At 42.8% G+C, this 56,416-nt stretch carries 60 protein-coding genes, 1 tRNA gene and 5 pseudogenes (1 of these 66 cut by a window edge); 38 read left to right on the plus strand and 28 right to left on the minus strand.

From position 1 onward, the window contains the following. The first annotated feature begins 116 nt into the window (after positions 1 to 116). The gene (gene mfd / locus LW728_RS13070; RefSeq protein WP_287766915.1) at positions 117 to 3,599 is read left to right on the plus strand and encodes a transcription-repair coupling factor; all 3,483 of its coding nucleotides are present in this window, start codon (positions 117 to 119) and stop codon (positions 3,597 to 3,599) included. Positions 3,600 to 3,889: 290 nt separating this feature from the next. Here mfd and LW728_RS13075 read toward each other — a convergent pair. The 5 genes and pseudogenes from LW728_RS13075 to LW728_RS13095 form a co-directional block, all read right to left on the minus strand. Continuing rightward, a tRNA-Ser gene (locus LW728_RS13075) sits at positions 3,890 to 3,976 on the minus strand. 235 nt (positions 3,977 to 4,211) lie between these two features. Further along, positions 4,212 to 5,258, minus strand: a pseudogene (locus LW728_RS13080) (glycosyltransferase family 4 protein); the annotation flags it as partial. Positions 5,259 to 5,483: 225 nt separating this feature from the next. Then, a complete protein-coding gene (locus tag LW728_RS13085) occupies positions 5,484 to 7,313 on the minus strand; it encodes a tetratricopeptide repeat protein (RefSeq protein WP_287766916.1) in 1,830 nt (609 codons plus the stop codon). Between the two features lie 202 nt (positions 7,314 to 7,515). Further along, positions 7,516 to 8,346 carry a metallophosphoesterase gene (locus LW728_RS13090; RefSeq protein WP_287670403.1) on the minus strand — a complete coding sequence of 277 codons (831 nt, stop codon included), beginning with the start codon at positions 8,344 to 8,346 and terminating at the stop codon, positions 7,516 to 7,518. Positions 8,347 to 8,438: 92 nt separating this feature from the next. Beyond that, entirely contained in the window at positions 8,439 to 9,674 is a 1,236-nt protein-coding gene (locus tag LW728_RS13095; protein WP_002801597.1) for an LL-diaminopimelate aminotransferase, read from the minus strand. 153 nt (positions 9,675 to 9,827) lie between these two features. Here LW728_RS13095 and LW728_RS13100 point away from each other — a divergent pair, with 153 nt between their 5' ends. Further along, a complete protein-coding gene (locus LW728_RS13100; protein WP_046661580.1) occupies positions 9,828 to 10,040 on the plus strand; it encodes a DUF2839 domain-containing protein in 213 nt (70 codons plus the stop codon). A 68-nt stretch (positions 10,041 to 10,108) separates the two neighbouring features. Here the strand turns inward: LW728_RS13100 and LW728_RS13105 are convergent, their stop codons facing one another. Then, positions 10,109 to 11,044 carry an NAD-dependent epimerase/dehydratase family protein gene (locus LW728_RS13105; RefSeq protein WP_002801594.1) on the minus strand — a complete coding sequence of 312 codons (936 nt, stop codon included), beginning with the start codon at positions 11,042 to 11,044 and terminating at the stop codon, positions 10,109 to 10,111. 230 nt (positions 11,045 to 11,274) lie between these two features. Here LW728_RS13105 and LW728_RS13110 point away from each other — a divergent pair, with 230 nt between their 5' ends. Beyond that, complete coding sequence (locus LW728_RS13110) at positions 11,275 to 11,739, plus strand: DUF29 domain-containing protein (protein ID WP_002801591.1); 465 nt, start codon at positions 11,275 to 11,277, stop codon at positions 11,737 to 11,739. Here the strand turns inward: LW728_RS13110 and LW728_RS13115 are convergent. Beyond that, complete coding sequence (locus LW728_RS13115) at positions 11,736 to 12,524, minus strand: hypothetical protein (RefSeq protein ID WP_287766917.1); 789 nt, start codon at positions 12,522 to 12,524, stop codon at positions 11,736 to 11,738. The two genes, LW728_RS13110 and LW728_RS13115, sit on opposite strands and share 4 nt — an antisense overlap. Positions 12,525 to 12,622: 98 nt before the next feature. Here LW728_RS13115 and LW728_RS13120 point away from each other — a divergent pair. Further along, positions 12,623 to 12,748, plus strand: a pseudogene (locus LW728_RS13120) (IS630-like element ISMae27 family transposase); the annotation flags it as partial. Here the strand turns inward: LW728_RS13120 and LW728_RS13125 are convergent. Both LW728_RS13125 and LW728_RS13130 read right to left on the minus strand, forming a co-directional pair. Next, positions 12,739 to 13,305, minus strand: a complete 567-nt coding sequence (locus LW728_RS13125; protein ID WP_287766918.1) for a type IV pilin-like G/H family protein — start codon at positions 13,303 to 13,305, stop codon at positions 12,739 to 12,741. The pseudogene LW728_RS13120 and the gene LW728_RS13125 sit on opposite strands and share 10 nt — an antisense overlap. A 345-nt stretch (positions 13,306 to 13,650) precedes the next feature. Continuing rightward, the gene (locus LW728_RS13130) at positions 13,651 to 14,160 is read right to left on the minus strand and encodes a type IV pilin-like G/H family protein (RefSeq protein WP_287766919.1); all 510 of its coding nucleotides are present in this window, start codon (positions 14,158 to 14,160) and stop codon (positions 13,651 to 13,653) included. 386 nt (positions 14,161 to 14,546) lie between these two features. Between LW728_RS13130 and LW728_RS13135 the strand changes: the two genes are divergently transcribed. The 4 genes and pseudogenes from LW728_RS13135 to LW728_RS23235 form a co-directional block, all read left to right on the plus strand. After that, on the plus strand, positions 14,547 to 14,813 hold the full coding sequence (locus tag LW728_RS13135; RefSeq protein ID WP_002798441.1) for a hypothetical protein: 267 nt from the start codon (positions 14,547 to 14,549) through the stop codon (positions 14,811 to 14,813). Then, on the plus strand, positions 14,764 to 15,006 hold the full coding sequence (locus LW728_RS13140; RefSeq protein ID WP_002775710.1) for a DUF2283 domain-containing protein: 243 nt from the start codon (positions 14,764 to 14,766) through the stop codon (positions 15,004 to 15,006). The genes LW728_RS13135 and LW728_RS13140 overlap by 50 nt, the downstream gene beginning before the upstream one ends. Positions 15,007 to 15,416: 410 nt before the next feature. Continuing rightward, a complete protein-coding gene (locus tag LW728_RS13145; protein WP_287668926.1) occupies positions 15,417 to 15,857 on the plus strand; it encodes a DUF29 domain-containing protein in 441 nt (146 codons plus the stop codon). Positions 15,858 to 16,023: 166 nt separating this feature from the next. After that, positions 16,024 to 16,175 (plus strand): annotated as a pseudogene (locus LW728_RS23235) (DUF29 family protein); the annotation flags it as partial. A 176-nt stretch (positions 16,176 to 16,351) separates the two neighbouring features. Here the strand turns inward: LW728_RS23235 and LW728_RS13155 are convergent. After that, positions 16,352 to 17,218 (minus strand): alpha/beta fold hydrolase, encoded by an 867-nt coding sequence (locus tag LW728_RS13155; protein WP_287766921.1) that lies wholly within the window; start codon positions 17,216 to 17,218, stop codon positions 16,352 to 16,354. Between the two features lie 263 nt (positions 17,219 to 17,481). Here LW728_RS13155 and LW728_RS13160 point away from each other — a divergent pair, with 263 nt between their 5' ends. The 6 genes from LW728_RS13160 to LW728_RS13185 all read left to right on the plus strand — a co-directional run bounded on the left by LW728_RS13160 (position 17,482) and on the right by LW728_RS13185 (position 23,220). Then, complete coding sequence (locus tag LW728_RS13160; protein ID WP_287766923.1) at positions 17,482 to 18,462, plus strand: ABC transporter ATP-binding protein; 981 nt, start codon at positions 17,482 to 17,484, stop codon at positions 18,460 to 18,462. Between the two features lie 111 nt (positions 18,463 to 18,573). After that, positions 18,574 to 19,515, plus strand: a complete 942-nt coding sequence (locus LW728_RS13165; protein WP_287668935.1) for an ABC transporter ATP-binding protein — start codon at positions 18,574 to 18,576, stop codon at positions 19,513 to 19,515. Further along, positions 19,505 to 20,335, plus strand: coding sequence for an ABC transporter permease (locus LW728_RS13170; RefSeq protein WP_004163762.1), 831 nt, complete (start codon positions 19,505 to 19,507; stop codon positions 20,333 to 20,335). The genes LW728_RS13165 and LW728_RS13170 overlap by 11 nt, the downstream gene beginning before the upstream one ends. A gap of 2 nt (positions 20,336 to 20,337) precedes the next feature. Continuing rightward, complete coding sequence (locus tag LW728_RS13175; RefSeq protein ID WP_287668938.1) at positions 20,338 to 21,864, plus strand: GldG family protein; 1,527 nt, start codon at positions 20,338 to 20,340, stop codon at positions 21,862 to 21,864. Between the two features lie 47 nt (positions 21,865 to 21,911). After that, positions 21,912 to 22,532 (plus strand): Uma2 family endonuclease, encoded by a 621-nt coding sequence (locus LW728_RS13180; RefSeq protein WP_004163760.1) that lies wholly within the window; start codon positions 21,912 to 21,914, stop codon positions 22,530 to 22,532. A 112-nt stretch (positions 22,533 to 22,644) separates the two neighbouring features. After that, on the plus strand, positions 22,645 to 23,220 hold the full coding sequence (locus LW728_RS13185; protein ID WP_004163759.1) for a Uma2 family endonuclease: 576 nt from the start codon (positions 22,645 to 22,647) through the stop codon (positions 23,218 to 23,220). A gap of 324 nt (positions 23,221 to 23,544) precedes the next feature. Here LW728_RS13185 and LW728_RS13190 read toward each other — a convergent pair whose 3' ends face one another. Together LW728_RS13190 and LW728_RS13195 are read right to left on the minus strand one after the other, a co-directional pair. Next, positions 23,545 to 24,999, minus strand: coding sequence for a serine/threonine-protein kinase (locus LW728_RS13190; protein ID WP_287766925.1), 1,455 nt, complete (start codon positions 24,997 to 24,999; stop codon positions 23,545 to 23,547). 90 nt (positions 25,000 to 25,089) lie between these two features. Further along, positions 25,090 to 25,989: a J domain-containing protein gene (locus LW728_RS13195; RefSeq protein ID WP_287766927.1), complete on the minus strand. Its 900-nt coding sequence runs from the start codon at positions 25,987 to 25,989 to the stop codon at positions 25,090 to 25,092. Positions 25,990 to 26,185: 196 nt separating this feature from the next. Here LW728_RS13195 and LW728_RS13200 point away from each other — a divergent pair, with 196 nt between their 5' ends. The 9 genes from LW728_RS13200 to LW728_RS13240 all read left to right on the plus strand — a co-directional run bounded on the left by LW728_RS13200 (position 26,186) and on the right by LW728_RS13240 (position 31,012). Next, entirely contained in the window at positions 26,186 to 27,265 is a 1,080-nt protein-coding gene (locus tag LW728_RS13200; protein WP_287766929.1) for an HNH endonuclease, read from the plus strand. A gap of 7 nt (positions 27,266 to 27,272) precedes the next feature. Continuing rightward, positions 27,273 to 27,470 carry a hypothetical protein gene (locus tag LW728_RS13205; RefSeq protein ID WP_157404812.1) on the plus strand — a complete coding sequence of 66 codons (198 nt, stop codon included), beginning with the start codon at positions 27,273 to 27,275 and terminating at the stop codon, positions 27,468 to 27,470. 90 nt (positions 27,471 to 27,560) lie between these two features. Further along, a complete protein-coding gene (locus tag LW728_RS13210; RefSeq protein WP_287731255.1) occupies positions 27,561 to 27,815 on the plus strand; it encodes a hypothetical protein in 255 nt (84 codons plus the stop codon). A gap of 70 nt (positions 27,816 to 27,885) precedes the next feature. Continuing rightward, the gene (locus LW728_RS13215; protein ID WP_287766932.1) at positions 27,886 to 28,440 is read left to right on the plus strand and encodes a type II toxin-antitoxin system VapC family toxin; all 555 of its coding nucleotides are present in this window, start codon (positions 27,886 to 27,888) and stop codon (positions 28,438 to 28,440) included. Between the two features lie 332 nt (positions 28,441 to 28,772). Next, a complete protein-coding gene (locus LW728_RS13220) occupies positions 28,773 to 29,387 on the plus strand; it encodes a DUF1349 domain-containing protein (protein ID WP_287766933.1) in 615 nt (204 codons plus the stop codon). Positions 29,388 to 29,502: 115 nt separating this feature from the next. After that, positions 29,503 to 29,901: a hypothetical protein gene (locus tag LW728_RS13225; protein WP_353845705.1), complete on the plus strand. Its 399-nt coding sequence runs from the start codon at positions 29,503 to 29,505 to the stop codon at positions 29,899 to 29,901. A 3-nt stretch (positions 29,902 to 29,904) separates the two neighbouring features. Then, positions 29,905 to 30,312, plus strand: a complete 408-nt coding sequence (locus LW728_RS13230; protein ID WP_002801583.1) for a hypothetical protein — start codon at positions 29,905 to 29,907, stop codon at positions 30,310 to 30,312. A gap of 148 nt (positions 30,313 to 30,460) precedes the next feature. After that, positions 30,461 to 30,685 carry a DUF433 domain-containing protein gene (locus LW728_RS13235; RefSeq protein WP_002765154.1) on the plus strand — a complete coding sequence of 75 codons (225 nt, stop codon included), beginning with the start codon at positions 30,461 to 30,463 and terminating at the stop codon, positions 30,683 to 30,685. Then, entirely contained in the window at positions 30,686 to 31,012 is a 327-nt protein-coding gene (locus tag LW728_RS13240) for a DUF5615 family PIN-like protein (protein ID WP_253882562.1), read from the plus strand. 48 nt (positions 31,013 to 31,060) lie between these two features. Here the strand turns inward: LW728_RS13240 and LW728_RS13245 are convergent, their stop codons facing one another. Both LW728_RS13245 and LW728_RS13250 read right to left on the minus strand, forming a co-directional pair. Further along, positions 31,061 to 31,363: an element excision factor XisI family protein gene (locus LW728_RS13245; RefSeq protein ID WP_002784929.1), complete on the minus strand. Its 303-nt coding sequence runs from the start codon at positions 31,361 to 31,363 to the stop codon at positions 31,061 to 31,063. Continuing rightward, entirely contained in the window at positions 31,348 to 31,767 is a 420-nt protein-coding gene (locus tag LW728_RS13250) for a XisH family protein (protein ID WP_287766936.1), read from the minus strand. The genes LW728_RS13245 and LW728_RS13250 overlap by 16 nt, the downstream gene beginning before the upstream one ends. Before the next feature lie 430 nt (positions 31,768 to 32,197). Here LW728_RS13250 and LW728_RS13255 point away from each other — a divergent pair, with 430 nt between their 5' ends. Then, the gene (locus LW728_RS13255; protein WP_223211113.1) at positions 32,198 to 32,668 is read left to right on the plus strand and encodes a DUF7919 family protein; all 471 of its coding nucleotides are present in this window, start codon (positions 32,198 to 32,200) and stop codon (positions 32,666 to 32,668) included. A 277-nt stretch (positions 32,669 to 32,945) separates the two neighbouring features. Then, positions 32,946 to 34,223: a Shedu anti-phage system protein SduA domain-containing protein gene (locus LW728_RS13260; RefSeq protein WP_043997803.1), complete on the plus strand. Its 1,278-nt coding sequence runs from the start codon at positions 32,946 to 32,948 to the stop codon at positions 34,221 to 34,223. Positions 34,224 to 34,500: 277 nt separating this feature from the next. Here the strand turns inward: LW728_RS13260 and LW728_RS13265 are convergent, their stop codons facing one another. Further along, complete coding sequence (locus tag LW728_RS13265) at positions 34,501 to 34,692, minus strand: hypothetical protein (protein WP_002801578.1); 192 nt, start codon at positions 34,690 to 34,692, stop codon at positions 34,501 to 34,503. Between LW728_RS13265 and LW728_RS13270 the strand changes: the two are divergent. The 3 genes and pseudogenes from LW728_RS13270 to LW728_RS13280 form a co-directional block, all read left to right on the plus strand. Further along, positions 34,689 to 35,009 (plus strand): annotated as a pseudogene (locus tag LW728_RS13270) (transposase); the annotation flags it as partial. The gene LW728_RS13265 and the pseudogene LW728_RS13270 sit on opposite strands and share 4 nt — an antisense overlap. Positions 35,010 to 35,156: 147 nt before the next feature. Then, positions 35,157 to 35,606, plus strand: a complete 450-nt coding sequence (locus tag LW728_RS13275) for an FHA domain-containing protein (RefSeq protein WP_287766938.1) — start codon at positions 35,157 to 35,159, stop codon at positions 35,604 to 35,606. A 154-nt stretch (positions 35,607 to 35,760) separates the two neighbouring features. Then, entirely contained in the window at positions 35,761 to 36,153 is a 393-nt protein-coding gene (locus tag LW728_RS13280; protein ID WP_002804658.1) for a DUF4278 domain-containing protein, read from the plus strand. A 191-nt stretch (positions 36,154 to 36,344) separates the two neighbouring features. Here LW728_RS13280 and LW728_RS13285 read toward each other — a convergent pair whose 3' ends face one another. Beyond that, a complete protein-coding gene (locus LW728_RS13285) occupies positions 36,345 to 36,935 on the minus strand; it encodes a DUF4276 family protein (RefSeq protein WP_287766939.1) in 591 nt (196 codons plus the stop codon). After that, complete coding sequence (locus tag LW728_RS13290) at positions 36,935 to 38,119, minus strand: AAA family ATPase (RefSeq protein ID WP_287766941.1); 1,185 nt, start codon at positions 38,117 to 38,119, stop codon at positions 36,935 to 36,937. Before LW728_RS13290 ends, LW728_RS13285 begins: the two co-directional genes overlap by 1 nt. 213 nt (positions 38,120 to 38,332) lie before the next feature. Between LW728_RS13290 and LW728_RS13295 the strand changes: the two genes are divergently transcribed. Continuing rightward, positions 38,333 to 39,469 carry a geranylgeranyl reductase family protein gene (locus LW728_RS13295; RefSeq protein WP_002801561.1) on the plus strand — a complete coding sequence of 379 codons (1,137 nt, stop codon included), beginning with the start codon at positions 38,333 to 38,335 and terminating at the stop codon, positions 39,467 to 39,469. On the opposite strand, the gene aroB is transcribed toward LW728_RS13295, so the two are convergent. Beyond that, positions 39,446 to 40,546, minus strand: a complete 1,101-nt coding sequence (gene aroB / locus LW728_RS13300) for a 3-dehydroquinate synthase (protein WP_287766943.1) — start codon at positions 40,544 to 40,546, stop codon at positions 39,446 to 39,448. The two genes, LW728_RS13295 and aroB, sit on opposite strands and share 24 nt — an antisense overlap. Before the next feature lie 134 nt (positions 40,547 to 40,680). Then, on the minus strand, positions 40,681 to 41,076 hold the full coding sequence (locus LW728_RS13305) for a hypothetical protein (protein ID WP_287766945.1): 396 nt from the start codon (positions 41,074 to 41,076) through the stop codon (positions 40,681 to 40,683). Between the two features lie 429 nt (positions 41,077 to 41,505). Between LW728_RS13305 and petN the strand changes: the two genes are divergently transcribed. The 4 genes from petN (at position 41,506) to LW728_RS13325 (ending at position 44,596) form a co-directional block, all read left to right on the plus strand. Continuing rightward, complete coding sequence (petN, locus tag LW728_RS13310) at positions 41,506 to 41,595, plus strand: cytochrome b6-f complex subunit PetN (RefSeq protein ID WP_012265708.1); 90 nt, start codon at positions 41,506 to 41,508, stop codon at positions 41,593 to 41,595. 16 nt (positions 41,596 to 41,611) lie between these two features. Continuing rightward, positions 41,612 to 41,755 (plus strand): hypothetical protein, encoded by a 144-nt coding sequence (locus LW728_RS13315; RefSeq protein ID WP_002736416.1) that lies wholly within the window; start codon positions 41,612 to 41,614, stop codon positions 41,753 to 41,755. A gap of 46 nt (positions 41,756 to 41,801) precedes the next feature. Continuing rightward, the gene (gene sbcD / locus LW728_RS13320; RefSeq protein WP_287766947.1) at positions 41,802 to 43,055 is read left to right on the plus strand and encodes an exonuclease subunit SbcD; all 1,254 of its coding nucleotides are present in this window, start codon (positions 41,802 to 41,804) and stop codon (positions 43,053 to 43,055) included. Positions 43,056 to 43,150: 95 nt separating this feature from the next. Beyond that, a complete protein-coding gene (locus LW728_RS13325) occupies positions 43,151 to 44,596 on the plus strand; it encodes a serine/threonine-protein kinase (RefSeq protein ID WP_287766965.1) in 1,446 nt (481 codons plus the stop codon). A 6-nt stretch (positions 44,597 to 44,602) separates the two neighbouring features. On the opposite strand, the gene LW728_RS13330 is transcribed toward LW728_RS13325, so the two are convergent. The 7 genes from LW728_RS13330 to LW728_RS13360 all read right to left on the minus strand — a co-directional run bounded on the left by LW728_RS13330 (position 44,603) and on the right by LW728_RS13360 (position 52,949). Further along, positions 44,603 to 45,055 (minus strand): ATP-binding protein, encoded by a 453-nt coding sequence (locus tag LW728_RS13330; protein ID WP_287766949.1) that lies wholly within the window; start codon positions 45,053 to 45,055, stop codon positions 44,603 to 44,605. Then, the gene (locus LW728_RS13335; protein ID WP_287766950.1) at positions 45,042 to 46,037 is read right to left on the minus strand and encodes an anti-sigma factor antagonist; all 996 of its coding nucleotides are present in this window, start codon (positions 46,035 to 46,037) and stop codon (positions 45,042 to 45,044) included. Before LW728_RS13335 ends, LW728_RS13330 begins: the two co-directional genes overlap by 14 nt. 113 nt (positions 46,038 to 46,150) lie before the next feature. Then, positions 46,151 to 46,801: a DUF3318 domain-containing protein gene (locus LW728_RS13340; protein WP_002781787.1), complete on the minus strand. Its 651-nt coding sequence runs from the start codon at positions 46,799 to 46,801 to the stop codon at positions 46,151 to 46,153. 304 nt (positions 46,802 to 47,105) lie between these two features. Beyond that, positions 47,106 to 47,735 carry a ribonuclease D gene (locus tag LW728_RS13345; RefSeq protein ID WP_004163758.1) on the minus strand — a complete coding sequence of 210 codons (630 nt, stop codon included), beginning with the start codon at positions 47,733 to 47,735 and terminating at the stop codon, positions 47,106 to 47,108. 163 nt (positions 47,736 to 47,898) lie between these two features. Beyond that, the gene (locus LW728_RS13350; protein WP_287670943.1) at positions 47,899 to 48,888 is read right to left on the minus strand and encodes a CAP domain-containing protein; all 990 of its coding nucleotides are present in this window, start codon (positions 48,886 to 48,888) and stop codon (positions 47,899 to 47,901) included. A 105-nt stretch (positions 48,889 to 48,993) separates the two neighbouring features. Continuing rightward, entirely contained in the window at positions 48,994 to 50,241 is a 1,248-nt protein-coding gene (gene trpB, locus LW728_RS13355; RefSeq protein WP_287766952.1) for a tryptophan synthase subunit beta, read from the minus strand. 137 nt (positions 50,242 to 50,378) lie between these two features. Continuing rightward, entirely contained in the window at positions 50,379 to 52,949 is a 2,571-nt protein-coding gene (locus tag LW728_RS13360) for a DUF3536 domain-containing protein (protein ID WP_004163753.1), read from the minus strand. A 310-nt stretch (positions 52,950 to 53,259) separates the two neighbouring features. Between LW728_RS13360 and LW728_RS13365 the strand changes: the two are divergent. From LW728_RS13365 to LW728_RS13375, 3 genes and pseudogenes are all read left to right on the plus strand, one after another. Next, a pseudogene (locus LW728_RS13365) lies at positions 53,260 to 53,465 on the plus strand (hypothetical protein). A 44-nt stretch (positions 53,466 to 53,509) separates the two neighbouring features. Further along, entirely contained in the window at positions 53,510 to 53,791 is a 282-nt protein-coding gene (locus LW728_RS13370; protein WP_287766953.1) for a type II toxin-antitoxin system RelE/ParE family toxin, read from the plus strand. Between the two features lie 10 nt (positions 53,792 to 53,801). Beyond that, positions 53,802 to 54,116 carry a HigA family addiction module antitoxin gene (locus tag LW728_RS13375; protein ID WP_002801551.1) on the plus strand — a complete coding sequence of 105 codons (315 nt, stop codon included), beginning with the start codon at positions 53,802 to 53,804 and terminating at the stop codon, positions 54,114 to 54,116. A 187-nt stretch (positions 54,117 to 54,303) separates the two neighbouring features. On the opposite strand, the gene LW728_RS13380 is transcribed toward LW728_RS13375, so the two are convergent. After that, positions 54,304 to 54,564 carry a Txe/YoeB family addiction module toxin gene (locus LW728_RS13380; protein ID WP_002735847.1) on the minus strand — a complete coding sequence of 87 codons (261 nt, stop codon included), beginning with the start codon at positions 54,562 to 54,564 and terminating at the stop codon, positions 54,304 to 54,306. Next, on the minus strand, positions 54,545 to 54,799 hold the full coding sequence (locus LW728_RS13385) for a hypothetical protein (RefSeq protein ID WP_287766954.1): 255 nt from the start codon (positions 54,797 to 54,799) through the stop codon (positions 54,545 to 54,547). Before LW728_RS13385 ends, LW728_RS13380 begins: the two co-directional genes overlap by 20 nt. A gap of 16 nt (positions 54,800 to 54,815) precedes the next feature. Here LW728_RS13385 and LW728_RS13390 point away from each other — a divergent pair, with 16 nt between their 5' ends. Together LW728_RS13390 and LW728_RS13395 are read left to right on the plus strand one after the other, a co-directional pair. Beyond that, on the plus strand, positions 54,816 to 55,124 hold the full coding sequence (locus LW728_RS13390; protein WP_287766955.1) for a hypothetical protein: 309 nt from the start codon (positions 54,816 to 54,818) through the stop codon (positions 55,122 to 55,124). A 138-nt stretch (positions 55,125 to 55,262) separates the two neighbouring features. Continuing rightward, on the plus strand, positions 55,263 to 56,416 hold the 5' portion of the coding sequence (locus tag LW728_RS13395; protein WP_287766956.1) for an FG-GAP repeat protein. It continues 154 nt past the right edge of the window; 1,154 of the gene's 1,308 nt are visible here — the first part of the coding sequence; its start codon is at positions 55,263 to 55,265; the stop codon falls past the right edge of the window.

The raw sequence follows: 56,416 nt of genomic DNA on the forward strand, positions 1-56,416 counted from the left end.
TGAAAATCGCTAAAACCCCACACCCCACACCCCACACCCCACACCCCACACCCTGTCCCCACGAAAAACTTTTTGCCGCAAACCCTAACTAAAAACCGAGTGCCGAACACGAAAAAATGACTTTTGCCTCCGTTATTCGCAACATTGAAAAATCGCCATTAACTGCCGAACTTATCCAAAAACTGGAGAAAAATGGCAATTTAACCCTAACGGGCCTTGCCCGCTTACCGAAAGGATTAATAAGCACAGCTTTCGCCCGTTGTCAAGGAAAAAATCTTTTAATTATCTGTGCCAATCTGGAAGAAGCGGCACGTTGGGCGGCACAATTAGAAGCGATGACGTGGAAAGGTGTTTTCTTTTATCCCACCTCGGAAGCTTGCCCCTACGAGACATTTAATCGGGAATCCGAGATGATTTGGGGACAGATGCAGGTATTATCGACAATCATTCATCAAGAGGCTGGAATGGCGATCGTTACCACCGAAAAGGCCCTGCAGCCCCATTTACCCCCTAGAGAGGTTTTCGAGCAGTATAGCGATAATTTTGAGGTAGGAAGGGTGATAGAAGCCAAAAACCTCGATCTAACCCTAGCTAGATTAGGATATGAACGGGTTTCACTGGTAGAAACCGAAGGGCAATGGAGTCGTCGCGGCGATATCGTTGATATTTTCCCAGTTTCGGCAGAATTACCGGTCAGGTTAGAATTTTTCGGCGATGAATTGGAAAAATTGCGAGAATTTGACCCTGCCACCCAAAGATCGCTCGATTCTATCCCCAATCTGCTTCTTACTCCCACTAGCTTCGCGGCGATGATTGCCCCTTCTCTCCCCCCGACAGTGGCCGATTATCTGGAGGCCGAAGAGCGAGAAAAATTGGCTAATGGCATTTATCCAGAGGGAATTGAGCGATTTTTAGGCTTGGCCTTCCGTCAACCTGCCTCTTTATTGGATTATCTCCCTGACAATACTCTTATTGCCTTTGATGAACTGGAAAGCTGTCAAGCTAGAAGCGATCGCTGGATAGAATATATTGGGGAACGCTGGCAAGAGATAGAACCAGCTTTACCGAAAATTCACCGTTCTTTTGGCGAATCTCTGCAAATATCGCCTAAATTTCCCCATCTCTACCTCTCGGAAATAGACGATCACCTGTCCGAAAATAGCCTTAATCTCTCCAGTCGTCCGATTCCCACCAATCCGGGACAATTCGCCAAACTAGCGGAAATTTTACGGGGAAAAAGAGAGATTTATAGCGGTATTAAACTAAATAAGTACGCTACATGGTTAATATCTGCCCAACCCTCCCGCACAGTCTCGTTATTACAGGAACACGACTGTCCGTCCCAATTTATCCCCAATCCCCTCGATTTTGGGGCGATCGATCGCTTAATCATTCAAAACACCGCTACAGCCCTAAAATACTCAGGATTAGCTGAATTAGAAGGTTTTATCCTACCCACCTATCGCATAGTCGTCGTTACTGATCGAGAGTTCTTCGGGCAACATCTTTTAAATACTGCCGGTTACGTCCGCAAACGTCGGCAAGCAGCCTCGGTACAGGTGGACGTGAACAAACTCCGTCCCCTCGACTTTGTAGTACATAAACACCATGGCATCGGACAGTTTATCAAACTAGAAAAGCAAGAAAGCACAATTAGCGGAATAGTGCAAGGTCGAGATTATCTAGTTATTAAATATGCCGATGGATTATTGCGGGTTCCTGCCGATTCTGTTGATAATCTCTCCCGTTATCGTCATACAGGTAATCAAGAGCCAGAATTACATAAAATCTCTGGCAAAGCGTGGGAAGCGACGAAAGCTCGCGTCAGGAAGTCAGTTAAGAAGTTAGCGGTTGATTTAATCAATATTTACGCCCAACGGTCCCAAAAATCGGGTTTTGCCTATCCGATGGATAATCCCTGGCAGCGGGAGTTAGAGGATTCCTTTCCCTACCAACCCACTGCTGATCAACTGAAAGCGATACAGGATGTGAAACGGGATTTAGAAAGCGATCGCCCGATGGATCGCTTAGTCTGTGGGGATGTGGGTTTTGGTAAGACAGAAGTGGCCATTCGTGCTATTTTTAAAGCTGTCACCACGGGTCATAAACAGGTGGCTTTATTAGCACCAACAACGATTTTAACCCAACAACATTATCACACCCTAAAAGAACGTTTTGCCCCCTATCCCATCAACGTGGGTTTATTAAATCGTTTTCGCACCAATTCCGAGAAAAAAGATATCGTCCAGCGCTTGAAAACGGGGGAATTGGATATAGTGGTGGGGACGCAGTTGTTATTGAGTAAAGCGGTGGAGTTTAAAGATTTAGGATTATTGGTAATTGATGAAGAACAGCGTTTTGGGGTCAACCAAAAGGAAAAAATTAAGGCTTTTAAAAGTAATATTGATGTGTTAACCTTGAGTGCGACACCGATTCCCCGGACTCTTTATATGTCCCTTTCTGGGGTGCGAGAAATGAGTTTAATTACCACACCTCCCCCCTCTCGTCGTCCCATTCAAACCCACCTTTCTAGTTATAATTCTGATGTGATTAGAACGGCAATTCGCAATGAATTGGATCGGGGGGGACAGATTTTTTATGTAGTACCCAGAATCGAGGGAATTGAAGAAAAAGCGGCAGCAATTCAAGGGATGATTCCTGGTGCTAGAATTGCCATCGGCCACGGTCGTATGGATGAGTCCGAATTAGAGACCACCATGTTAGCATTTAATAATGGGGAAGCGGATATCTTAGTCTGTACGACTATTGTGGAGTCGGGGTTAGATATTCCCAGAGTTAACACAATTATCATTGAAGATGCCCAAAAATTCGGTTTAGCGCAACTCTATCAACTGCGGGGACGGGTGGGGCGATCGGGAGTACAAGCGCACGCTTGGTTACTTTATCCGGCCAAGGCAGAACTAACAGAAACCGCTCGGGAAAGATTAAAGGCAATTCAAGAATTTACCCAGTTAGGATCGGGGTATCAATTAGCGACTAGGGATCTGGAAATTCGCGGTGCGGGTAACTTATTAGGTGCGGAACAATCGGGACAAATGGAAGCGATTGGTTTTGATCTATATATGGAAATGTTACAGGAAGCTTTGCGAGAAATTCAAGGTCAAGAAATTCCCCAAGTGGAGGATACCCAAATCGATCTGAAATTAACTGCATTTATTCCTAACGATTATATATCCGATCTGGAGCAGAAAATGGATGTCTATCGGGCGATCGCTACTGCCAATTCTCAGAAAGCTTTAGGACAAATTGCCGCGGATTTAGTGGATAGATACGGGGCAATTCCTGCACCGGTGGCACAATTATTTAAGGTAATCGAGTTAAAACATCTGGCTAAATCCCTCGGTTTTTCGCGAATTAAACCCGACGGAAAACAGCATATTATCCTAGAAACTCCTATGGAGGAACCAGCGTGGAAATTATTACAAGAACACCTACCCCAACATATACAATCACGCTTTGTTTATAGTCCCAAACAGGTGACGGTTAGGGGTTTAGGAACGGTAAAACCACCACAGCAGTTAGATAGTTTATTGGAGTGGTTAGCTAAGTGTAAAGATGGTTTACCGACGAGGAATTAGACTAAATCCTGTTTAAAAAGTATAGGAGACTGGGAATTATGAATTATCAATTATCAATTATGAAGTGGGGAGCAGGGGAGAAGATAATCACTAAAAGTAATCTCCTGTCTCAACCGGGAAATTACTTTTGCAAGACTACCTAAGTAGCTGGTTATAATTAAGTTAAAAATGGATTTTGCCTTTAATCCCCCCTTGATAAGGTAGGGTTGATTCATGAATCAACCCTACCCTTGATAACGGGGATATCTGATAATTTTTAACGCCTACCTACTCATAAGGTGCTTTGGGTACGGAGAGAGAGGGATTCGAACCCTCGTTAAAGTTACCCCTAAACAGCATTTCCAGTGCTGCGCCTTCAACCGCTCGGCCATCTCTCCAATTGAGGTCACGATCATCAATCCTACAGTAAATGCTGCCGATCTGTCAAATTATTTTTCTTTTTCCGACGATGACCGATCAGGTTATACTTCATCTGGACGGGAAACCCTGTCAGTTAATGGACCTGCGCTTTGATAATGTACCTTTTGGGCGAACGCAGTTCGCCCCTACATTGTGGACAAAATCCGTTACTGTAGGGGCGCAAAGCTTGCGCCCTCCGATCGATTGGGATATTTTTTGCCAACTAAACTCATCGGCCCGTTTTTTGCCTAGATGACTTAATTTTGAGTGTAATTGTCGATCTTGAGCGATAATTTTTAGGGCATCGGCTAGGGACTCGACTCGATAGGGATCGATTAAAATTGCCGCTGTTGCCGTGACTTCGGGCAAAGATGACAAATTTGAGGTAATAACGGGTGTACCGCAGGCCATAGCCTCTAAAACGGGCAATCCGAAGCCTTCCCAGAGACTGGGGAAGACTAAAGCAGTGGCTTGACTGATCACCTTGGGCAGCTCATCGTAGGGGATATAATCGAGAAATTTAATGCGATCGCTGACTGCCAATTCTCGCGCTTGTTGTTGTAAATTGGGGGTATAACGGCGATCAAAGCTGCCGGCAATCCAAAGATGATAATCTGTTAAATCTGGGGGCAGTTGGGCAAAAGCGGCGATTAAACGCGGTAAATTTTTATAGGGATTGGGACGACCGAGATAGAGAAAATAGGGATGCTCTGGCTTATTATCTTCCATAGGACGAAAGTGATGATGATCATAGGCTAGGGGAATAGAAGTAATTTTATCGGCGGGAATTTGATAATATTCAGTGATATCTTTGGCCGTTGCCTGAGAGTTACAGATGATATGTTTTGCCTGTTGTAATACCTGCGGCACATAATAACGGAAATAGTGAGTTAAGGGGGAAGTAAAACTGGGAAACCGCAGGGGAATTAAATCGTGGACCATGACGACAAAGCGACAATGAGAATTTATCGGTGCTTCTGGGAGGGGAGAAAAGAGTAAATTGGCGTTTAATTGTCGGTAAATTGACGGTAACTGCCACTGAGTCCAGAGTAAGCGTTTTAAATGACCTTTCGCTCCTCGATCGGGGCCGAGACCCTTGGGGATAGAATAACAGTTAAAGTCGGGATAACTATTAGCTGTTAGTAGGGTTGGTTCTAAATTTTTCAGGTAGGGTAAGAGGTTAAGAATGTAGGTACTGATTCCCGTGGGTTGGGGAAAAAGTACCGAGAGATTAATTAATAACTTATGCTGTGTATTCACTAATTAGGGTCTGCTGAAAAAGTTTTTCGTGGGGACAGGGTGTGGGGTGTGGGGTGTGGGGTGTGGGGTGTGGGGTTTTAGCGATTTTCATCTGGTCAATTACCTAATTTTCAGGGAAAAAGTCCCAGAATTGTACCCCCGATCACTCCAATGGTTGGCACTTTTTGAGGTAAAAAAAGTCTAAAAGTCTTACCCAATAAGGTTTTTAGATTTATTCAGCAAACCCTAATTACCCTGTTGATATTTGCTGAGAATTTCTGAGATATATTGGTAGCCTTCCACCCCAAGAGATTTAATCAGGGAGGAACGTTCCAGACTGAAAGTCTGCTCAAAAGCTGCGATATTTTTGCCACGAATAACCGTTAATAGACTAGCAGCTTGTCGCCATTCTACTGCACCGATTTCGTGTAGCCAATACATTCCTAGAGAACCCATATAAATTGCCTGTTCAAAATTCTTGTCTTGATAGTAAGCTTCGCCTAAATAAGTTAGTAATAAACCTTGCAGATATACATCCCCGTAGTATTTGGCCGATTCCAATCCTTGTAGGAGAATATTAATCGCATCTTGGGTTCTTTCGAGGACAAGATATGCTAAACCTAAACTGCTACAACAAAGGGATTTACTCTGCCAATCTTGGAGACTTTCTGCTAACTTTAATCCCTGTTTTAAATACTCGATCGAACTTTGATAAATTTCGGGATCGTATCTCTCTAACTGTTGTGCTTCCTGTACCTGACTATAACCCAAATTAGCTAAAGCGTTAGCCTGTCCTAAACTATTACCCTGTTGACGACTTAAAATTAAAGCTCTCTGACTTAAATTAATCGCTTCTGTATAGTTTTTTTGGATAGCATTGAGACGCGATAAATGGTTTAAATTAGCTATTTCACAAGCAGAGTCCTGCTGTTGACGAGCAATTTCTAAAGCTTGTTGATGACATTCTCTGGCCTGTGGATAGTCGCCGCGAATGCGATTAGAATAGGCAATTAAAGTTAAAATTCTCGCCTTTTCTCCCGTACCTTCCACATAACGCAGAGGAATTGATAAATAATCTAAGGCCTCCTTGAGATAACTGCCAGAAAAGGAGGCAAAAATTCCTCCGTATAAAGGAAAATAATCCCGTTGAGCAAAGGTTCTCAGAATTTGTAAAGCCATCTGAAAACAGCCGCGACTATAGAGAGAATTTTTACTAACTTGCTCGAAACTATTGGTTAACAGTGACCAAATTAAAGCAAAGGTGAGAAAGGTAGAAATGGATAATTTGGCTCCTAATTTTTCGCTATAGATACGCTGATCAAAAAAGTTAATTAGTCCTCTCTGGATATATTGAAAAACAATAGCAGTTTCTACCCAATCGGCTAAAGTTAAATCCTGAGTGATAGAATCAAAAGCTTGTTGATTAGCTAAACTTTCTAATACTCGTTTTAACCAGGAGGGATTAACTTTACTTGCCCAAATTTGCCAGGGAGTCACTCGCTCATTATCATTAGTAAAACCAAGATTGCGATTTTGTTCGTACAGCCAACTGGTGAGATCATTCGATAAATTTGACCAAGTATTTAACCCCAGATTAATTCCCGTGGCAATTTGCCATAAATCTGCTTCTCCCCGCTGCTGAGCAACTGTCTGTAAATGCTTGGCTAACTGTTGTAATTGTTCTAGGGTTAAAGCATTATTTTGATTGGGATCAATTAAATTAACTAAAGTCAGTAAACGATCCTCTCGATCGATTTTTACCAGATTATCGATCGCTGCTGCAGTGAGAGAATTTTGCTGATTGGTTTTTTGGTATTTTTCCCATTCACTTTCGATCGTTTCCAAGGCCCGTAAAACCCTAGTCGCTTTAATTTTTGTTTCTAACTGTGAGCGAGTAACGATCATTTTTTCGGTTAAACAACGCTCAAAAATTTCTCCTGTGCCATTTTTTACTCCCTCGGCTAAAAGGTTATAAACCTGTGATTTAGCCCTAATTTTTCCTTCTAAAGTTAGATTGACAATGCGCTCAATTAGTGCTTTATAAGTTTCGTTGAAGTTATCTCTATTTTCTGTCATAAGTGGTTGGGAATTATGAATTATGAATTATGAATTATGAACTGGGGTGATGGGGTGATGGGGGTGGGGAGAATAAATAAAAATAATCTCCTGACGACCGGCTACTGACTCCTGACTCGGTTGAATTATGAACTGGGGTGATGGGGTGATGGGGGTGGGGAGAATAAATAAAAATAATCTCCTGACGACCGGCTACTGACTCCTAACTGCTGTTAACCAAAGTAATTACCGTCACTTCGGGGGGACAAAAAAGACGACCGGGAAAATAGGTTCCTAAGCCGCGATTAACATATAATTGATTTTCCCCGACTCGATGAAATCCCTCGGACCATTGCCAGTATCGGACTACTCTGCTGAACTGCCGGTGAAAGGGAACCCATTGATCATAGGGTTCAGGCAGCGAGCGCCTAAGTTTCTCTAAAACTATCGGTAGGGAACCCATACCGGGGATAGTCACTTGGCCTCCGTGGGTATGGCCGGATAACTGCAAATCCACGCGCCAATCCTTTAAAATCATAGCTGTATCGGGATTGTGGGAAAGGACGATTCTGGGTATATCGGGGGAAATTTGCTCGAGGATTTGCGGTAAAAATTCCCCAGACCAATAATCGGCCAATCCGACGATGGGAAAATTTTCGCCGTAGGGTGTGGCGATTTCATTCCAGAGTACCCGAATTCCCACGCTAGTTAGGGCTAATCTGACCGTTTCCCTTGCGTTGGGAAGATAACTGTCATGATTTCCTAAACAAGCATAAATACCCCCTTGACTTTTGAGAGCTTTTATGCTATCAACTAGGGCAAAAATTGGACTGGGACTATAGGTAATAAAATCCCCCGTCAGGAAGATGAGATCGGGTTTTTCCTGATTAGTAATGGCGATCGCTTCTTCTAGGACAGCTTCAGGCAAATGCTGTGCATCGCAGTGCAGATCTGACCACTGCACCAACTTGATCCCTTGCAGATGTGCCGGTAGGCCAGCAATTGCGATCGTTAATCTTTCTACCTGTAAGGATTCTAACCAAAAGGGTCGCATCGGTGAGCCGTTGTCGGTGAGTATGTCAAAAGTCTATCAATTCCCGATGGGGTTGTTGGGGGATGCTTCCACAAACATCCCTCTTTTGACCATTAGCCTTGAAATTTATCGATAATTCTCTCCATAGCGGCCTCGACGTTGGCACGACTATTAAAAGCCGATAGCCGGAAATAACCCTCTCCGGCGGCCCCAAAGCCAGATCCGGGGGTCCCCACCACATTACAGGTATGTAGCAGTTTATCGAAGAAATCCCAACTCGACAGACCCTGGGGCGTTTTTACCCAAACGTAGGGCGCATTTACGCCGCCATGCACTTCTAAACCGGCAGCGGTTAATTTTTCTCGGATAATTGTTGCATTTTGTAAATAAAACTTGACAAGTTCTTCTACTTGTGCCTGTCCTTCTGGGGAATAAACCGCCTCGGCCCCCCGTTGGACAATGTAGGAAACGCCGTTAAATTTGGTCGATTGCCGACGATTCCACAGTTTCCAGAGTTGCACATCCGTCCCGTCGGCCGCTTTGGCCATGAGACTTTGGGGAACCACGGTTAAAGCGCAACGGGTCCCGGTAAAACCGGCATTTTTAGAAAAAGAGCGAAATTCGATCGCACATTGCCGCGCCCCCTCGATTTCATAGATGGAATGGGGTAAACTGGCATCGGTGATAAAGGCCTCATAGGCCGCATCAAAAAAGATAATCGATCCGTTGGCCCTAGCATAATTGACCCAAGCTGTCAAATGTTCTTTGGTAGCCGTGGCCCCGGTGGGATTGTTGGGAAAACAGAGATAGATTAAATCGACTTTTTCCGCCGGAATCTGGGCAGTAAAGTTATTTTCGGCGGTAATTGGCAGATAAATCAGACCCTCGTATTCGCCGCGTTCGTTGACCTCTCCCGTGTGTCCGGCCATAACGTTAGTATCAACGTAAACGGGATATACTGGGTCGGTCACGGCGATCGAGTTATTATCCCCAAAAATATCGAGAATATTGCCCGTATCGCACTTAGAACCGTCGGAAATAAAGATTTCATCGGCACTTATCTCACAACCGCGAGCCTGAAAATCATTGACAGCGATTTTCTCCCTTAACCAAGCATAACCCTGTTCTGGCCCGTAACCCTTAAAGCTAGAGCGATCGCCCATTTCCTGCACCGCTTTGATCATGGCCTCGCGACAAGCTAGGGGCAAAGGTTCGGTGACATCCCCAATCCCCAGACGGATAATATTAGCATCGGGATTGGCTGCCGCAAAAGCTTGGACTCGTCGGGCAATTTCCGGGAAAAGATAACCCGCTTTTAGTTTTAAGTAATTACTGTTAATGGTTGCCATAATTATTCTCGTTTCAGTCGCAACCTTTAATTTTATAACAGTCAGTCGTCGGCCGTCAGTTTCGATCGCCCTCCTTCACGGACTAGGATTGGGTGTGGCCTGTTGTCTTTCGATATACAATCAGAGAAAAACGTCTTAATAACTGACATTAGTATGGGTGAATCAAAACGTCGTCAATCGGCCCTGGGTGATAAGTATGGACAGGAAGAAAATATCCTGCCTTGGCTACCGATTACCAAAAGTCAAGCATCCCAAGCTTACAAGTTAACCACTAGGGGTGCCTGGATTGGTATAGGAGTTTTAGCCGGGGTTTGGCTAGTTATTCGTTTTGTCGGGCCGGCCTTCGGTTGGTGGAATGTCCAATGACCAGTTAAAGCTGCATCAGTTATCAGTTATCAGTTATCAGTAAAAAACTCCCCACCAGAAAATTAATTTTATTGGTTTGCCAAGATCTGGTCATCGATCGCCCAGTCTATTTCTTGCCGATCGCGACCGGAAGGGAGATAATCATTCTGGAAGGAGTCTGCTAAACCACTGACGAGATCATATTCGGGCTGCCAGTTTAACTCCCGGGTGGCCTTATTAATATCAGCGTAAAAATGTTGAACCCGCAGGGGGAAAGGTTTCTTTTTGCCGAAGTCAAATTTTTTGGGGTTATAGTTAACAATCTCGATTTCCTCGGCATTTTTCCCCATGGCTGCCGCGCAAGCTTTCGCTAAACCGTTAAAAGTTACATAGCGATCGCCTGAAATATTATACACTTGACCGATAGCCTGAGAATTACCCAATACTGCGGCCATGGCCTTAGCTAGATCGACAACGTGACCGAATTGGGTAAAATGTTCCCCATGACCAGGTATAGGAATAGGACGATTACGAACCAAACGGTCAAAAAACCAAGCTTCTAGGTCATTATAGTTGCCCGGTCCGTAGATATAAACCGGACGGATGGAAGTCCAGGGTAAACCCATCTCGCTTAAATAGTTTTCTGTCTCGTGTTTTCCCTTGTGGCGACTTTTGGGATCTAGTTTATCCCCTTCTTTATGGGGCATTTGGTCGGATTTTAAATAAACCCCCGCCGAGCTAACATAGACAAAATGCTGGATTCTGTCGCCAAAAATCTCGACGAGGGGCTGAGTATCACTTAATTCTCTGCCATTATTATCGAAAATTGCCTCAAAACTCTCATTTTTAAGCTTTTCTTTCAGTTGCGCTGGGTCAGTGCGATCGCCATGAATCTGTCGTACTCCGGCAACCGGAGCCGGTTTATTGCCACGATTGAATAATACCACCTCATGACCCTGTTCTACTAACACTTTAGTCAAAGAAACACCGATAAATCGGGTTCCACCCATAATTAAAATTTTCATAAGTCGCCATTGTCAATATCAAGGTTATATTATCCCTCGATCGGTGCAGTTTGTGGCTTGTTAGTTGTTGGGTTTTGGGGGTATCCCTTAACTATAATACTAAATCGGTTGAGGAGAGGCACTCTTGGGATAGGGAGAATAAGTAATCAGGTTTTAATAACCGGATTTAGTCTGAATTGGCGAAGTTTCGGTAAAATGAAGGTAATTAGTCAACAGAGAAGGTCAAAATTATGACTTTAGCAAAGGTAAAAAATCTTTATGATCAAGATTTTGCTTTGTGGATAGAGAAAACGGTTAAGCAATTAAAATCTGGGGATTTATCTCAGGTTGATTTAGAGAATTTGATCGAGGAGGTGGAATCTTTGGGAAGACGAGACAAAAGAGAACTAAAAAACCATTTAATTACATTATTTGAACAGGCTTTAAAACGGCGTTATCTTCCTTTGTCCGACTGTTATCGAGGTTGGGAAGTAACAATTAAACGCTGTCAATCCCAGTTAAAAGCTATCCTTAACGATTCCCCTAGTTTATGCAGTTTTTTAACCGATATTTGTGACAATTGTTATCAGGAAGCGGTGGAGAATATGCGAATTGAATATGATGCTAATTTTCCCGATATTTGTCCTTTTTCTAAGGATATTGATGGTTTATTAAATCATAAGTTTTGGCAGGATGAAAAATATACTAAACCCTAATCCTTCGGGGGAATTGCCATCACTTGATTATCGCCGAACACAAGCAATTTACCGCCCAATTTTTCGATATTTTCCTTAGCTAACTTGCGGGTTTCTTCGTTTTGGCTATTCAGCCAGACTAACATCCAGGCACCGACTCTAGGAGCGCGACTATCGGGATTAGTTTCTAAAAATTTTACTGTTCCCCTAGCGGATTTTTCGATAAATTTATTACCGGCAATTTTCGCCCAATCGGCAGCCATTTGATGCGATTTTTTCGCCGCAGGAATATCACCTAAAAATAATAGTTCATCCACTCCTTTATATAACCAAATAAAATAGGCATCGGTGACATCAGGAGTGAGTTTTGATAAACCTTTATTCATAATTTCAACAGTTCTTTCGGGTTTGCCGGCATTGACAGAAGAAGGGACGGACATCATCAAATAGGCGCGGACAAATTTCGGGTCATTTTTAGTGACAATTTCCATAAAATCGGGACTTAAACCGTAGCCAGTCTCCTTGCGAGCATCCCCATCGCCATAATATTGAATAAACTGTAACATTGACCAATTGGCTAACATATTATCAAAGCCAAAAGCTGGCATATTTTTTAATAACTGAACCTGAGCATTTTCTAGGCGAGATTCTTGACTATAATTTCTTTCTAATAATTTTTCTTTGGTCAAGGTTTTCACCTTTTCCTGTTGCATTTCCACAATGGCCATGATTAGTCCACCGATAACGGCGACTAAACCAAGAGTTTTAAGTAGGGATAGATTGAGCGATTTTTTTGCGCCTAGCATAGCTTTGAACGAAAGTCAATAACATTAACAAAAATAAAAGGTTTTTCGGTTATTTTAGAGACTGTTCGTAAATGAATATTAAGCGGGAAACTGATCACTTTGATCAACCTCCCTATTGTTCAGAAGTAAATCCCATTGAGAGAGTTTGTCCATATTTGAAAAACTTATTGGCATGGGGTAATTTTAACTCCCTTGATCACCCAAGAAGTAAACTTTACCCTCTCGGCATTACAGATGGCGACGCTGGAGGCGACGGTGGAACACCAAACGCAGTGCCATTGGTACAGCTGTTATTATTGTTGAAAAAAACATCATCTTGTAAAGGAGTTAGAGCCTCACAGATAACGGGAAATGCGCGCCCGTCTCCCAGCAGTCCGACTCCTCCTGCATAATTTTTAATATCATTATTAAATTGAGGCCGTGCCTGCGCTCTATAGGAGGATTGAGTAGCATTGGGAGTATTACTACCGCCAGCCATCACAGTGTGATCTCTAAAAGTATAGTATCTAGCGTTGTTAATGCCACTAATGGGTAATTGATTTGTCTCTACGCTGGCAAAAGTACCATTTTCGTAGCGATAAGCCACTTGGGCGCGATTGATTTGTCCCAGTATCGCCACTGCTTCTGCTTGCCTACCTTTGGCGACTTGTCCTAATAGATTCGGTAAACCGACGGCGGAGAGAATTCCTAATAAAATCACCACTACTAACAATTCTACTAAAGTAAAACCCCTCGCTTTTTTCCCTTGTGATTTAATTGCTAAAAAAAGAAGGTATTTCATGGTTAGGCCCTGGCAATATTGACTATATTTTTCTAGTTGGGCTTTGGAGATTTCAGCTATCAGCCTCTGAAAGCAATAGGCAAGGGACTCCAAGAAAGAATCTGGCAATTCCCTTACCTAAAAAGAAGGTGAGTACGTCAAGGCTTTCAGCTTCACAAATTAGGTTTGAGATTCAGCCCTTGTTATCAGAGGTGAGTTTTTAGTTCACTGTTTACTGATAAAATCCCATCCCCAAAATAACCAAGAGCGCAGATTTTCCAAGAGAATATTTCCCTGTCACCTTCCGCTAACTATCAATTCTTGGTTGTTATGCCAGAAAGCCTTTAAGCAATCTGGGAAGAATATCTATTGGACTTGTGTGCTGCCGGCTGGACAAGCCGCACTACCATTAGTTGTAGTCGCAGAGACAAGAGTTGCAGTCGGGCTAACTGTTTCACAAATAACTGAACTGAAAACACCAGCAGTAGTTTGACCGACTCCACCAGAGTAGTCGCGAATATCGTTGTTGTAGGTGCTGATAGCGGAAGCATCAGTTACAGCCCCGGTGGCATTGGCGTTGGTAGGTCCAGTGAATGTGTAGTATGTGCCTGTTACAGATATGGGAAGACTTCCAAGCTGCGCAAAAGTACCAGTTTCCACGCGGTTAACTTGCTGGGCGCGGTTAATAGCACCGAGGTTGGTGCGAGCTTCAGCTTGTCTGCCTTTGGCCACCTGACCGAGGAGGTTGGGGAGAGCGATGGCGGCCAGTACACCGATGATGATAACGACCACTAGGAGTTCGATGAGGGTGAAACCTTTGTTACCGTTCTTTTTGTTGAGAGCTTGGATAAGTTTGAATTTGAAAGCAGAGTTCATGGCTGTATTCCTGGTGGATGTTTTTCTGTCTATAAACAACTTACCCACCTGTTTCAGAAAACCTATCACCCTTGCAAAAAATTTTTTTGGGGGAGGTGGGGTGATGGGGTGATAAGGGCATCCAAGAAAGAATCTGGCAATTCCCTTACCTAAAAACAAGGTCAGTACGTCAAGGCTTTGGCTCTTCGGGACTTGGTATGGTTCGATGTGGGGGCATAAATCGACTCAATCCTTATCTGGCAAGAGATTTAATTGATTAGTTCGCTCCAGATCGCCAACAATTGACAAAAATTGCGGCAATGTCTGTCTCTATAAAGGTTTCATTCCTTATAACCTCGTCCATTGCATAAGACAAACCGAAGAACCAAAAATACTCCGAAATCCTCGTGAACTTTATTTTAAGTCACCATGCCGAAGAAAAAATTATTCAACGCCAAATCTCTTTAAAAATATTGCAGGACATCCTCAATAATCCTGAGCAAATTTTAGAAGAAGATGGACTCAAAGTTTATCAAGGTACGTTTGTCGCCATTAACAATAAAACTTATCTTCTGAGAATTTACATTAATGACTTAGTTGAGCCTCAAAAAATTGTTACACTATATGTTACCAGTAAACTTAGAAAATATAGGCAGCTATCAAATGAAAGCTAAATATGATGCTGAAGTTGACGTTTTAACAATTACCTGGCATGACACACCCGTAGAAGAAAGTGAGGCAATCAGTCCGGGGGTTATTCTTGACTATGATCAAGCAGGTAATGTAATCGGGATTGAAATTCTTAATGCTTCTCGAAAAATCGAGAATTTTTCTCCGAATGTGCAGGTAGCTATTTCTTCTCGATAAAGGTGATCGCTGATCTTGTAAGTTGGGTTGAGGTGACGAAACCCAACATTGCCCTTATTTCTTACCTGAATTTTTTGGGTTTTACTTCTACATTTTATTCCATACCAATATCACTATCAAAGATCAGCTTTTCTGAAGCTCCCCACATCTGATCATAAATTCCTTCTTCAACATAACGGTGAAAACTGGAATATTGCCAATCTTTCGGAGCGTTTACTAATCCATGATGCACGGTATTCGAGATGATTAACAAAATCTCAATAAAAAACCCTTGACAAATCCCCGCACTTGACAGATACTTATATATATAATGGGAATCCGTGCCTGCCTGCGAACCCTCTTTTTTTAGGTTAGATAAGCGTCAAAAAAATAAAAACCTAATACCTGACCAGCACTAAACAGGATAGGGTATGACAACTAAAGACTTATACGAACAAGACTATCCTGCTTGGTTAGAAGAAACGGCCAAACAACTTCGACAAAAACAGACAGATGTATTAGATTGGGAACATCTCGGAGAAGAAATCGAAGCATTGGGGAACGAACAGAGACATAAAGTAGATAGTTATCTCCTACAATTGCTCATTCATCTGCTCCTCTACCAATACTGGCTGGAGGAACGAGAAAGATGTGCGCGGGAATGGCAGGACGAAATCGGTAACTTTCGGGTGGAATTAGAACTTTTATTGGAGTCGAAAACCCTTGATAACTATTTTTTAACCAGAATCGCCGTTATTTACCCCAAGGCAGTGAAGCGAGTCCGACAAAAAAGCCAATTACCGGCCGCTATCTTTGCCGAAAGCTGCCCCTATAGTCCCGAACAAATCCTCGATTCCGATTTTCTCCCCTGAAATTCTGGCAGATTTTTTCAAAAAAACCCTTGACAAATCCCCGCCCTTGACAGATACTTATATATAGAATGGGAATCCGTGCCTGCCTGCGAACCCTCTTTTTTCAGGTTAGATAAGCGTCAAAAAAATAAAAACCTAATACCTGACCAATACCAAAGACTTATAAGAACAAGACTATCTTGCTTGGTTAGAAGAAACGGCCCAACAACTGCGACAAAGACGGACAGATGTATTAGATTGGGGAACGAACAGAGACATAAAGTAGATAGTTATCCCCTACAATTGCTCATTCATCTGCTTCTCTACCAATACCGGCCAATGTCTTTCCTACTGGCCAAATTCTGGCAGATTTTTTCAAAAAAACCCTTGACAAATCCCAGCACTTGACAGATACTTATATGTAGAATGGGAATCCGTGCCTGCCTGCGAACCCTCTTTTTTCAGGTTAGATAAGCGTCAAAAAAATAAAAACCTGATAACCGATCCCTAACTACCTATAAGCTTTTCACCCAATCACTAATCAACTGGTTAACCTCTGTGGGAATTTCATCGTGGGGACAATGACCGGCAGTTAGATAATATTCTGTGAGAGAAGGATAGTATTGACGGAATTTGGACCCGCGTTCCCTAGTATTCATCCAAGGGTCCCCCTCACCCCATAACATCAACAGGGGACAACTTAACTTTTGCAGGAGAATATCCACATTTTCCCCCCGGGGAGATTTAAACACAGAAGCAAAAACTTTGGCTGCTCCCGCATCCAGGGAAGGACGACGGATATCTTCTATTAACTGCTCAGTAATGGCACTGCGATCGAGATATACTTTCTCTAGGGTTTTGCGGATAGTTTTGGGTTGACGGGTATAGAGAAATAAGAGATAACTGGCCCAGGGTTGCAGCAGCATCGATCGCAGTAATTTTTGTGCTAAATTAGGCTGACGATTGCTTTCTGTATCGCTAAAGGGACCGGCGCTATTGAGGAGAATTAATCCCCGAACATTCTCGCAATGATTAGCAGCTACACAGAGAGAAGCGTAACCCCCCAGAGAATTACCCGCTAAAACCGTCGGTTGGCCCACAACTTCCTTGATAAAATCGTTTAATTGTTGCTGCCAAAGATTGCCACTATAGACAAGATCCGGTTTAGCTGATCTACCGAATCCTAGCAGATCGATCGCCCATACTTCCCATTCTGAGGCTAAACCTGACACATTTTTTCGCCAATGGTCAGTGGAAGCGCCAAAACCGTGGACTAATAGTAAAGGGGGTTTTCCCGTGACTCTAGTACCCGCTTGCACATAGTGTATCGAATTTCCTTGCCATTGCCAATTTTGCCTTATCGTCAGAGCAGCTGTATTCATCGGCTGTTTTGTTAAGTAATGTGAATAATTCTTAGTCTAACCGATTGGGAAACTGGAGACAAAGCTAGAGATTTTTGGCCAAACCCCTTGACTGAAAAGGGAACTTGACATATACTTATATATATAGTGGGAATCCGTGCCTGCCTGCAAACCCTTCATTTTTGGGCAAATAACCCTAAAAAACACTCTCAAAAAAATCTTGAGCGGGATTAATCTGCTGGTATGGGTGGCTAACCCCAGAGAATTACTCCTGAATAACAGCTATGAAGATTTTGACGATTTTACAGGGATTAATCGACGAAAATCCCTTAACTGAGGCGGATCTAGAAGATTTACTAGCGATCGAATCCTTAAGTTTTAGGGAGACTAACCCTCTCATCCTACAGGAAAGGGCGGAACTATTAACGATTCTCTGGCCGCGAGTCTGGCAAAAATGTCAGGAGTTAGGGATAAATCAGCCAAATCAGATTTTGATCAGCTGTTGGCGCTTGTGGATTCCTTGGGCGCTAGAGCTACGCAACCACGCAAAACCGTTGATTCAAGGCATTTTGGCTCCCCAAGGCACGGGAAAGACCACCTTAACATCCATAATGTCGATTATTTTAGCCTATTTTGATTTAAAAGTAAATAATCTCTCTTTAGATGATATTTATAAGACCTATAATGAGCGAATAAAATTGCGTCAAAAGGATGAAAGATTGCGCTGGCGTGGTCCACCGGGTACTCATGATATAGCATTAGGAATTAAAGTTTTAGAACAGGTTTGTCAGCAAGAAAGTCCGATTTTAATCCCGCGTTTTGACAAGTCCCTGCATCGAGGACAAGGAGATAGAATTGCAGCGGAACAAGTGGAGGGAGTCGATATTCTTTTTTTCGAGGGTTGGTTTGTGGGCATGAATCCAGTAGAAGAAACAGTCTTTGATCATGCCCCCGATCCGATTAATAGCGAGGAAGACCGACAATTCGCCAGGGATAATAATCAAAGATTGCGAGAATATCTACCCCTCTGGTCAAAAATCGATCGCTTACTGATTCTTTATCCCCTTGACTACCGTTACAGTTTACAATGGCGACAGGCGGCCGAAACAAAAGGAGGTATGACCCCATCAGAAATCGAGGAATTTGTCAAGTATTTTTGGAAAAGTTTACATCCGCAATTATTTCTCCCACCCCTGCTCAAACAAGCGGATATAGTGGTAGAAATTAATCGCGATCATAGTCTGGGAAAAATCAGTTATCAGTGAGTAGTAATCAGTAATCAGTGAAAAGAAAGCTCCGAACTTGTCACTTAACACTATTGACTGAAAACTCACATCTGGTAACTGATAACTGATAACTGATAACTGATAAAGCTTATGATTGAAGTCGAACATCTGAGTAAAATTTATGGTTCTACCACGGCAATAAGTGACGTAGATTTTACCGTAGAAAAAGGAGAAATTCTCGGTTTTTTGGGACCCAATGGAGCGGGAAAAACCACGACCATGAGGATTTTATCCGGTTATATTCCTGCCACCACAGGAACAGCAAGGATAGCAGGATATGATGTGCATCAACAATCCTTAGAAGTGCGTCGTCGCATTGGTTATCTTCCCGAAAATCCCCCCTTGTATCCGGAGATGACCGTGGAAAGTTTTCTCGATTTTGTCGCACGGATTAAAGGCATCTCATCGGGGGATAGAAAAGCGCGGGTAGATTTAGTTTTAAGCAAATGTCAGTTACTAGAAAAAAGAAAAGTTATTATCCGCAAGTTATCCAAGGGTTATAAACAGCGTGTGGGAATTGCCCAAGCGATCGTACACGATCCACCGGTAATTATTTTAGATGAACCGACAGTAGGATTGGATCCGAAACAGATTATCGAGGTGAGAAATCTGATTAAAAGTTTAGCGGGAGAACATACAATTATTCTCTCCACTCATATTTTGCCAGAAGTGAGTATTACCTGCGATCGAGCGACAATTATTAATCGGGGTCGCATCGTGGCCAATAATATTACTACCGCTACCCCTGCCGGTTCCAGTTATGAAATTGAGATCGAGGGTGATAGGGATTCCCTGCTAGAAATCCTTCAACAACTGCCGCAAGTCGAGCAAGCAGCAAAAGTCGGCGATAACCTGCTTAAAATTGTTGGTCAAGTGGGAACAAACCTAGGGGCAGAACTTGCTAGAATAGTTGTCAACAATGGTTATAACCTATTAGAAATGCGTCGCACCCGCAAAACCCTAGAAGATATCTTTCTGGAAGTAATCGGCAGCGGGGAAAGTAACCAGCAAGAGGAGAGGCATGATCAATAATATCTGGGCGATTTTTCGCAAGGAATTTCAAAGCTATTTTACCGCCGCCAATGCCTATATCATTATGGGCATATTTTGGTTAGTAGCGGGATTTTTCTTTAACTCCCTTCTCTACGGCATTATTCTCGATGTTAGTATCCAAGAACAATCGGGATTTCTGGTAGCCAGAGATACGGTATCTGAATTTATGACCACTTTCATCGGCATTATTTTATCCTCTTTATTGTTGGTAATTTTGCCAGCCCTGTCTATGGGATTATACGCAGAGGAAAAAAAACAGGGAACCCTAGAACTTTTAGCCACTTCCCCCCTGACCAATTGGAGTATAGCCATCGGTAAATTATTGGGAGTGCTGGCCTTTTTTACCGTGATGATTACCCCCCTCTGGATTTATGAAATAGTGGTTTTTAGTAGCGCAGTTCCCCCGGTGAATATAGCCAGTATTTTACTAGCTCATCTAGGATTAATTTTACTGGCAGCGGCCATCCTAGCCATCGGAATGTTTATTTCTTCCCTCACCAATAGTTCTATCCTGGCTTACATCATCACCTTTATCACCATCTTATTTATCTGGATACTGGATGTCATTGCTAACAATGCCGAAACCTTCTTTCGAGATCGCATCGGAGGAGAAGTGGGAGAACAGATCGGATTTTTCCTGAAAGAATTACTCTCCCATCTATCTTGGTATCAACCCTTTAACAATTTCGTGCGGGGAATTTTTGACAGTAGTAGTTTAGTCATCCTCCTCAGTTATATTCTGCTGGGAATCTTCCTAACTACTCAATCGATCGAAGCGGACCGTTATCAAAGAAACTAACTATGATATCCTGGCAAAAATACGGTAAATTTCTCTATATACCCGCCCTCTTTCTGGCTAGTGCTGGTCTAACCGTGGGGTTAATCTCCGGTCAATGGTCATCCCTCTCTCTGGGGTTATTAATTGCCGGGGCTATTCTGTTTCTAGGGTGGCTGTTGTTATTAGTAATCACTGCCAAAGAATTTTGGCAAAAAAGAAGTACCCGCACCGGCGCTCAAACCCTCATTACTACTATTATTGTCCTCAGCGTTATCGGTTTAATTAACTTTCTCGCCATCCGTTATCCCTATAGAGTTGATTTAACCGAAAACCAAATCTTTAGTTTATCCCCCCAAACCGAAAGACTATTAACCAATCTGTCAAAACCCGTCAAAGTCTGGATTTTTTCAACCCGGGGAATCAGTGGCAACGAAGAGGAACTTTTAGCCAATTATCAACGCAAAAACCCCCAATTTCAGTACGAAATAGTTAACCCGGAGAAAAAACCCAATATCGCTCAGGAATTTAAAAAACTAGCCAATGATAATCTAGCCAGAGTCTATCTACAGTATGGTGAAAAAAAACAACCCCTGAAAACTATTAGTGAAGAGGAAAGTCTCACCGAAGCGAAATTGAGTAACGCCATCGAAACCGCTAAAACCGATCGCACTCTAACCGCTTACTTTCTGCAAGGTCATGGAGAAAATGCCATCAAAGAACCTCAAGGGGGTTTAGGACAAGCAGTCAATAGTTTAGAAGCAAAAGGTTATCAAGTAGAACCACTTAATCTAGTGGAACGTTCCACCATTCCCAATAATGCCGATGTCATTATTATTGCCAGTCCCAAAAGAAAAATATTTCCCCAAGAAGTCACCGCTTTAAAAAACTATCTTGAGCAAGGGGGCAAAATTTTATTAATGATTGACCCTCAAACCGAAACCGGATTAGAACCCTTATTAACCCCTTGGGGTGTGAAACTAGATAATCGGATTATTATTGATGCTTCTGGTGCCGGGGAAATCATTGGTTTAGGTCCGGCTAGTCCCATTATTACCAATTACGGTAATCATCCCATTACCCGGGATTTTGCTAACGGTATTTCTATCTTTCCCTTTGCTCGTCCCATCGCCACCGTTCCCATCGAAGGAATTGAAGCCGTATCTTTAATGATTACTAATGATAAAATGTGGGCTGAGAGTGATTTAAATGATCAGAATCTCCAGTTTAACCCTGAAAAAGATTTAGCTGGCCCCTTTGATCTAGGAGTTGCTCTGACGGGAAAAAAAGGTAAATTAATCGTGATTGGTAATGCCAGCTTTGCCAGCGATGGACTATTTGAACAACAGTTAAACGGAGATATATTTTTAAATTCTGTGCAGTGGTTAGCCAGTGGTGAAACAGCCACCTTATCTATCCGGGCTAAGGAACCAGAAAATAGAAGAATTAATTTAAATCCCCTGCAAGCTAACGCTATTTTTTGGATAGCGATGGTAGTGATGCCTTTAGGGGGATTTACCCTAGCTGGATTGACTTGGTGGCAACGTCGTTAATCGAGTTAGAATCTTGAAAAATCATCTCTCTTATTCCTCTAACTGCCATGACCACAACCCAAACTATCCCCCAATTTTTGACTTTTGATGACTATATTAATCAATATCCCGATGATGGACAACAATACGAATTAATCGCAGGAAAATTATCGGCCATGATGCGACCGATCGGAAAACACGAAGAAATTGGCGGTTTTATAAGCATGGAGTTAGGATTGGAGATTAGAAGACGGCAATTGCCCTATTTTATCCCCAATACTGCCGCAGTAAAACCCCTTCGCCCCCATACAGGTTATCTACCCGATATTATTATCTTAGACAGAGAAAATCTAGTTAACGATCCCTATTGGGAAACCGCTTCCTCAATTTCTCTGGCAACATCAGCTAAATTAATTATTGAAATTGTCAGTTCCAATTGGCGAGATGATTATCTGAAAAAATTCGACGACTACGAACAATTAGGAATTGCCGAATATTGGATTATCGATTATTTAGCCAAAGGTTCGTCCCGATATATCGGCAGCCCCAAAGAACCCACCATTTCTATCTATCAATTAATCGATGGAGAATATCAAGGTAATTTATTTAAACAGGATCAACGTCTTATTTCAGGGGTTTTTCCAGAGTTAAACCTCACGGCTAATCAAATTTTTCGTGCTAGAGCTTAAAGAAAAACCCGTATTTTTAGATTAGACTTATGGTAAAAATCAAAAACTTACCTGAGAGTAAGGAGTCAGGAGCTTATAATAGAAAACAACTCAAGATCGGAGAAATCAATTAATGTTTGCCACAATAGAAGATAAACAAGCTCTTTCCCTCGAAGTATTTCTTGCCCTTCCAGAAACTAAGCCTGCTAGGGAATATTATCATGGAATTGTCACTCAAAAACCTATGCCCAAAGGAAAACACAGCATCTTACAATTTGAGTTAGCCTCTGCCATTAATCAACAGACTAAATCTCAAAAATTAGCTTATGCTCTACCTGAATTGCGTTGTACTTTTGCAGAACGTTCAATTGTGCCAGATATTGCGGTGATTCGTTGGGAGAATTTGCCAAGAGATCTAGATGGAGAAATGGCCGATCAATTTTTACGTTATCCCGATTGGATTATTGAAATTATGTCTCCTGAACAATCTGTTACCTTAGTGATGGAAAAGATTATTTTCTGTTTACAACAAGGAACAGAATTAGGTTGGTTGATTGATCCTTCAGCAAAGTCAGTCACCGTTTTTCAAACAGGATTACCGAAAGTACATATTGCAACTGAAGGAAATAATGAGCCTTTAGCAGTGATTAAAGGATTAGAACGTTGGTCAATATCAGCAGTGGATATTTTTGCTTGGCTAAAGGTTTAATTTGTTCTGTCAGCATCGTTTGGTTTATCAGGTTATTCCAGAAGAGTAAAGTTGTCAAAGTTATACGGATGTGGACTCATTATCAATAACTCCTCTTATTTATGGCTCTTCGGGAATTGTTATGCAAATATTAAGGTTCTTCGGTTTGTGCTATGCAATGAACGGGGGTTATAAGGGATGAAACCCTTATAGAGAAAGACATTTAGCGATTTTTGTCAATTGTTTTCGCTCTAGAAGTAACTAATCAATGGAACTCTTACCAGATACGGATTTAATCGATTTATGCCACCCTATCGAACCAGACTAAGTAACGAAGAACCTCTATTAATTACTATTTTCTTCAGGAGGAGAAGGTGATAAAACCGGAGGAGCGATCGGTTCAATTTTATCCTCATTAACCGGGGGATTAATCACCTCTGGAACAGGAGAAGGAGAAGGAGAAGGAGAAGGAGAAGGAGAAGGAAGGGGAGAAACTTGAGGACTCGGCTCCGTTTCAGGAAGGGGAACAGGAATAGGAATTACTTCTTCTGGGGTGGGACTAGGAGTTAATTCTGGAGTCGCTTCTGGACTAGGAATCACCTCTGGGGTGGGAGTAGGGGATGGAGTGGGAGTCGGGGAATAAATGGGAGTCCGTTGACGAGAAGGTCGTCGGATAGGGGGAAAATCTTGGGAGGGAGGAGGAATGATTTCAGGAATAGGAGAAGGTTCGGGGGTTGGTGATGGTTTAATTTGCTCATTTTTGGGAAAAAGAGCCATAAATCCCCGATATCCTAGGGCAAAAGCCCCAATTGTCACCGCAAAAATCAGCAAAATCCACAGCCAAGTATTCTTTTTTTCCCCAGAATTGGGTTGAATAACCACAGTGGGGGAGACGGTTGGTTTTGGGGGTGTAGAGGACTTTAATCGGGGACTATGGGGAGAAACCGCGATAGTCGGTTGGGTGGACAAATCGGGGGACATTTCTGCCAAAGCTGCTAACATTTCCCTGGCAGTAGCAAACCGATCCCGGGGATGAAAACGGATCGCTCGATCGATTACCATAGCTAAATTAGGATTAACATTTTCTGCCTCCTGTCGCCAGAGAATTTCCCCCGTGCGCGAGTCAGTTTCTAGATATTGGGGAGTTTTTCCCGTTAATAAAAAAATCGCCGTTAAGCCTAGGCTGTAAAGGTCACTAGAAAAGACCGGTCTCCCGGCAGCCTGTTCCGAAGCCATATAACCGGGGGTGCCAAGGGCGATCGAATAGGCACTTTTTCCCGTAGGATCGAGTAAGGTGGCCACTGCTTCTTTCATTACCCCAAAATCGATCAAAATGGGCAAATTATCACTATTTCTTAAGATAATATTATCGGGTTTCACATCCCGGTGAATAATGCGGCGACTGTGAATAAAATCAATAACAGGCAGTAAATTCTCTAAAATCGTCCGCACTGCTGAGGAAGATAAATTTCCCTGTCGTTGCTGTTTTTGGGTTAGTGTCTCCCCTTCAATCCACTCCTGCACCAGATAGAAATGATTATCTTGGGCAAAATAACCGTATAAACGGGGTATTTGGCGATTTTGCTCTCCCAATTCCTCTAAAACGCTTGCTTCTTTCTGAAAACGTTCTTTTAACCATTCTGGCATCTCCTCACTTTGAATAGCCGGCTGCAATTTTTTAATCACACAGCGCCGTTGAGAAGGCATATTCGTATCGATAGCGATATAAGTTTCCCCAAATCCCCCCCTAGCAAGGGTGCTAACAATTTGGTAGCGATTGTTTAAAAGCACTAGATTCATTACCCTGAGAGTGCAAGCGTGGTCATAAATTGTTCCTAGACTAACATTCTTTCGTTAAGGAAAAAGTCAAGGCAAAAACTAGAGTCAAGTCTAAGGAATCCAGCGACGGATTTTCGTCCACAAAGGTGCATTATCTTGACTGCTCATCTCCTGAAAACTTTGATAACAATCGTAGGCGCGATTAAGATGGGCGGTGATTTCTGTCGCATTGGGATGGGAATTGCGATCGGGATGCCAATAACACAAGAGAGTTTTATAATTATTCTCAATCCGGTTAGTGGTGCTAAAAGGAGTAATCCCCAAAACTCGCCACCAAACGGGATTAGCCGACTCTATAATCATCACGGCCAAGGAACGGGGCGAAGGATAGAGAATTTGGGCGATTAATGACCAATCTGACCCATAACACCGCCGATAAACCGCTTTAACCCGCTCTTTTCCCAACTGTTCACAAGCTTGTAAATGCCATTGACGAAAATCCCCCCGCATCTGCTGATGAGTTCGCAAATCTCGCTGGGCAAATCTGCCCTCAGCTAGTTTATTAGTGCCAATAGTGTTAAAGTTACTATTAGCGATCGCTTTTATATCCCAGTAAAGATGATAAAAAGGATCTTGACCCAGGGCCAGACTTTCCAGAATTTCCTTAGCGTAACCTCTAGCCGGATTTAACCGCAATAATTCCCGTAATTCCCGACAAAACTGCTCATTTTCGGGCATACCGCGCCATTGCCAATAGTTAACATCCGGTTTTGCCAGAGACTGCCTATATACACTGCGCCACACCTGCGGAACAGTACAGGTGATCGGGGTAGCCAAGGGAGTAGCCAGGGGATAAAATTGACCCTTTAAAGAGCTTTCAGGAGCATCTTCTAGTAAACAAGCAAGATGATAGGCGGGATGACTACGGGGCTTTTTTTGGGGGCTAATAAACCAAAAAGCCGTTAAAATGACAATTAAGTACAGGAGTAGAGAAAGAATTTGCTCCGCCATGGCAACTTTTAGTTAGTCTGCTCAGTTACCCGAAGAATTATAATTCGTGCTATGATCGCTGAAAAGTTCTTTGTATCTCGGCTGATTGTCACAAATCTACAAAATTGGGTGATATGCCGAAAGTTTCCATATATTCTTACTCTGGTTATTCGGAAAGTTTCTGTATAATTAATATAATCAGTAGTCGGTCTTTAGCATGATCCCATCTGCACTCTCAAATATCACATTCGACGAGCAAGACGCAAACCTCTTTCTTGTCGATGACGCTCGCCTTCGTGCTGATGCTCTAAAACATTCGGTTTTACCGCGTCTGCGCTTGGTAATGAACTCTGCAATTGCTCGGATACGTGAGATATACGGGGTAGAAGTGCTGGACGACTCTATCGTTAGCGTTTTTCCGAATTTTCGGGAAAAGAGATACAACGATAACGAATTGACGCATAAATATGAATCTGTTTTCGTTGGTCTTGGCGGACAAAGGAAGGCGAAGTGGCCGGGTTTCTCGCGCAAAAATGGAAAACCCGTGCAAATCTTGCCATTTCGTTTTGCTTTCATGCTCACAGATGAGGGGGTATTTACTTTTCTGGAAAACGGTTGGCTCAAAGGACTTGATAAAAAGTCATTTGATTCGATTTTGCAGTTTCATATTGATAACGAAAATATAATTAATAGGCTGTGTTTCGGGTCTGAGATTCGACCTGATTTTTATTTTGGTGATGATTTACCTTTCTTCGCAGCATTTCAAGATCATTATCGACATAGAATATCTAACGAACTAATTGATAACCATTTTTTCGGGCATCTATATCGCTTCCCTGTTTCACCAGTTGACCTATTTCAATTAGTCGATAATTTTGCAGTTTTCTTCCCCGTTTATGACTCTTATATTCAAATAGCAAAGGGACTCCCGCATCGGCTGGAAAATTTAGTTTCAAGATTGAACTATTGGTGGTTTGAAAGACAATTAGAGAATCCGAATGAAGGGGGTGAAGAGAAGCACTCCGCCACAGGTGAATCGATCGCATTGGCATCGCTTTTCGCCGAGCAAAAGATTCGCGTAATGCCCGCAATCCGTTGGCAAGTATTTCAGCGTGATCAGTGGAAATGTGTTTCTTGTGGTCGCAATTCACATAACGGCGCAATTCTTCATGTTGATCACATCATTCCTCGCTCACGCGGTGGTCTTGACAACCTGGATAACTATCAAACGCTTTGTGACGTTTGCAACATCGGCAAAAGCAATAGAGATACCACAGACCTCCGCAATAAAGGCTAACACTGCGATGCACTCGACTCCGTTTCGCTCCGCTGGTGAGTATGATCGCCACTATGGTAGATATGGTAAAGTGCGTTCCCTAATGCAAGTCCTACCGCTGCAGCGATCGATTTTGGGGAACACACCATGGTCATTGATTCAAGCAAATGATTATCAGCTAAAAACGTCTAGGCACAGCGACGGACGGGAGTGCGATCGGATATAGACAAATATGGGGGCATTTTACCTTACTTTTTGGAGCCGTGATCTGTGGGCAATATGACATGATTAATAGAAGAAACAGCGAGTAAAGAGCATGACCACCTATCAAGATGTTCGCCGGCAAGTTGAGAATCTCACCCCAGACGAGCAACTTCGCTTATTAAAAGAGTTAGCTGTAATGGTACGTCGCCCTATGCTTGTTAAGCCCAAGCATAGCATTATGGAACTAGAAGGACTAGGAAAAGAAATCTGGAATGGACTTGATGCTCAAGAGTACGTTAATCAGGAACGTGCCTCATCGGAAATTTTGGGTCTGAAACCCCGCCGTTCTAGGTTGGCTTTACGTTAGAATTAAAAGGCCAGTCTCGAAAACCAAGTGGACGGCGCAGCACCGTTCGGCTGAGCTCACGGCCGAAGCCTTGAAAACTCGGCTTAGGGGGTTCCGACCAGAAAAGCTTGGCCGGGTAAAAAGTCGCGCGCAACAAGTACAAGAAGCTATAGGCGGTCAACGTACCGTGGGACACACGGAATATGTCAAGGAATGGCTGATGCAACTACAAGGTCAAGTTGTGGGTTTGGATACCGCGCCACTCATTTACCTGATCGAGCAAAATCAGGTATATTTAGGGCTTGTTCGTGCCTTTTTTGGGGCGCTAAGTCGAGGCGAGTTTCAAGTTGTTACCTCTACGTTGACGCTGACGGAAGTTTTGGTGCATCCATTACGCTCAGGTAATGTAGAACTTGCTGGCCAGTATCGTGATATTCTTCTTGATCAAGAAAACTTAATTACTGTACCTATTTCCCTTGAGATTGCCGAAGTTGCCGCCCAGTTAAGAGCAAGACAAAACTTGCGAACTCCAGACGCAATCCAGATCGCCACTGCTATGGGAGAAGGTGCTATGTTTTTCTTGACCAATGATGCCCGTTTAGCTGCTGTCCCAGATTTAAAAGTTTTGGTTTTGGATGCTCTGTAACAGTACACCAATCTGGTAGCGTGCGTTCCTTAAACATTGATTTAAGCAAATGATAATAAGCTAAAAACATCTATGCACAGCGACGGACGGGAGTGCAAGTGCCGTCGAATAATTGTAAATTTTTGTTACGAAGTGCAGTCAGATTGAACAATTGGTGCTAAAACCTTGGGGGAAAGCTGATGTTATTTCGGCTGATTGTCAGTAATCCACAAAACGGGGTGATATGCCGAAAGTTTCCCCATATCCTTACTCTGGTTATTCGGAAAGTTTCTGTATAATCAATGGTTAGCTGGCCTCGTAATATCACGATGTATCTGATTAGGAGCGATGTTATGGGACTTAGTGAAAATTTTTTACAGCCAGCATTGTCAGATGATTTTTACTGGCTCAACGAGCCGACGCATTATCGTTTGGGTAATGGCTTGGAAATTTCTACAGATGAAAAAACTGATTTTTGGCAAAACACGCACTATGGTTTTCAAAGAGATGATGGGCATTGCTTATTGATGCGACAAGTTGGGGATTTTTCCCTAATGACCCAAGTAGAATTTCAGCCTCGGGAAAAATATGATCAATGTGGCCTAATGGTGCGGATTGACAGTCAGAATTGGATAAAAGTTTCCACGGAATATGAAAGCGAACAAGCTAGTCGGCTTGGTTCTGTGGTGACCAATTTGGGATATTCTGATTGGGCAACGCAAGACATTTCTTCACGATACCGCGAAATGTGGTATCGCATCAGTAAACGGGGGAGCGATTTTCTGCTAGAGAATTCTTATGATGGGCAGGCTTGGCTGCAAATGCGGATCACACACTTACACAAGATAGCCGACGATTGCCAAATCGGAGTGTATGCCTGCAGCCCGATAGGCAAAGCGTTTCGCTGTTGTTTCAAAACCTTGGAAATCTCAGACAATCAGTGGCTGGCAATACCGGAAGCCAGCTAACAACCGTATGCACCCGACTGGCACTTATGCGCCTTAACGCCTGGCTTGTTGTGGTTAACGGCTTGTCTGTCTTATGCTAGAGTTTCATAATTACCCGAAGCTAATGAGGCCAAAAATAATGGACAAAAATAAGCCAGAAGAAGTTCAAGAAGCAATGATTTCACTGGGACTGGGTACAGCGATTGGAGCTAGTGCATCGGCAGTAGTTGGCGGTATGGGACTGGCTGTAGGAGGAACTGCTCTAGGAGTCGGTATGGCTCCAGTAGCAGCGGCAGGAGCAGTGGTTGGCACGGCAGTTTACGGAACCAAAAAAGCAATAGAAGAGCAAGACGCAACGGCAATTGGAGCAGCGGCAATTGGTGCGGGTGCTGGAGCCGGTATATCAGCATTAGTTGGAGGTATGGGATTAGCAGTAGGGGGGACGGCAGTTGCAGTGACGATGGCTCCCGTAGCGGCAGTAGGAGCAGTAATTGGTTTAGCTGGATATGGGATTTCTAAATTATTCACTGAGTAAGCAATGGCTAAACGGAAAAGACAGTCCCCCAATGCTGCTCAAAAATTAGTAAGAGGAGCAATTCGGGACTTTATTAATCAGGTTAATGGCATAGTTATTGAGCCGGAGATAAATACTCCTGTAAAGGGTACAGAGGCTTGGTATCGGGACAAACTGGCTGGGGAATTAGGAGGAAAAACCGAGGTTTACATTGATAAGGTAGGTAGAATAGATGTCTTAACTAATACTGAAATAATTGAAGTTAAAAATACAAAAGGCTGGAAATCAGCGATCGGGCAAATCAAGAGTTATGGACAGTATTATCCCAAGCATAAAATGAGAGTTCACCTATTTGGGAAATTGACTGAGAGTAAACTGGAAACTATCCAGAGAGTATGTAACCTAGAAGGTATAACTCTAACTTGGGAATAGTATGATCGCCGCTCTGGTAGGGTGCGTTCCCTGATGCGGGTCCTACCGCTGCAGCGATCGATTTTAAGGAAACCCAACATCCTCACCTATTACCATGAAAGGGTATAATAAGTTTACTTAAGGTCATCAAAGAGGTAACAAAACCTTAATGGAAAGTCGCATCCAGATTCATCCAGATATTTGTAATGGAAGACCTGTTATAGCTGGAACCCGAATTCCGGTGCAAACAGTTATGGAATTTTTGGGAGCAGGGGATTCTATTGAAGAAGTCCTTGAAGAATATCCTTCTCTGAATCGAGAAGATATTTATGCCTGTATGCAATTTGCAGCAAGATTGATGGCGAATCACTATGAAGTCAGAAAAATTGCATGAATGGTTTTTTCTTTGATGAAAATTTACCAGCTAAAATCCTGTTTACTCCATCTTTACCGATCATTTTTAGGTAGAATTCCAAGGGATACGGAAATTTGGCAATATGCAAAGGATAAAAAACTGGTTATTGTTACGAAAGATACAGACTTTTCTGATAGACTAATGCTAGACTTTTCCCCACCAAAAGTAGTACATCTCCGTGTTGGCAATATACGAAAACGAGAATTTCATCAGTTTTTAGCTCGTATTTGGCCAGAAGTTGAAGCTTTGGTTATTGAACATAAATTAGTTAATGTCTATTTAGATAGAATTGAAGCATTTAGATAATTTTTCCTAACATTCATTGCGATATCGCTAAGGTGGGTAATGCCTGCCTTACTCTAGGGAAAGTCCAGTAATAATATCTTCTGGGGGAATCCCAGCTTGAATTAAATTGGTTGTTAATCCTTCTTCAAGATTATCATCTTCAATAACAATTTTATTTTTCAATAAACGAGCGTGAAATAAAATTGTATTAATCCATGCTTCTTTTTCCCAACCAGTCATAATTATTAAAAAGTTGCCTGATTCTGGATCACAAACTGGGGTAATTTTAAGGGTTTGTAATCGAGGTTGCATCGCCGACTCTTTTCTGATAACTTGAGTCAGAATATCGGCATAATTTACTGTGTTATCCATTCGCAAATTATCTCCTTTTGAGGATTATAAATAATTAAATTGATTCTATTACGTTTAATAACCAGTTGGAAAATAGCTTTTTTGAAGTGTTTTAAATAAACCGCTTGACTAATGCCCAAAAAAAGTTTTCTTTCAGGTTCTTGTGAATCTAAAGCCCATTGGTATAATTGAAGTTGTCCTATTGTTTTTTCTAATTCACTGATAACTGAAGGCGTATCAAAGTCTTTGATTTCTACGGCAATTTTACGTTCTTCTTTTTCCGCAGCAAAAAACTTTTCTGCTCCTAAATAAGCTTTAAGCAAGGTTTTTTCTAAGGTTAGAATTAAAGGATCATCAGTGATTTTCCAACTCTCTTTTTCTAAAGTATGACGTAATGATAAATGTAGATCGTCTCGTCTGGACATCCTTATAAACCCTGCTTAAGAGGTTCGATTTCTATTCTACTACAGTTCGCCCTAATTCGGATTTATTATGACCGAAAAAGCGGTAAGGTGGGCAATGCTCACCCTACTATTTCTATTTTCGCTTGGTCAGGCTAGAGACTAACCCTAATCCTCCTAATCCTAACAAGGCAACAACGGAACTCAGTGCAGATCTGGTAGGGTGTGTTCCCTCATGCAAGTCCTACCGCTGCAGCGATAGATTTGAATGATTATAAGCTAAAAACATCTAGGCACAGCGACGGACGGGAGTGCGATCGGTTATGATCGAGTTGTAAATTTTTGTTACGAAGTGCAGTCAGATTGAACAATTGGTGCCACAATCTTCGGGGAAAAGCTGATGTTATTTCGGCTGATTGTCAGCAATCTAGCTAAAGGAATTCGAAAGACTGCGATGACCTACTATAAAGACCTGACTCCCTACGAATATTTTGCCAGGCATGAACCGCCTGTACTAAGAGGTGAGCGTATGCTAACCACTCTCAATGTTGGTTGGCTCAGCGGCAACAAATCCTATTCAAAGGGGGAAACTTCTCAAGAGTTCAAGGATACACTGTTCCAACTCTGTCTGGACGAATACATCGTTAATATTGCTCGTGGGTTTCATGTATGCGAATTGTGCCGTGACATTTCCTATGAACAATGGTGCGTACCACGATATGGGGAAAAGACTCATTGGCTCAACATCGGAACTGGCGAGCTCCGTGTGATTGGCCAATCTGCCATCTACGCTGCGCCTACACTCATCTATCATTACGTTGTGGAACACCAGTATAAGCCACCAGACGAATTCATCGAAGCCGTTGTTACGGGTCCTTCGCCAGAGTCAGAAGAATACCAAGCTCTCCGAAGAAAATTTCATTGATTCAAGTAAATGATATAGCGTTTCCTGTTCGCAAGAGGTACATTATTGATGTTGAAAAGCTTAATCAGCAAAGGTTTAATTGTGCCACATAGATGTGAGAACCGCTATAATAATCTAAAAACGTCTAGGCACAGCGACGGACGGGAGTGCGATCGGTTATGATCGAGTTGTAAATTTTTGTTACGAAGTGCAGTCAGATTGAACAATTGGTGCTGCAACCTTGCGGAAAAATTAGAATCTCAGCAGCGCTTGCTTACCACTAGCTTTATAGTCATTCATGCTTATCAAATCCCTAAAGGAGCTTCATGAGTCCTTGTTGGCACTTGTAGAAGCGCCGAATCAGAAAGAAGAACATTACCAAAAGTGGTTTGAAAATAACCGGATGATATTCTCTGTACTTGGTTTTTCGGAGGAAATACCTCACCCTTGCTCAATCAACATTGAAGGAGAGGAATACATCCCTGACTTCTTGGCAAGAGACTGTAGCGGTAGCTGGTTTGTCTTTGAACTCAAGAGGCCAGATATTAAAGTCCATACACAGAAAAACCGGCGTAGGACTTTCTATCGAGATTTTGAGTCATACATCTCTCAATGCAATGAGTATTCACTCTTTTTTGAGGAGACGGATAATCGAAACTTTATGAAGACAAAGTATGGGATCACCGTTCAGAGACAAGTACATAGCATACTTGTGGCATCAAGAGATGATTCGCTTGATAAACATTGGGTTCACGACGAAATTGTTAGGAATAGAAATTCAAGAATAACCTTGTTGACGTTTGATGATATTCTTTCATCTATCGAAAATCAAATCAGGCTTCAGGAGTCTCCACTGCTTCATCTACAAGGAGTTTCAGGTGCTGTACTCTTTTCGCATTGTGATCCAATAACTACACCTCAAGATCAATACCTGCTTGATTTTGGCAGTGATCCTATGAACAAAGTCTCGGTAGGATTCAATGCAAATTCGGTTTTTGTAGATATTACGATCAAAGGAAAATGCGTATCAACCAGAAGGCCTTTCTTATTCGTACTTGGGAATAAACCAAATCTACTTTACTTTCGGGTTGGTCTATCTGATTCATGTACACATATATCATTATCAATGAATGGCACTGAATCCATTGACAGAGTATTTGATCCCATGCACATAAAGACCGAATCAATTCACAATATCGTATGCGGATCTGACGTGATGATGAAGACACCCGCAAGCTCAATAATGTATGAGGTTATTGTCTATGCTTGTATACTCGATCATAAAGAGAAAGAGCAGCTCCTTTCATACTTTAACCAGAGATATCAATACTATCTCTCTCCACTAGCGATTCATCCCTTGCCTGGAATATTATTTGACGGCTTGAAAAGCCTGTACACCCCCGGCCATCCTTTTTCGACTGACAAAAAAATATCAGGAAAAAGTATTCTTTCAAATAAGATGTTAGGCTGGTACGATGCTGCGGGTGGAAACTTAACACTTTCTGACGGAAGTACTCCGCTGCCTGCGCCATATCTTGCGCAGCCCAAAGCCATGCCTCCTTACTCCTCTAACTAACCTGTAGTAGCTGTAGCTGTAGGGTGTGTTCCCTCATGCAAGTCCTACCGCTGCAGCGATAGATTTGAATGATTATAAGCTAAAAACATCTAGGCACAGCGACGGACGGGAGTGCGATCGGTTATGATACTAAATCCGTTGAGTATAGGCTATATATCAGGAGAGGCACTCATGCAAGAGGCAAAAGGCAAAAGGGGGAATAAATAATCAGTCTTTAATAACCGGATTTAGTATCAGACTTGAATTGGCCTATTGGTGGGGGTTTCATCCCGTCGCACTAAGCACTTCGGGTCTTCACCCCGACATTTGAGATAAATTCTGGCGGCAAGGAAATGACCGATTCTTGGTCAGGAGAGACAATGACAGGCAAAATAGCTTGATGGTGATAGGTTACCTTCCCTTGTTTCGAGGTGCTTTGTTGAGCAACGAGGACAACTAATTTTCTCTGAACTATAGTACTGAGTAGCATCTGGGATTGATGTCGGATTAAAGTTTTTCTTAGTAGATAGCGAAGGCAATCAAGTTGATTGTCCGAAATATTACAGAAAAGCTGAAAAACAACTAAACCGATTAAACAAGAAAAAGTCGAAGAAATACCGGAAGGGTAAAAAACAATCTCGTAATTATCACAAAGCTAGAAAGCGATATGCTCGGAAACATTTAAGAGTAAGTAGGCAACGAAAAGATTTTGTCAAGAGTGTGGCACTCCGTTTAGTTAAGTCTAACGACTTAATCGCTTATCTTGCCCTATCCACGTCTGTTAGACTTCTGATAAGAACGAATCACACTAGAACCCTATATCTTTGATTATCAAGGCTTCGGCCGTGAGACTTCGGCCTGATCTCAGACGAACGCTCAGTCGAACAGTTTCAGCTTCGGTAAAACTGAGGGCTTCGGCCGTGAGATCAGCCGAACGGTCTTCACCTGACATTTATGATAGAATTCACCCTGTTCACAGCCTCTATCGTGCCGACAACAGTCACCGTGATCACTTTAACTCTTTTGCACCCCAATCAGGCCACGCCCCTACAACATTGGCAATTTGACAATGATCAGTCAACCATTCTCATCGGCAGGGCGCTGGATAATCATGTGGTTCTCTATAGTGCTGTGGTTTCGAGGCGGCACCTAGAAATCCGCCATAATGATCAGGGTGATTGGGAATTGGAAAATTTAGGGACAAATGGGACGTTTCTCAATGGCAAACCGATCGAGAAAACCGCCGTCGTCGATGGGATGGTGGTTCGTTTAGCCACCTCTGGCCCGCAAATTCAAATTCGTCTCATCGATGAGGACGAGCAACCAAAATTAATCCTCAAACCCCTAGAGGCTCTTTTGGCGGACGACCCCATCCAGCCGGAAAAGGATACTATAGCCAGCTAAAAAATATTAAATTTTTATAAAGTTTTTTCAATTTCCCTAGCAAAATGTAAAAATAGATACAGAATAAGAAATAAAATCTTCTAACTTGTTGTCCCTAAATAGAGACGACAAGAGAGATTAAAGTCACTTTAAAGCATTGCAGGGAGTCGGTGATATGACGTTAGCCTATCGAGGAGTTAAGTACGAAAGGGATTCTCTCCCCTTGGAGATGAAGACCGGAGATATCGGGGGTAAATACCGAGGTCAAGACTGGAATCACCATTATCCTCGCCATATGCTCCAATTAGAGCCGAAACTGCATCGTCAGTATCGTGGAGTTGCCTACAGCACCCGTCCTCATCTTGCTGGACAAGTCACCCCGAACACTTGTCCGTTACCGGTTGTCAAACCCCCTATTGTCGTCCAAGAGGAAACCCTTTCTAGCGTCCATCTGAACAATATTCGTCGTCGTCTGGAACGTCGTTTACAAATCGCTCAAGAGAATGGGGATGAAACCCTCGTTAATCTCTTGAAAAAAGAATCCCAAGACTTAGCCTTAAACTACTAGATTAGCAGTTTTTTTGCCACTTTCCCCTCGGTTTTGCCGGGGGGAATATTTTTGGGCGCAAAAATCTTATCGATAGAAATTATCACCCTAGTTAGGGGCTGCTGAAAAAGTTTTTCGTGGGGGCAGGGTGTGGGGTGTGGGGTGTGGGGTGTAGGGTTTTACCGATTTTGAGGTAGTCAGTTACCTAATTTTCAGGGAAAAAGTAGATTGGGGTGTTGTATTATTTCCACAACATTTTTGATACCTTGGATAAAAGTTTGAAAACTACGCGATTTATTTTCAGTTAGGGAAAGATGGGGGGCAATCTGTTTAGAGTGGGTTCCTGCATAATACTCTTTCACTAGCTTTTTTAATTCTTGTTTAGCCGAGTTAAGCAGGTCTGGTTCTCTGTATTTACTTTTATTTTGTTTTTGACCGAGACTATTTAAATTATACGCCTTGGCCACCGCTGCTAAATCTCCCAGAAACCAAGATTCTAATTCATGGCAAATAATCCGAATTAAGACTTGAGCATCACTGGCATTTTGACAAATTTGCCCTAGTTTCTTTTTGAGTTCTTGACAATCGTGGGAATCCTGATCATGGACAATAATAAATTTGGTATTGGGACTAGATTTCTTGAAAGCTTTGAGTTTTATAGGAATAGATTTGGCTAGGTCTTGTTTGCCTTGATGACTAATACATTTATACCTTATTTCTGGGGGAATAAGTTTAGGCAAAAGTTCGTTTAACACATTTTCTATAGATGACTCTTCTAGCAAAAATACGATATCATAGTTCATTATGGTGCTACTCCTTCAAACCAACCTTGATTCCAAAGATAGCCGGGTAAATCGCCTTCCGCTACTAAGTTTTTGATGATTTCGCTATCGGCAGCCCTATGGATTTGGGTGATACCTTGGGATTTAATTAGCCAGAAAATACTAGCTAGTGGAACCGCGTTGATAAAATCGGGGGAGTGGCTAGAAACAAATACCTGACCCCCCTGATCGCTATAGTGGGCGAATTCTTCGGCTAGTTCTTTTAATAAAGTAGGATAAAGTTGGTTTTCTGGTTCTTCGACACAGAGTAGGGGATGAGGATTGGGATCGAATAGTAATATTAAATAAGCGAACATTTTCATAGTCCCGTCAGAAACATAGCGATCAATAAAAGGGTCTTTAAAGGCCTGATCTTGAAAACGTAAAATCAAGCGACCGTCTTCGGTTTCTTTGGCTTCCACAGAGGAAATACCCGGAACTCTTTGTTTCATTTTTTCGAGAATTTGCTGAAAAATTGTGGGATATTGTTGATAAATATATTGAGCAACTGTAGCTATATTGTCGCCAGTAGGGGATAAGTGTTCAGCATAAGATATTTCTTTACTTCCTCTAGCTTCGCTAATATGAAAGTCAGAAACGTGCCAATTTTCAATCAGAGAACGAAAGGCTGTAGCGGCTTTAAAACGTTGAAATTGTCCTAATCCTTTGATCGCTAGTATATCGTTAGATTCTAGCTGTTGTTCTTCTCGATCGAGTTCTTTATCTGGTTTACTAAAATCTTCTTCGTTGGTGATAGCATATCCTTGACCAAGTTGAAAATCTAAAAAATGAAAAGGTTTACCGTGTTCACCCCTTTTATAGCGAAGTATTTCGCGTTTGATAACAGGGCGATTTTTGTTTTGTCCAATTATAAGTATATAAGTAACCAGACGTTCTGTATCTAAGATTTTCATGCGAAATTGCAGCTCGATTTCAATATTTTCCTGTTCTTGACCTCTAGTGATAATTTCTCTATAACCGCCGCGAATTTGTAAGGCTTGGCGAATGTTGTTTTTGAGGGCATCTCGCAGAAACCCAAAAATATCAAATAGAGTAGATTTTCCCGTGCCGTTAGCTCCAATAATCACACAAAAAGGGGGAATATCTCTTATGTGTATGTTTTTAAACATACGATAGTTTTTTATTTTAATAGAAACAATTTTCATGATATAATCGAGCAGTTATAGTTTTTTTGATTATACGATTGATCAGGTGAAGATAACTGATCAATTAGCCAAAAAAGCCAGAGATTAGACTCTCTGGGAAATTGGGGTATAAATCAGCCGCCTGAGGAAGGGACAAGAAACCAGACTCAAGACAAGTTGCCCAAAATAGCGTAAATTGTCTATAAATTTGTTCAACGACTTAAATTAGTACAAATGTTTGACTGTATTATCATCGGTGCGGGACCAGCAGGAACGACGGCGGGTTATCATCTAGCTAAAAGGGGACGATCGATCCTGATCCTCGATAAAGCGAAATTACCCCGTTATAAACCCTGTGGTGGTGGGGTATCCCCAGCAATTAAGCAGTGGTTTGATTTTGACTTTACCCCCGTGATCGAGAATACCGTCACCCAAGTGGAGTTTACTTGGAAACAGGGGGATGCCGCCACCACTAAGTTAAATATGCTAGAACCGATGTGGATGGTACAAAGGGATCGTTTCGATGATTTTTTAGGTCAACAGGCGATCGCAGTCGGGGCAACTATCCAAGATAACAGCGAAGTTACCCAGATCAAATTCATCCAAGATCACTGGCAAGTTACCACATCCCAAGGAACATTTTCAGGCAAATATCTGATTGCTGCCGATGGTGTTAGGGGCAGTACCAGTCGCTGGTTAGGATTACCGGCGAAAAACCAAGCGATCGGGGCTACTCTGGAAATTACTAACGCAGAAGCGACTATTCCCCCCAAAAAAGCTTTTTTTGACTTTGGTTCCCTAAAAAATGGTTATATCTGGGCTTTTCCCAAGTCTAATGGTTACACAATTAGCGGTGCTTGTTTTAAGGGCAGCATCAAATCCGAGGAGCTAAAAAAACAACTGTTAAATTATGCCCATCAAAAAGGCTGGAATTTAGAGGATTATCGCTATAGTGAGTATGCTTTAGCCCTTTGGAACGGAAATCAACCGCTACACGCCCAAAATGCCCTAATTACAGGGGAAGCGGCGGGGATTCTCGATCCGCTCATCGGAGAGGGTATCCGTCCGGCAATTTTGACGGGAGTTAAGGCAGCCGAGGCGATCGATCGAGCTTTAGCCGGAGATAATCAGGCTTTAGCGGGCTATAGTCGGATAATTCGGGAAGAATGGGGGGAAGATATGGCTTTAGCGGCTAAATTAGCCGGTTTATTCTATCAATTTACCCAAATCGCCTACAATGTCGCCGTTAAACGGCCGATCGCCGGTCAACTGATGGGACGTATTCTCGTGGGAGATTTAAAATACCGGGATGTTACGGGACAAGCGATGCAACAATTGAAAAAGCTTTTACTGCCCGGATTCGGTTGGTGATAACACCTCGCGCACCAGGGTGGGGGTGACTCGATCGCTAATGGTGACTTGGCCGATTGCCGTTGGTAAAATAAATCTAACTTGACCATCTTTAACCTTTTTATCGGCAGTGAGAGCATTTACCATCTCATCGGCATTTAAAGGCGGCATACGGGTTTCTAAGGCGGCTTTTTCGATTAAATCGGTTTGACGTTGATTTTCCCCGGCGGTCCACATTCCCAGTTTAACAGCGATCGCTCCTGCCGCCACCATCCCCATGGCCACCGCTTCCCCGTGGTTAACGCTAGTATATCCCGTTAAACTTTCAATGCCGTGGGCGATCGTGTGACCATAGTTTAAGATCGCCCGCAAACCCGCTTCTTTTTCGTCTTTGCTTACCACATCTGCTTTAGCTTGGCAAGACTTTGTAATAATTGTTTGCAATAGCTCGCCATCGATCTGAGAAAAACTAGCTAAATTGTCCGAGTCTTCTAACTGTTGAAATAACTCAGCATCCCAAATTACACCGTATTTAATCACTTCTGCCATTCCAGCCCGAAATTCTCGCACGGGTAGAGTTTTAAGCACGCTAGGATCGATCAGAACTAATTTCGGTTGATAAAACGCCCCGATCAGATTTTTGCCCTGGGGATGATTAACACCAGTTTTACCCCCGATGGAAGCATCTACCATGGCTAACAGGGTGGTGGGAACTTGGACAAAATTAACGCCCCGTAACCATGTGGCTGCCGCAAATCCCGTCATATCGCCGATCACACCACCACCGAGGGCAACCATAGTCGAGGAACGTTCCAGCCGGTGAGCGAGGGCGCTATCATAAACTTGGGCGATCGCATCGAGGGTTTTATAATTTTCTCCGGCGGGGATCAGATGAGTAGAAACAACAAAGCCCGCTTTTTCTAGGGAATTAACGGCTATTTGCCCGTAATAGTCAAAAATTTCGGGATTAGAAACCAATAAAACCTTTTTACCTAAGCTTAACCGGATCATTTCTCCACCGAGATTAGCTAAACTGCCCTTCTCGATCAGAATATTATAGGAGCGATCGGGTAAATTAACGGGAATACAAATAGCCATAGGGTGTGGTAATTATAAATTATCAATTATGAATTATGAATTGCGAGGTAGGGAGATGGGGAGTGCCGGAGCAGGGAGAATAAATAAAAATAATCTCCTGACTCCTGACTCCCGATAGCCAAAAAGATGATCGGTTATTGGCGCAGCTTAGTCAACTCTAAGAGCAGACGACAGGATAAAAAACAGATAAAGCTCTCTCCTAGAAAGAGACTTAATTGCCAAGCGTCAGCGATCAAGTCTGTGGATAATTGTAGGGGAACTAGGCCGCGGACTAGGGCAAAAGCTGCCACTGTACCATCTTTGAGATGGGGATTATCGTCGTTACGGACGACATAACGATAGGTGACACCGAAGAGAAATCCGCTAATTATCGCCCCGGATATCTTGACAAAAGCGCCAATTAGTGTGAGCGATTCCCCTAACAATAGTCGATCAACAATTAAAAATAGCAGATAGGGAACCAGGAAAGCCAGAGCCGAGATACTCCCCACCTGTATGGATTCGATTCTTTCCTTGAGCGTAATTTGCACGATCGCCTCTCTAAAACGGAGTCACTGATGAAGTATTATCGAAAATTTGGGTTGAAAACCTCGCCCTTTAGGGCGACTTTATGTTAGCATTAAATTGAGTCGTTGACTTTGGGAACGCAGGAAACAAGCGACACTCCGTAATCCCTAAATCTCTAACCATCACTGGTACAAAAGCTTTCATAGTAAGTCCACATGGTAAGAGCGAAAAACAATTAAATACTGTGGGACACACAGAAATTTACGCTTGGGGAGTAGTCTTTAAGAGTGCTTGCCTTGTAGGTGTAGTCGGACTAGACATGAAACTGTAAGACCAAAATTAGCTTTGCTAGTAGCGGCAAGATTCAGCCCAAGAATCTCCGCACTTTTAGGGCGGAGAGTGTCAAAAATTGAGTAGTTATCTCCTAAGTAATTCGTTTAACAAAGGCAATTATGGATATTTTGACACTTGGTTGGGTTAGCATTCTCGCCCTGTTCACTTGGTCGATCGCCATGGTGGTTTGGGGTCGTAACGGTTTCTAGGTAATCTATAGATACCATGGAAACATCCTTGATTCTCAACACTCTCTTTCTAGTCGCCTTAATTCTCCTCGTTATCGTCAGTGGTGGCATTCTCTACCTGACGACTACAGAATGGCGCGATCGCCGTCGTCAAGATGGCGATAAAAAATTAGGAAAATAAATAATTCTGAACAGGTGTACTTAATTACGCCTGTTTTTCCTTTACTATGATTAAAATACTGCACTTATCGGATATTCACATGGGGAGCGGTTTTTCCCATGGACGTTTAAATCCAAAAACGGGATTAAACACGCGTTTAGAGGATTTTATGGGCAGTTTAAGCCTCTGTATCGATCGGGCTATTGCCTCCCCTGTGGATCTAGTGCTTTTTGGGGGAGATGCCTTTCCCGATGCCACTCCTCCTCCTTTTGTTCACGAAGCTTTTGCCAGTCAATTCCGTCGTCTTGCCGATGCTAATATCCCGACGGTGTTATTAGTAGGTAATCACGATCAACATTCTCAGGGTAATGGCGGTGTCAGTCTCTCCATCTATCGTACCCTAGCGGTGCCGGGGTTTATTGTTGGCGATCGCTTGACCACCCATCGCATCACCACCCGCAACGGCGATATCCAAGTCATTACTTTACCCTGGTTAACCCGGGCCACTCTCTTAACCCGTCCCGAAACCGAGGGTTTATCCTTGAGTGGGGTAAATGAATTATTAATTAACCGTTTAGAACCGGTTTTAGAAGGAGAAATTCGCCAATTAGATACAAGTTTACCAACAGTTTTATTAGCCCATTTAATGGCCGATCGAGCTAGTTTAGGAGCAGAAAGATTTTTAGCAGTTGGTAAAGGTTTTACCGTGCCTTTATCCCTGCTAAATCGTCCACAATTCGAGTATGTTGCCCTCGGTCATGTTCACAAACATCAAAATCTTAATCCTAGCAATGATCCGCCTATTGTCTATCCGGGGAGCATTGATCGAGTGGATTTTAGTGAGGAGAAAGAAGATAAGGGCTATGTTTTAATAGAAGTGGCTAAAGGAGAGGTTAAATGGGAATTTTGCCCTTTACCCGTGCGTACTTTCCGTTCCATCGAAGTGGATGTTTCCGAGGCAGAAAACCCCCAAAAAGAATTGCTGAAAGCTCTGAAAAAATACGATATTCAGGAAGCAGTTATCCGCTTAGTTTATAAAATTCGCAGTGAGCAATTAGAACTAATCAACACCAATCAGCTTGATGAGGCGTTAAAACCTGCCCATAGCTATAGTATTCGGGCGGAGTTAATTAGTCAATTAACCCGTCCCCGTTTACCGGAATTAGGGGTGGGTAATCAATTAGATCCGATGGAAGCGTTAAAAGCTTATATCGATAATAAGAAAGATTTGCGCGATATTGTTGATGATATGTTAGAGGCAGCCCAGCTTTTATTAAATCAACAGCCAGAAATTTGGCTAGAGGAAGAAACCTCGATTTAGCTATCAGTTATCAGTTATCAGTTGTCGGTTATCAGTTTACTGTTTACTGTTTACTGCTCACTGAAATATCTTCCCTATCCCTGTTTAAACCAGCTATGAGTTTATGTCTTAATCCTGATTGTCTTCATAACAATAATCCTACAGATAAATTCTGTCAAAAATGTCGCTTTCAATTATTACTCAAAGATCGTTATCGTGCTATAAAATTAATTGGTCAAGGAGGTTTCGGTAAAACTTTTCAAGCAATTGATGAGGATAAACCTTCTAAACCTTATTGTGTGATTAAACAATTTTTTCCTAGCACTCAAGGCAGTAATGCTCTCAAGAAAGCGGCGGAATTATTTAAAGAAGAAGCGATTAGTTTAGATAATCTCGGTCAACACCCACAAATTCCCTCCCTCTATGCCTATTTTACCAGCAATGATGGGCGACAATATCTTGTTCAAGAATATATTGAGGGAGAAAATCTAGAACAAGAATTACAAAGCGAGGGAGTTTTCAATGAAGAAAAGATCAAACATCTTTTATTAGAAATTTTGCCAATTCTTGATTTTATCCATGCTAAAAGAGTCATTCATCGAGATATTAAACCAGCCAATATAATTCGGAGACGCAGCGATAATAAAATAATTTTAGTTGATTTTGGTGCCTCTAAATTTATCACTATTGCTAATCTTTCCCTGACAGGAACAGTGATCGGTTCGGCGGGATATGTCGCCCCGGAACAAAGCAATGGCAAAGCGATCAATAGCAGTGATTTATATAGTTTGGGAGTCACTTGTATCTATTTATTAACGGGAATATCTCCCTTTGAATTATTCGATGTGAGTGAACATGAATGGGTATGGAGACAGCACCTTATTAATAATCCTGTTAGTGTTGAATTAGGCGAAATTTTAGATAAATTAATTGAATTTGGTACCAAAAAACGTTATCAATCAGTCGAGGAAGTCCTGCAAGAGTTGGCGGCAAAATTAGCTGCAGTGATTCCGCCAAAACCCCGATCACAGGCCACAATTCAAGAAACGGTTTTATCAGTTTTTCCAGTTGCCACCAGGGAGGAAATTAACCTCAAAAGTGCCAAGGCAATTGATTACACTAACCTACGGGATTTCTTAGCGCAAGAAAAATGGCAAGAGGCAGATCAAGAAACGGCTAATCTATTTTTAAAAGTTGCCGATCGAACTAAAGAAAAATATCTTAAGATAGAAGACATAGATAACTTTCCCTGTGAAGATTTAGCCACTATCAATCAACTATGGTTAAAATATAGTCAAGAAAAATTCGGTATATCTGTTCAGAAAAGAATCTATGAAAGTTTAGGAGGAAGCGGCAATTATGATCAACAAAAATGGAACGATTTTGGATCAAAAGTCGGTTGGCGAGTTAATAACAAGTGGTTATACTACGATCAAATTACTTTCTCTCTCAAAGCACCCTGGGGACATCTTCCCACCCTTGTGTGGGGTGTGGGTGGTGGCATAATTCTTTTTTCTCGTCTGGAAACCTGTACGATGGACGTAGTTTCTAACAGGGGATAAATTGACTTAAAAACTTTTCTGGAGAATTAAACAATTTCTCCCTTCGGCAGTGCGGATATATTGTAAAGTATCAGTAAAAGAACGCATGAAAAGTAATCCTCGATCGCTTTCCATTTCCAAAGGTGCGAGGGGATGTTGTTGTAGAGAATCAAGTTTGGCTTGCAGATCAAAAGGTTGACCGTGATCCCATATTTTTATTTCTAGAGAATGGGACTGTAAAGTTAATTCTAGATCGATGGGTGTAGTCGCTGGTAAATGTTGGTGAGCGTAACGGACAGCATTAGTAAATCCTTCCGCTAAAGCCACTTTACACTGCCAAAGCACCGAATCAGGTAGAAAAGAGCGGCCGTGAGATTCAAACCATTGTAGGACTGGGATTAAAGCTGCCAATTCCGTCCGGACTTGTAGATGGAAATGGAGGGGGGAAGAAGGGGAATTTAAGACTTCAGAAGGCACCACTGTTTTTTTGAAAGAGAATCAAAATTGTTTTAAAAATCAGTTGTAGATCGTAGCCTAAACTCCAATTTTCTTGATAGCGCAAATCTAGTTGAATTACCTCTTCAAAATTACGCACCTGAGAGCGACCATTCACCTGCCATTCTCCCGTCATACCGGGTTTTACGTCTAAACGTTGCCATTGGGGAACATCGTAGCGTTCCACCTCATCGGGTGTGGGGGGACGAGTGCCGACAAGACTCATTTCACCGGTGATCACATTCCAAAACTGAGGGAATTCGTCTAAGCTGTTACGACGTAAAAATTTTCCTACCCGGGTAATCCGGGGATCATTTTTATTTTTAAAAAAAGCTCCCTCCGCTTGATTGGGGATTTTATCCTTGAGTGCTTCCGCATCCACACACATGGAACGAAACTTGAGAATCTTAAATTCCTTTCCCAACCAACCGCAGCGGGTTTGACTGAAAAAAATTGGACCTGGACTGTCTAACTTAATAGCGATAGCAATAGGGACAAAAATAACCCCCGTGATTAATAAACCCACGGTCCCACCAACAATGTCAAGACCGCGCTTTAACCAACTGCGAATTGAGGGATGGGTTTCGGGTAGATGGTTTTCAGGGGTAGTACGGCCGTTTTCTTGGGCTGCTAGGGGGGAGGTTTGGAAAGTCAATAATTGATCTAGTCCCGTAATCGATAAAACCCCCATCACTGGGGGATGGACGTTAGCCAGCACTAACTCGATATTTTCTGCCCTGGCCGCTTTGAGATTATGGACTAAAGCACCCACACCACTACTATCCATAAATTGAGTGGCATTCAGATCGAGAATGACTTTTTCGGGAGTGGGTATTTGGGCGATGAGATGGTGAAAGATATCCTTGAACTGTACTGCTTCCAAGACAGTCAAGCGATCAGGCATCCGCAAAACCGGATACTCCATCGGAATGATCAGAAAACGTGTTTCAGGAATTTGGGAAGTCATCGACACAAAGATGTGGTTTGATGGATGAACAAGGCCTGATGACCTACCTAATGTTTACTACACTTTTCCCCAAATACCAATGGGTAATGTCAAAGATTAGCTGTAATTATCGGCTAACGAATCTCACCTAGGGGCGGACGGCCTTGGGTTTGGGCCTTCGCTTTGGCCGCACTCTTTCTCAGGGCATCCAAACGGGTCTCATAACGCTTACGCAGACGACGGTTGGGCGTTTGTTCAATTAGGGTTTTAAAGGCACTGCCTAGGCTCTTGTAGGCGTTGGGGAGAGAATAACCGAAACGGGTGGCGAGGGCGATCGCTTTTTCATCGGCTTCGATCGCTTCTTTGAGAATTTTATCACCGTTATTTTTGCGCCAGAGACGATAACCGGAAATCCCACATAATCCCATGGCCAAAAGCAATAATAAACCGTCCTGTACCCATAATTCCCCCACCGCACCACCTAAACCAATAGCGAGGGCGGCCATTTCCCAGCCTTCCCGCGGAATACTATCATTTTGAATCCTGGCCACTTCATGCCAAAAGAGCAAATTACGCTGATCGATGGCTAAATTTTCCCATTTGGCTAAATCTATCTGAATTTCTACCTCATCTCTGCCAATTTCTTCACAACGGATCAGGGGGGGGTTAATCTCTGTAGAACCTTCTACCGTTACCCAACTTTGTAATTCTGGGGGTAGCAGGGTTTTTAGGCGCCGAAGTTCGCTCATTTCGGCTCGTGCAGAGGAGGCCGCATAAGATGTCATAGATTTTTTACCTATTCTCTACCAATGACGATGATTTCTATTTTGGATCATAGCGGTCTTTTTTGTGATCTTGGCAGCTTTTGGCCCTGGGCAGCATTTTCAGTGATCAGTAACCAGTGATGGAAGTGGGAAGTGGGGAAGTGGGGATAAACAATCCATAACTGGGGTTTTAAAGTTCGATTGGGAGTCAATCGGACTGAGTGGGTGGGTGTTAAAAATTGTCAGATACCCCCCTTATTAAGGGGAGATCAAAGACAAAATCTATCTTCTATTTACTTATTAAATAGACCGTAACTTTTGCCGACTAATGCTCAAAGATATCTTTGTATTGCTGTAAATCTAAAGCGGTGAAGACGGGGATACAACTAAAGCATTTTTGTGCTAATTCCCATCTTTCTTCTCTTTGCAGCATCACAATTAGTGTATCTCGCACTGACAGTAAATAGCGCACATCGTTAGCAGCATAACTCAGTTGTTGTGGGGTAAGATTAGCGGCATTTCCCCAATCAGAACTCTGAGCGGTTTTGTCTAATTCTATGCCTTCCAATTCCTGCACGAGACTTTTTAACCCGTGACTGCTGGTATAAGTCCGAGCCAGTTTACTGGCGATTTTGGTGCAGAAAATCGGTTGCGTGGCAATGCCAAAAGTATGGGATAGTTGAGCCACATCAAAACGGGCAAAATGAAAGACTTTTTCTATCCGCTCATCTTCCATGACCTTTTTGAGATTAGGAGCCTCTGTTTGCCCCCTAAAAATGCGAATAGCGGTGACAAAACCACTGGGGTCACAGAGTTGAATTAAACACAGTCGATCGCGTCCCGGTACTAATCCCATAGTTTCTGTATCTACAGCGATCGAATTAACCCCTAGATAACGGGATAATAGGTCATCGCTTAAATCTCGATCGCACACTTGAAAATTGTCTAAGTTCATATAGTTAGAAGATAGGAGACAGGAGACAGGAGATAGGAGGGAAATTTGTAATGCTTTTGCCTATCGCACGACTGCCTTTATTTCCCTGATAACTGATAACTGATAACTGATAACTGATGTTAAAAACTGGTAATTAAATTTAAATATCATCGTGGTCATTTTGTCAACGCTTTTTAACAAAAAGTTGTGTAAAGTAATATTCACCAGCATTATTTTTAGCGATACCGATACCAGTGAGATTATAATCACCAACCATATTTTTTTGATGACCAGGACTATTAATCCAACCCTTGACGGCAACACTCACGGGGTCAGGATATCCCTTCATAAAAGCCAAATTTTCGCCCATTTTTTCTAAAGGAATCTTCCTTTGTACTGCCTTGACTCTTCCCTCAAAACCATCATGACTAAAAGGAGCCTGTTTATTGGCCATTTTTTGACTAAATAAGCGAGCTTCATGACTAATGCGAGCATCGAGACGTAGGGACGGTAAATTTTGAGAAATTCGGTAGCGATTAACTTGATAATTAGTGTTTTCTTCAAGGGTAATAAAAAAAGATTGATTCCCGATAGGATCGTAGCTAAGGGGATTAGTAGAAACAGGAGCGGATTGACGTTTTAAAAAGATTTGAGTAAAGTACAATTTTCCTTGACTATCCGTCGCTACTCCAATCCCGGTACTATCAAAATCTCCCTCCATATTTTCCCGATGACCTTGACTTTTAATCCAACCATCCACAGCAATCATTACCGGGTCCTCATAACCTTGATTAACTGCCACATTTTCCCCCACCGCTTGATAGGGAACTGAAACACCAATAGTTTGCGCTCTTTTGTCAAAATCTTGATGACTAAAAGGAACTAAACCCGCGGCCATACGTTGGCTATGTAATCTTGCTTGTTGCGAAATTGCCCGATTTAACAGTAGGGGAGATAAATTGCGAGATTGACGATAGCGATTGACCTGTTGATAGATTTTATTCTCTAAAACAAGTAAAGTTGCCGCATCCACAGGAGAAGGAGAAGGAGAGGGAGAGAAAGAAGGTACGAGTTCCGTAAAAGAGCTATAGTTTAAGGCACTACAGGCCATTAAACTTGTCGATACAAGCATCAAAATTCCTAACTGATAACCCTTCTTAAAAGAACTTTTCATATTAAGCTAGTCTGGAACGAGGAACAGGTCAAAACGAATATCAAATTTAGATGCACAATAGCTTATCCCTCTCACTGATAACTGATAACTGATAACTGCTCACTGTTAACCATTCATCGATAAATATTTAGCCACCGATTGCACATCTTTATCACCCCGTCCGGAGAAATTAATAACAATGCGAGGACTACCGGTCACTTGTGGGCAAAGAGTTTCTAAATAGGCTAAAGCGTGGGCAGTTTCTAGGGCCGGAATAATCCCTTCTAAACGGGAAACTCTTTGAAAAGCTTCTAGTGCTTCCTTGTCGGTGACACTGTAATATTCAGCGCGACCACTATCTTTTAAAAAGCTATGTTCTGGCCCGACTCCGGGATAATCTAAACCGGCACTAATGGAGTGGGCCTCGATAACTTGACCTTCGTTATCTTGTAATAAATAACTCATGGCCCCATGTAGAACCCCCGGTTGACCTTGGGTAAGGGTGGCGGCGTGTTTTCCGGAGGCGATACTTTCCCCGGCGGCCTCCACACCAATTAAACGCACGGCAGCTTCTTTAACAAACTCATGAAATAAACCCATAGCATTAGAACCACCACCCACACAAGCGAGGAGAATATCCGGTAAACCGCCCCATTTTTCCAGACTTTGCTGACGAGTTTCTTGACCGATAACCGCGTGAAAATCGCGTACCATCATCGGATAGGGATGGGGACCGGCCACAGAACCGAGGATGTAGTGAGTGGTTTCCACATTAGTTACCCAGTCGCGAATCGCTTCCGAGGTGGCATCTTTCAGGGTTCCCGTCCCGGCGGCCACGGGTTGCACCGTCGCGCCAAGCAGTCTCATGCGGAAAACATTGAGTTCTTGGCGTTCCATGTCGTGAATTCCCATATAAATCACGCATTCTAGACCAAAACGAGCGCAAACCGTAGCGGTGGCCACGCCGTGCTGTCCTGCTCCAGTTTCGGCGATAATTCGCTTTTTACCCATGCGTTTGGCTAATAAAACCTGACCGAGGGCGTTATTAATCTTGTGGGCCCCGGTATGGTTTAAATCTTCCCGTTTCAGGTAAATTTGCGCCCCAGTGCCGTCAGCTTTGGCATAATGGGCGGTGAGACGTTCGGCAAAATATAAGGGACTAGGTCTACCGACGTAATCCTTGAGCAGTTGATTTAATTCTTCTTGAAAATCGGGGTCGTCCTTATACTGATTATAGGCCGTTTCTAGTTCACTTAAGGCTGGCATCAGGGTTTCCGGGACGTATTTGCCCCCGTAGCGTCCAAAACGCCCAAAAGCATCGGGATACTGGGTTACTGTGCTGGCTGAGGCGGTATAAATCGGCGTGATAGTCATGTAAACCTTCGATGAGAGACTTATGATCCATTATAAATCTAAGGGTTTAGTCTCTGGGTTAACCTGAGTTCCGGGGCAATCATCGCCTAACCTACCCAATAATCAAAGGGTGAGCATTGCCCACCCTTTGACTGATTTTACAGCCAAATACTCACATCAACTTTTAACACCTGTCCTAATAGTAATAACCATTTTAATTGAGTCATCGGCCAGGGACAGGCAGCATCTATGGAATTGGACTGCAAAGAATTAGGAACTAGACGCTCGTGGAAATAATAATAGTATAATTCCTGAGAGCGATCAAGGGATAATCCTAGGTTTAATTGTTGGCTAACTTCAATTAAACGGGTGATTAGGCGAGTATCCTCCTCCGCAGTTAAAGGATCGCCATCGTGTAATAATTTCCCAAGAGATTGCCAGAGCAGACTTTCTAAGGTTTGACGCGCTTCGGGAATATTTAATTGACAGCGTAAATGATTGGCTTCCTTAGCAATAGCCAATAATTGATCGAGATTATTTTCCGTCGCTTGCCGCTGCTCAAAATCTTTTTCTAGGGTATTAATCACCTGTAAACAACGGTGAGAAATGGCAATATCCGCCGCTACCTGTAACTCTTGAGGTACGGGCAGATCATCCCGTTGGAAAGCCGCTAAAATGCCGTAATTATCCCGATAAACTTGGGTGTATAATTGATCGAGACGTTTTTTAGTTTCGGCTGTCACCTTCTGCATAATCCGGTGTCTTTCATCGGCAAAAAGATGGGGTAAAGCAAAAAAGTTTTCTCCCAATCCGCGCCCCATTTCTACGATCATGGTTGAGACACTGGCCTGTTGTAAAGATTCAAAGAGATGGTCCTTAAGATTGGTATAGATTAACCGACCGTTAAAAGGTTGAATGCAGCAGTAAAAATCCCAACCTCCTAAATGTAGAACAGCAAAGACAAAATGTTCACTTTCTTGGGTAATTTCCGAGGTTAATTCCACCTGTCCCACCGCTAAAGTTAAAGACCCGATCGCTTGTTTTTGATAATCTAATTGACGGGTATTGTAACAATAAATCCGATGATGACTGGAATAATTGGTAAATAGGGAACTAATGGCGTAATGGGCCGCCACCTGTTCCAAATCCACCCGCGCAGAAGTGACCAATTGTCGATAGACATCAGCCCCATCTTGATATAACTTAACGTTACTGGGGGCGAAAGCTAGACGACTGAGGAAATTCATTTCTAATTGAATTCCGGCCACTTCTCCGGCTAATTCCAGGGCCCGGCCAGCATATCTCAAAATTTGCGTGCCTTCAGGTCGAGAAATTTCCTCAAAAAACCAGCCACAACTGGTAAACATTAATAAAGCCTGTCTTTGCATTTCTAATAAACGCAAAGCATCGATTTTCTCGCTTTTACTCAGGTTGCGACTTTGATGCAAAGCGAGGAAATGTTCGATCGCGTCTGGGGATCGATCTAAAATAACGGCAATGTAGTCATCCCTTGTCTGCCAAGGATCCCGGAAAAATTCCCGTCCCTGAATCTCATAGACCTTAATTAACTCATCTCTGAGCCAATTTAGGGACTCCCGCAGGGGTTTACGCCATTTTTGCTGGTAATTTCCCCCTCCCCCGCAACCACAGTCATCCTGCCAACGATTTACGCCATGTACACAACTCCATGCGGTCACGGGTTTTAATTCCACTTCCCAAGTGGGGGGGCAAATACTGAGATAATGGGCAAAATTGGTGACTGTCCAGCCGTTTTTAGGGAAAGATTCCGTAAAAGCATAGCTAAGACACTTCTCTGTCCCCTGTTTGTGGTGGCCGAAGGTTTCCCCATCGGTAGCGACGCTGATTAACTGGGAGGGACGATGATCCCCTTTAATTGCCTGTCCCAGACGACCGACGAGAAAATCACTGCTGGCTAGGACATCATTAAAGCCCATATCGCGAGAAATTGGACCATCGTAGAAGAAAATATCCAGATAACGACCATCGGGGATGTAACAGCGATAGGGACGGGTGGGATCGATTTGACCTCCGGCCACCGCGTGCCATTGGGGATGGGGATCATGGTCGCTAGGGAAAGGACGACAGCGCAGGGCCTGGGAAGGGGCTAAAATGGTGAATTTAATCCCCTCATCGATTAAAGCTGTCACTGTGGCTAAATCAATGGCTGTTTCCGCTAACCACATTCCTTCGGGATCACGGCCGAAACGATGCTGAAAATCGGCTTTTCCCCAGCGAATTTGGGTGTATTTGTCCTGTTTGTTGGCTAGGGGCAGAATGATATGATTATAGACCTGGGCAATGGCGTTACCATGACCGTTTAAGCGTTGACAACTTTTTTGATCCGCTGTCAGGATGCGTTGGTAAACTTCGGGATCATGGGATTGCATCCATGACATTAGGGTGGCCCCGATGTTAAAGCTGAGATATTCGTAGTTATTGACTATTTTGATTACTTCCCCCCGGTCATTGTAAATGCGTGCAAAAGCATTGGCACGATAACACTCGTGATGGATGCGTTCATTCCAATTATGGAAGGGATGGGCGCTCGGTTGCCGTTCAATTCTGTCTAGATAGGGATTTTCTCGCGGTGGTTGGTAAAAATGTCCGTGAACCGTGATATAAACTCCGTGAGCGGTTTTCAGGGGGTCGACCCCCGTATCGGTATAGGAATAAAAGGTTGTAGAAGGATGTTCAACAAGATAAGTCATGGAAATGCCTAGAAAATCGTTTTTTTTTGAGCGAAAATAGCTGTAGAATGTGGCGACCTGATGTTTAAAAAAACTGAAAACCTGGCCGTTTTTCACGGCCTTGGGGTCACAATATCACATTTTATTTTCCTAGCAAAGCTAAGGTTAACAATTCGCAACTTCTCTATACACAGCACTAAGTAGGGTCTGCTGAAAAAGCTTTTCGTGGGTGTGGGGTGTCGGTTTTTAAGGGTGTTAGGGATATGCTGACAATAAATCCGGTTATTAAAGACTGATTATTTATTCCCCCTTTGGCTCTTCTAGGTTCTGTGTGATAAGTTTAACTTACTATATGATCGATCGATCTTTGTGTCCTTTGTGTCTTTGTGGTTCGTTCCACCCCCTCGCTCTTGAGAAATGTATCTTAGAATACATTTTACCCACCAAAGCTGGGAGAGCCCCCCTTTTGCCTCTTGCCTCTTGCCTTTTGCCTATCCTAATATGTTACCTATACTCAACGGATTTAGTATCAGTTGATGTTCTTGCTTGACATATTACGCAAAACGGAATAGCATTTGAATATGATTCAATCTTTCCGATGCAAGCATACGCGATTACTTTTTGAAGGAGGAGATCCGCCTCGTTTTCGTGGTTTCAAAGATACTGCTATTCGGAAGTTGACTCAATTAGATGCGGCTCAAACCTTAGAGTTTCTGCGCTCTCCACCAGGCAATCAACTTGAAGCTTTAAAAGGCGATAGAAAAGAACAATATAGTATTCGGATTAATTCTCAGTTTCGATTATGTTTTATCTGGACAAATAATGGACATACTGATGTTGAAATTGTTGATTATCACTCATAAATAATTAATTATGAATAACCGTCCTATTAATCAAATGCGACCCGTTCACCCAGGAGAAATTCTGCGGGAAGATTTTTTGATTCCTCTAAATATGAGCGTGAATGCTTTAGCTTTAGCCTTGAAGGTTCCTGCATCTCGTATTCATGAAATTGTTAAAGAACGTCGTTCTATTTCGGCTGATACGGCAGCAAGATTAGCCTGCTATTTTGGCGGAGATGCTGCTTCCTGGCTCAGTCTTCAAGTAATTTATGATCTGAAGACTTTATCTAACCGTGAGGAGATTATTCAGCAAATTCAGCCCCGTATTTCCGAACAAATTGCCTGATTTTTTAATTAGATTAAGTCCCAGAGATTAAAACACTTTCAAAAGGGTAAAAGGTACATGGGACGAACTCTACAAAATCGGCACTCGCTCCTGCTGCTGCCCAAAAAGCGATCGCCCTTGGCGTTCCCATCCCGAGCAATGACAATTTCAAAGTTTAATCAAGAAGATGACAGCGATCGCATTGAGCCTAGTCATAATGAAATTTACAACTGATAATAATAATTTCTGTTTCTGTAATTTTATAAACTAAGCGATGTTCATCATTAATGCGTCTTGACCAATAACCCTTGAGTTGATGTTTTAAGGGTTCGGGTTTACCGATTCCAGAGAAGGGATGGCGCAATATGTCGTCAATTAAATCAACGATTTTTTTATAGAGTTTTTTGTCTTCTATCGCCCATTCATTGAATTGTTTAAAAGCTTTCGGATCAAATACTATATTTTTCACGCCATTCTTTTACGGTAATTGTCACTAAGTTTTCTTTATTTTCTATTCTGTCAATAGCTTCCGATAATTGACGCTGATTGGCTTCTGTTGAAAGAAGATATTCGGTTGTATCGGGTTCAGGATCAGATACTAAAATAATAATATCCACATCTGTTCCTTCTTCTAGTTCCGTAGAATAAAGCTCTATTTTTCCTTCTCTGCCAACAATTCCTTTCTGTTTAATCGCTCTAATCATGATTTTTTCTCTTAAGATGTCAAACAATTATGGCTATTATAGCGTTTTTCAGTCTGCTGAGGTACAAAAGTTATGGGTTTTAGGCAAAAGGCAAGAGGCAAAAGTCAAAAGGGAAGAAAAATATGTGTACCTCACTAGCTTAGGAAACGCTCTCAAAGAGATCCCAGTTTTAAGGTTTAATCAAGAAGATAACAGCGATCGCACTGCCATCAATGTGCATGGTGCGTTCCCCAAAAGCGATCGCTTTGTAGCAGGACTTGCATTAGGGAACGCACCCTACGGCGATAGCGGTCCTTGTATTGGAACTGCTATACCAGGAATATAAAGATTTATTAAAATGTATCGTAGAATACAATGCGGGGGGGGGTAATGTGTATAGTCTATCTGCGACTTTTAGTTGGTTGTCCCTTAGCTAACCGGCAAAAGCAGCGCAGCTCAATTCTTAAATCCCAGATAAACCTAGATGATAAAAACTCTTGTTTCTTGTCTATTGGTGGTAGGAACAACCTCCTTAGCGGGAGTAATCGCCCCGGCTCAAGCCTTTACCCCTCTCTCCTTAACCAAAACCTTCAACAACCCCACCGCTGAAGAGTACGACAATTTTGGCTATTCCGTGTCCCTCAGTGGTACATCTGCCTTGATTGGGGCTTATGGGGATAAAACCGGCGCATCGGGTGCGGGGTCAGCCTATTTGTTTGATACAACCACAGGCACCCTCAAGCAAACCTTCAACAACCCCACCGCTGAAGATTTCGACAATTTTGGCTATTCCGTGTCCCTCAGTGGCACAACTGCCTTGATTGGGGCTCCTTACGATAGCACCGGCGCAACGGGTGCGGGGTCAGCCTATTTGTTTGATACAACCACAGGCAACCTCCTGAAAACCTTCAACAACCCCACCGCTGAAGATTTCGACTATTTTGGCTATTCCGTGTCCCTCAGTGGCACAACTGCCTTGATTGGGGCTTATCGGGATGACACCGGCGCAACGAATGCGGGGTCAGCCTATTTGTTTGATACAACCACAGGCAACCTCCTGAAAACCTTCAACAACCCCACCGCTGAAGATGACGACTATTTTGGCTATTCCGTGTCCCTCAGTGGCACAACTGCCTTGATTGGGGCTTATCGGGATGACACCGGCGCAACGAATGCGGGGTCAGCCTATTTGTTTGATACAATCACTGGCGACCTCCTGAAAACCTTCAACAACCCCACCGCTGAAGATTTCGACTATTTTGGCTATTCCGTGTCCCTCAGTGGTACATCTGCCTTGATTGGGGCTCCTAGCGATAACACCGGCGCAACGGTTGCGGGGTCAGCCTATTTGTTTGATACAACCACAGGCAACCTCCTGAAAACCTTCAACAACCCCACCGCTGAAGAGTACGACAATTTTGGCTATTCCGTGTCCCTCAGTGGCACATCTGCCTTGATTGGGGCTATTAACGATAACACCGGCGCAACGAATGCGGGGTCAGCCTATTTGTTTGAGACAACCACAGGCACCCTCCAGCAAACCTTCAACAACCCCACCGCTGAAGATTACGACTATTTTGGCAATTCCGTGTCCCTCAGTGGCACAACTGCCTTGATTGGGGCTTATGGGGATAGCAC

Origin of the sequence: Microcystis sp. 49638_E5 (assembly GCF_021300285.1) — a bacterium.
GTDB classification, from domain to species: domain Bacteria; phylum Cyanobacteriota; class Cyanobacteriia; order Cyanobacteriales; family Microcystaceae; genus Microcystis; species Microcystis aeruginosa_C.

Coding starts and splice junctions, on each gene's coding strand:
- LW728_RS13350 (WP_287670943.1), bottom strand. CDS start 48,888: ATGAAAAGTTCTTTTAAGAAGGGTTATCAGTTAGGAATTTTGATGCTT.
- LW728_RS13160 (WP_287766923.1), top strand. CDS start 17,482: ATGAAGATTTTGACGATTTTACAGGGATTAATCGACGAAAATCCCTTA.
- LW728_RS13240 (WP_253882562.1), top strand. CDS start 30,686: ATGGTTTTTTCTTTGATGAAAATTTACCAGCTAAAATCCTGTTTACTC.
- LW728_RS13175 (WP_287668938.1), top strand. CDS start 20,338: ATGATATCCTGGCAAAAATACGGTAAATTTCTCTATATACCCGCCCTC.
- aroB (WP_287766943.1), bottom strand. CDS start 40,546: ATGGCTATTTGTATTCCCGTTAATTTACCCGATCGCTCCTATAATATT.
- LW728_RS13205 (WP_157404812.1), top strand. CDS start 27,273: ATGCACTCGACTCCGTTTCGCTCCGCTGGTGAGTATGATCGCCACTAT.
- LW728_RS13260 (WP_043997803.1), top strand. CDS start 32,946: ATGCTTATCAAATCCCTAAAGGAGCTTCATGAGTCCTTGTTGGCACTT.
- LW728_RS13250 (WP_287766936.1), bottom strand. CDS start 31,767: ATGTCCAGACGAGACGATCTACATTTATCATTACGTCATACTTTAGAA.
- LW728_RS13345 (WP_004163758.1), bottom strand. CDS start 47,735: ATGAACTTAGACAATTTTCAAGTGTGCGATCGAGATTTAAGCGATGAC.
- LW728_RS13385 (WP_287766954.1), bottom strand. CDS start 54,799: ATGATTAGAGCGATTAAACAGAAAGGAATTGTTGGCAGAGAAGGAAAA.
- LW728_RS13265 (WP_002801578.1), bottom strand. CDS start 34,692: ATGCTACTCAGTACTATAGTTCAGAGAAAATTAGTTGTCCTCGTTGCT.
- LW728_RS13335 (WP_287766950.1), bottom strand. CDS start 46,037: ATGACTTCCCAAATTCCTGAAACACGTTTTCTGATCATTCCGATGGAG.
- LW728_RS13290 (WP_287766941.1), bottom strand. CDS start 38,119: ATGAAAATTGTTTCTATTAAAATAAAAAACTATCGTATGTTTAAAAAC.
- petN (WP_012265708.1), top strand. CDS start 41,506: ATGGATATTTTGACACTTGGTTGGGTTAGCATTCTCGCCCTGTTCACT.
- LW728_RS13170 (WP_004163762.1), top strand. CDS start 19,505: ATGATCAATAATATCTGGGCGATTTTTCGCAAGGAATTTCAAAGCTAT.
- LW728_RS13315 (WP_002736416.1), top strand. CDS start 41,612: ATGGAAACATCCTTGATTCTCAACACTCTCTTTCTAGTCGCCTTAATT.
- LW728_RS13235 (WP_002765154.1), top strand. CDS start 30,461: ATGGAAAGTCGCATCCAGATTCATCCAGATATTTGTAATGGAAGACCT.
- LW728_RS13125 (WP_287766918.1), bottom strand. CDS start 13,305: ATGAAATACCTTCTTTTTTTAGCAATTAAATCACAAGGGAAAAAAGCG.
- LW728_RS13255 (WP_223211113.1), top strand. CDS start 32,198: ATGACCTACTATAAAGACCTGACTCCCTACGAATATTTTGCCAGGCAT.
- LW728_RS13180 (WP_004163760.1), top strand. CDS start 21,912: ATGACCACAACCCAAACTATCCCCCAATTTTTGACTTTTGATGACTAT.
- LW728_RS13370 (WP_287766953.1), top strand. CDS start 53,510: ATGATTCAATCTTTCCGATGCAAGCATACGCGATTACTTTTTGAAGGA.
- LW728_RS13280 (WP_002804658.1), top strand. CDS start 35,761: ATGACGTTAGCCTATCGAGGAGTTAAGTACGAAAGGGATTCTCTCCCC.
- LW728_RS13210 (WP_287731255.1), top strand. CDS start 27,561: ATGACCACCTATCAAGATGTTCGCCGGCAAGTTGAGAATCTCACCCCA.
- LW728_RS13100 (WP_046661580.1), top strand. CDS start 9,828: ATGGGTGAATCAAAACGTCGTCAATCGGCCCTGGGTGATAAGTATGGA.
- LW728_RS13110 (WP_002801591.1), top strand. CDS start 11,275: ATGACTTTAGCAAAGGTAAAAAATCTTTATGATCAAGATTTTGCTTTG.
- LW728_RS13390 (WP_287766955.1), top strand. CDS start 54,816: ATGTCAAACAATTATGGCTATTATAGCGTTTTTCAGTCTGCTGAGGTA.
- LW728_RS13095 (WP_002801597.1), bottom strand. CDS start 9,674: ATGGCAACCATTAACAGTAATTACTTAAAACTAAAAGCGGGTTATCTT.
- LW728_RS13185 (WP_004163759.1), top strand. CDS start 22,645: ATGTTTGCCACAATAGAAGATAAACAAGCTCTTTCCCTCGAAGTATTT.
- LW728_RS13140 (WP_002775710.1), top strand. CDS start 14,764: ATGTTACCAGTAAACTTAGAAAATATAGGCAGCTATCAAATGAAAGCT.
- LW728_RS13275 (WP_287766938.1), top strand. CDS start 35,157: ATGATAGAATTCACCCTGTTCACAGCCTCTATCGTGCCGACAACAGTC.
- LW728_RS13360 (WP_004163753.1), bottom strand. CDS start 52,949: ATGACTTATCTTGTTGAACATCCTTCTACAACCTTTTATTCCTATACC.
- LW728_RS13165 (WP_287668935.1), top strand. CDS start 18,574: ATGATTGAAGTCGAACATCTGAGTAAAATTTATGGTTCTACCACGGCA.
- LW728_RS13375 (WP_002801551.1), top strand. CDS start 53,802: ATGAATAACCGTCCTATTAATCAAATGCGACCCGTTCACCCAGGAGAA.
- LW728_RS13195 (WP_287766927.1), bottom strand. CDS start 25,989: ATGGCGGAGCAAATTCTTTCTCTACTCCTGTACTTAATTGTCATTTTA.
- LW728_RS13155 (WP_287766921.1), bottom strand. CDS start 17,218: ATGAATACAGCTGCTCTGACGATAAGGCAAAATTGGCAATGGCAAGGA.
- trpB (WP_287766952.1), bottom strand. CDS start 50,241: ATGACTATCACGCCGATTTATACCGCCTCAGCCAGCACAGTAACCCAG.
- mfd (WP_287766915.1), top strand. CDS start 117: ATGACTTTTGCCTCCGTTATTCGCAACATTGAAAAATCGCCATTAACT.
- sbcD (WP_287766947.1), top strand. CDS start 41,802: ATGATTAAAATACTGCACTTATCGGATATTCACATGGGGAGCGGTTTT.
- LW728_RS13105 (WP_002801594.1), bottom strand. CDS start 11,044: ATGAAAATTTTAATTATGGGTGGAACCCGATTTATCGGTGTTTCTTTG.
- LW728_RS13090 (WP_287670403.1), bottom strand. CDS start 8,346: ATGCGACCCTTTTGGTTAGAATCCTTACAGGTAGAAAGATTAACGATC.
- LW728_RS13200 (WP_287766929.1), top strand. CDS start 26,186: ATGATCCCATCTGCACTCTCAAATATCACATTCGACGAGCAAGACGCA.
- LW728_RS13130 (WP_287766919.1), bottom strand. CDS start 14,160: ATGAACTCTGCTTTCAAATTCAAACTTATCCAAGCTCTCAACAAAAAG.
- LW728_RS13115 (WP_287766917.1), bottom strand. CDS start 12,524: ATGCTAGGCGCAAAAAAATCGCTCAATCTATCCCTACTTAAAACTCTT.
- LW728_RS13295 (WP_002801561.1), top strand. CDS start 38,333: ATGTTTGACTGTATTATCATCGGTGCGGGACCAGCAGGAACGACGGCG.
- LW728_RS13325 (WP_287766965.1), top strand. CDS start 43,151: ATGAGTTTATGTCTTAATCCTGATTGTCTTCATAACAATAATCCTACA.
- LW728_RS13245 (WP_002784929.1), bottom strand. CDS start 31,363: ATGGATAACACAGTAAATTATGCCGATATTCTGACTCAAGTTATCAGA.
- LW728_RS13230 (WP_002801583.1), top strand. CDS start 29,905: ATGGCTAAACGGAAAAGACAGTCCCCCAATGCTGCTCAAAAATTAGTA.
- LW728_RS13190 (WP_287766925.1), bottom strand. CDS start 24,999: ATGAATCTAGTGCTTTTAAACAATCGCTACCAAATTGTTAGCACCCTT.
- LW728_RS13085 (WP_287766916.1), bottom strand. CDS start 7,313: ATGACAGAAAATAGAGATAACTTCAACGAAACTTATAAAGCACTAATT.
- LW728_RS13145 (WP_287668926.1), top strand. CDS start 15,417: ATGACAACTAAAGACTTATACGAACAAGACTATCCTGCTTGGTTAGAA.
- LW728_RS13285 (WP_287766939.1), bottom strand. CDS start 36,935: ATGAACTATGATATCGTATTTTTGCTAGAAGAGTCATCTATAGAAAAT.
- LW728_RS13340 (WP_002781787.1), bottom strand. CDS start 46,801: ATGACATCTTATGCGGCCTCCTCTGCACGAGCCGAAATGAGCGAACTT.
- LW728_RS13220 (WP_287766933.1), top strand. CDS start 28,773: ATGGGACTTAGTGAAAATTTTTTACAGCCAGCATTGTCAGATGATTTT.